At 69.2% G+C, this 47,299-nt stretch carries 39 protein-coding genes and 2 pseudogenes (1 of these 41 running past the window's edge); 29 read left to right on the forward strand and 12 right to left on the reverse strand.

The window, feature by feature from the left end; translation table 11 throughout:
- The 9 genes from ITP53_RS02085 to ITP53_RS02125 all read left to right on the forward strand — a co-directional run.
- A protein-coding gene (locus tag ITP53_RS02085; protein WP_195893542.1) for a hypothetical protein crosses the window boundary here: on the forward strand, positions 1-262 show its end. 557 nt of this gene lie to the left of the window's left edge; the window shows 262 of its 819 coding nt (coding positions 558-819); its start codon lies off the left edge, out of view; the stop codon is at positions 260-262.
- Positions 259-1,350 carry a ligand-binding sensor domain-containing protein gene (locus ITP53_RS02090; protein WP_195893543.1) on the forward strand — a complete coding sequence of 364 codons (1,092 nt, stop codon included), beginning with the start codon at positions 259-261 and terminating at the stop codon, positions 1,348-1,350. Before ITP53_RS02085 ends, ITP53_RS02090 begins: the two co-directional genes overlap by 4 nt.
- Positions 1,351-2,307: 957 nt before the next feature.
- Positions 2,308-2,637 (forward strand): PadR family transcriptional regulator, encoded by a 330-nt coding sequence (locus tag ITP53_RS02095; RefSeq protein WP_195893544.1) that lies wholly within the window; start codon positions 2,308-2,310, stop codon positions 2,635-2,637.
- 2 nt (positions 2,638-2,639) lie between these two features.
- A complete protein-coding gene (locus ITP53_RS02100; protein WP_195893545.1) occupies positions 2,640-3,053 on the forward strand; it encodes a DUF1048 domain-containing protein in 414 nt (137 codons plus the stop codon).
- Complete coding sequence (locus tag ITP53_RS02105; protein ID WP_195893546.1) at positions 3,053-3,859, forward strand: ABC transporter ATP-binding protein; 807 nt, start codon at positions 3,053-3,055, stop codon at positions 3,857-3,859. Before ITP53_RS02100 ends, ITP53_RS02105 begins: the two co-directional genes overlap by 1 nt.
- 9 nt (positions 3,860-3,868) lie before the next feature.
- The gene (locus ITP53_RS02110; RefSeq protein ID WP_195893547.1) at positions 3,869-4,630 is read left to right on the forward strand and encodes an ABC transporter permease; all 762 of its coding nucleotides are present in this window, start codon (positions 3,869-3,871) and stop codon (positions 4,628-4,630) included.
- An 18-nt stretch (positions 4,631-4,648) separates the two neighbouring features.
- The gene (locus tag ITP53_RS02115; protein WP_195893548.1) at positions 4,649-5,848 is read left to right on the forward strand and encodes a cytochrome P450; all 1,200 of its coding nucleotides are present in this window, start codon (positions 4,649-4,651) and stop codon (positions 5,846-5,848) included.
- A 293-nt stretch (positions 5,849-6,141) separates the two neighbouring features.
- The gene (locus tag ITP53_RS02120; RefSeq protein WP_195893549.1) at positions 6,142-6,759 is read left to right on the forward strand and encodes a DUF1707 SHOCT-like domain-containing protein; all 618 of its coding nucleotides are present in this window, start codon (positions 6,142-6,144) and stop codon (positions 6,757-6,759) included.
- 206 nt (positions 6,760-6,965) lie between these two features.
- Positions 6,966-13,838 (forward strand): DUF2341 domain-containing protein, encoded by a 6,873-nt coding sequence (locus ITP53_RS02125; protein ID WP_195893550.1) that lies wholly within the window; start codon positions 6,966-6,968, stop codon positions 13,836-13,838.
- A 391-nt stretch (positions 13,839-14,229) separates the two neighbouring features.
- Here ITP53_RS02125 and ITP53_RS02130 read toward each other — a convergent pair whose 3' ends face one another.
- Entirely contained in the window at positions 14,230-15,396 is a 1,167-nt protein-coding gene (locus tag ITP53_RS02130) for an acyl-CoA dehydrogenase family protein (RefSeq protein ID WP_195893551.1), read from the reverse strand.
- Positions 15,397-15,640: 244 nt separating this feature from the next.
- On the opposite strand from ITP53_RS02130, the pseudogene ITP53_RS02135 reads away from it, so the two are divergent.
- Positions 15,641-15,766 (forward strand): annotated as a pseudogene (locus ITP53_RS02135) (IS982 family transposase); the annotation flags it as partial.
- 181 nt (positions 15,767-15,947) lie between these two features.
- On the opposite strand, the gene ITP53_RS02140 reads toward ITP53_RS02135, so the two are convergent.
- The 3 genes from ITP53_RS02140 to ITP53_RS02150 all read right to left on the reverse strand — a co-directional run bounded on the left by ITP53_RS02140 (position 15,948) and on the right by ITP53_RS02150 (position 18,472).
- Positions 15,948-17,096, reverse strand: coding sequence for a serine hydrolase domain-containing protein (locus ITP53_RS02140; protein WP_195893552.1), 1,149 nt, complete (start codon positions 17,094-17,096; stop codon positions 15,948-15,950).
- A gap of 118 nt (positions 17,097-17,214) precedes the next feature.
- Positions 17,215-17,430, reverse strand: coding sequence for a hypothetical protein (locus tag ITP53_RS02145; protein WP_195893553.1), 216 nt, complete (start codon positions 17,428-17,430; stop codon positions 17,215-17,217).
- A 211-nt stretch (positions 17,431-17,641) separates the two neighbouring features.
- Complete coding sequence (locus ITP53_RS02150) at positions 17,642-18,472, reverse strand: helix-turn-helix transcriptional regulator (RefSeq protein WP_328813726.1); 831 nt, start codon at positions 18,470-18,472, stop codon at positions 17,642-17,644.
- A gap of 119 nt (positions 18,473-18,591) precedes the next feature.
- Here ITP53_RS02150 and ITP53_RS02155 point away from each other — a divergent pair, with 119 nt between their 5' ends.
- The gene (locus ITP53_RS02155) at positions 18,592-19,656 is read left to right on the forward strand and encodes an aldo/keto reductase (RefSeq protein WP_195893554.1); all 1,065 of its coding nucleotides are present in this window, start codon (positions 18,592-18,594) and stop codon (positions 19,654-19,656) included.
- A 416-nt stretch (positions 19,657-20,072) separates the two neighbouring features.
- Here ITP53_RS02155 and ITP53_RS55770 read toward each other — a convergent pair whose 3' ends face one another.
- Positions 20,073-20,279 carry a hypothetical protein gene (locus ITP53_RS55770; RefSeq protein WP_207755428.1) on the reverse strand — a complete coding sequence of 69 codons (207 nt, stop codon included), beginning with the start codon at positions 20,277-20,279 and terminating at the stop codon, positions 20,073-20,075.
- A 184-nt stretch (positions 20,280-20,463) separates the two neighbouring features.
- Here ITP53_RS55770 and ITP53_RS58980 point away from each other — a divergent pair, with 184 nt between their 5' ends.
- From ITP53_RS58980 to ITP53_RS02175, 4 genes are all read left to right on the forward strand, one after another.
- Entirely contained in the window at positions 20,464-20,595 is a 132-nt protein-coding gene (locus ITP53_RS58980) for a hypothetical protein (RefSeq protein ID WP_268960896.1), read from the forward strand.
- Positions 20,596-20,772: 177 nt separating this feature from the next.
- On the forward strand, positions 20,773-21,465 hold the full coding sequence (locus ITP53_RS02165) for an ABC transporter ATP-binding protein (protein ID WP_195893555.1): 693 nt from the start codon (positions 20,773-20,775) through the stop codon (positions 21,463-21,465).
- Entirely contained in the window at positions 21,465-23,861 is a 2,397-nt protein-coding gene (locus tag ITP53_RS02170; protein WP_195893556.1) for an ABC transporter permease, read from the forward strand. The genes ITP53_RS02165 and ITP53_RS02170 overlap by 1 nt, the downstream gene beginning before the upstream one ends.
- 221 nt (positions 23,862-24,082) lie before the next feature.
- Complete coding sequence (locus ITP53_RS02175; RefSeq protein WP_207755429.1) at positions 24,083-24,928, forward strand: hypothetical protein; 846 nt, start codon at positions 24,083-24,085, stop codon at positions 24,926-24,928.
- A 242-nt stretch (positions 24,929-25,170) separates the two neighbouring features.
- Here ITP53_RS02175 and ITP53_RS02180 read toward each other — a convergent pair whose 3' ends face one another.
- Both ITP53_RS02180 and ITP53_RS02185 read right to left on the reverse strand, forming a co-directional pair.
- A complete protein-coding gene (locus ITP53_RS02180; protein ID WP_195893557.1) occupies positions 25,171-25,731 on the reverse strand; it encodes a hypothetical protein in 561 nt (186 codons plus the stop codon).
- 56 nt (positions 25,732-25,787) lie between these two features.
- Positions 25,788-28,016, reverse strand: coding sequence for an ATP-binding protein (locus ITP53_RS02185; RefSeq protein WP_195893558.1), 2,229 nt, complete (start codon positions 28,014-28,016; stop codon positions 25,788-25,790).
- A gap of 146 nt (positions 28,017-28,162) precedes the next feature.
- Between ITP53_RS02185 and ITP53_RS02190 the strand changes: the two genes are divergently transcribed.
- Positions 28,163-28,765 carry a dihydrofolate reductase family protein gene (locus ITP53_RS02190; protein ID WP_195893559.1) on the forward strand — a complete coding sequence of 201 codons (603 nt, stop codon included), beginning with the start codon at positions 28,163-28,165 and terminating at the stop codon, positions 28,763-28,765.
- Positions 28,766-28,812: 47 nt separating this feature from the next.
- On the forward strand, positions 28,813-29,481 hold the full coding sequence (locus tag ITP53_RS60010; RefSeq protein WP_207755430.1) for a DUF1801 domain-containing protein: 669 nt from the start codon (positions 28,813-28,815) through the stop codon (positions 29,479-29,481).
- On the opposite strand, the gene ITP53_RS60015 is transcribed toward ITP53_RS60010, so the two are convergent.
- Both ITP53_RS60015 and ITP53_RS02205 read right to left on the reverse strand, forming a co-directional pair.
- Complete coding sequence (locus ITP53_RS60015) at positions 29,433-30,278, reverse strand: DUF4132 domain-containing protein (protein WP_195893560.1); 846 nt, start codon at positions 30,276-30,278, stop codon at positions 29,433-29,435. The genes ITP53_RS60010 and ITP53_RS60015 overlap by 49 nt on opposite strands.
- A gap of 66 nt (positions 30,279-30,344) precedes the next feature.
- A complete protein-coding gene (locus ITP53_RS02205) occupies positions 30,345-31,316 on the reverse strand; it encodes an MBL fold metallo-hydrolase (RefSeq protein WP_195893561.1) in 972 nt (323 codons plus the stop codon).
- 141 nt (positions 31,317-31,457) lie between these two features.
- On the opposite strand from ITP53_RS02205, the gene ITP53_RS02210 reads away from it, so the two are divergent.
- The gene (locus ITP53_RS02210; protein WP_195893562.1) at positions 31,458-33,032 is read left to right on the forward strand and encodes an AMP-binding protein; all 1,575 of its coding nucleotides are present in this window, start codon (positions 31,458-31,460) and stop codon (positions 33,030-33,032) included.
- A 56-nt stretch (positions 33,033-33,088) separates the two neighbouring features.
- Here the strand turns inward: ITP53_RS02210 and ITP53_RS02215 are convergent, their stop codons facing one another.
- Entirely contained in the window at positions 33,089-34,054 is a 966-nt protein-coding gene (locus ITP53_RS02215; protein ID WP_195893563.1) for a cyclase family protein, read from the reverse strand.
- Positions 34,055-34,212: 158 nt separating this feature from the next.
- Here ITP53_RS02215 and ITP53_RS02220 point away from each other — a divergent pair, with 158 nt between their 5' ends.
- Complete coding sequence (locus ITP53_RS02220; RefSeq protein ID WP_195893564.1) at positions 34,213-34,614, forward strand: Zn-ribbon domain-containing OB-fold protein; 402 nt, start codon at positions 34,213-34,215, stop codon at positions 34,612-34,614.
- 11 nt (positions 34,615-34,625) lie between these two features.
- Positions 34,626-35,765, forward strand: coding sequence for an acetyl-CoA acetyltransferase (locus ITP53_RS02225; RefSeq protein WP_207755431.1), 1,140 nt, complete (start codon positions 34,626-34,628; stop codon positions 35,763-35,765).
- 9 nt (positions 35,766-35,774) lie between these two features.
- Here the strand turns inward: ITP53_RS02225 and ITP53_RS02230 are convergent, their stop codons facing one another.
- Complete coding sequence (locus ITP53_RS02230) at positions 35,775-36,617, reverse strand: IclR family transcriptional regulator (protein ID WP_195893566.1); 843 nt, start codon at positions 36,615-36,617, stop codon at positions 35,775-35,777.
- Between the two features lie 340 nt (positions 36,618-36,957).
- Between ITP53_RS02230 and ITP53_RS02235 the strand changes: the two genes are divergently transcribed.
- From ITP53_RS02235 to ITP53_RS02270, 8 genes are all read left to right on the forward strand, one after another.
- Positions 36,958-37,956, forward strand: a complete 999-nt coding sequence (locus ITP53_RS02235; protein ID WP_195893567.1) for an amidohydrolase family protein — start codon at positions 36,958-36,960, stop codon at positions 37,954-37,956.
- 174 nt (positions 37,957-38,130) lie between these two features.
- On the forward strand, positions 38,131-39,048 hold the full coding sequence (locus ITP53_RS02240) for a carbon-nitrogen hydrolase family protein (RefSeq protein WP_195893568.1): 918 nt from the start codon (positions 38,131-38,133) through the stop codon (positions 39,046-39,048).
- Positions 39,049-39,064: 16 nt separating this feature from the next.
- A complete protein-coding gene (locus tag ITP53_RS02245; protein ID WP_195893569.1) occupies positions 39,065-39,970 on the forward strand; it encodes an ABC transporter permease in 906 nt (301 codons plus the stop codon).
- The gene (locus ITP53_RS02250; protein ID WP_328813737.1) at positions 39,967-40,776 is read left to right on the forward strand and encodes an ABC transporter ATP-binding protein; all 810 of its coding nucleotides are present in this window, start codon (positions 39,967-39,969) and stop codon (positions 40,774-40,776) included. Before ITP53_RS02245 ends, ITP53_RS02250 begins: the two co-directional genes overlap by 4 nt.
- A 103-nt stretch (positions 40,777-40,879) precedes the next feature.
- On the forward strand, positions 40,880-41,944 hold the full coding sequence (locus ITP53_RS02255) for an ABC transporter substrate-binding protein (protein ID WP_195893571.1): 1,065 nt from the start codon (positions 40,880-40,882) through the stop codon (positions 41,942-41,944).
- A 22-nt stretch (positions 41,945-41,966) separates the two neighbouring features.
- Positions 41,967-43,181 carry an alpha/beta hydrolase family protein gene (locus ITP53_RS02260; protein ID WP_195893572.1) on the forward strand — a complete coding sequence of 405 codons (1,215 nt, stop codon included), beginning with the start codon at positions 41,967-41,969 and terminating at the stop codon, positions 43,179-43,181.
- Complete coding sequence (locus tag ITP53_RS02265; protein WP_207755432.1) at positions 43,178-44,896, forward strand: CocE/NonD family hydrolase; 1,719 nt, start codon at positions 43,178-43,180, stop codon at positions 44,894-44,896. The genes ITP53_RS02260 and ITP53_RS02265 overlap by 4 nt, the downstream gene beginning before the upstream one ends.
- Positions 44,897-45,228: 332 nt before the next feature.
- Positions 45,229-45,543: a hypothetical protein gene (locus ITP53_RS02270; protein WP_195893573.1), complete on the forward strand. Its 315-nt coding sequence runs from the start codon at positions 45,229-45,231 to the stop codon at positions 45,541-45,543.
- Positions 45,544-45,588: 45 nt separating this feature from the next.
- Here ITP53_RS02270 and ITP53_RS02275 read toward each other — a convergent pair whose 3' ends face one another.
- Positions 45,589-46,590: an NADP-dependent oxidoreductase gene (locus tag ITP53_RS02275; protein ID WP_236050329.1), complete on the reverse strand. Its 1,002-nt coding sequence runs from the start codon at positions 46,588-46,590 to the stop codon at positions 45,589-45,591.
- Positions 46,591-46,755: 165 nt separating this feature from the next.
- Between ITP53_RS02275 and ITP53_RS60920 the strand changes: the two are divergent.
- Positions 46,756-46,947, forward strand: a pseudogene (locus tag ITP53_RS60920) (hypothetical protein); the annotation flags it as partial.
- Positions 46,948-47,299: the final 352 nt, after the last annotated feature.

Raw genomic sequence — 47,299 nt, forward strand, 5'->3', positions numbered from 1 at the left:
GGGGAAGAGCGGTGTGCTCCTGACACGCGCGCAGTTGGTGAGCCGCCTGGCGGAATACCGGGCGGCCGCTCAGCGGCTGGACGCCCGTTACCAGGCGTTGCGCCGGAACACCACTGAGGAGGAACTGCGCGCCCCGGAGCAGACCCTCCTGAGGATGCGCGGGCAGAACGAGAAGTTCCGGCAGGCCATCCTCGCGGAGAACGAGCGCCTGCGCGAACTCCGCCTGCGCCTCCAGGCCCTGGCCGAAGGGACGGTCCGATGAAGGGATTCCTGCGGAGACGCTCCTCCGTCCCGGCCGAGCGCGGCAACGTACGCGAGCTCATGCGCCGGTTCCTCGCCGAGGACGACGATGACGACGCGCTGGAGTGGGACGCGCTGACCACCGAGCACGGCCTGCCGCACACCTGGATCTACGACGTGTTCCAGGACACCTCGGGCCGCATGTGGGTCGGCACCTGGGGCGGCGGCCTCGCCGTACACGAGCGGGACCGCTGGCGGGTGTTCACCCGCCGGCATGGGCTGGCCAGCGACGCGGTCACCTGCGTCAGACAGGACCGGCACGGCCGCATCTGGGCCGCCACCGACGCAGGACTGAACCGCCTGGAGGGCGACCGCTTCGTCGACGCCGGGCTGACCGGCAACAGCATCCTCACCTTGTGCTTCGACCGGCAGCACCACCTCTGGGCGGGCTGCTGGCGCGCGACACACACCGGCGGCGGCCTGTACAGGTTCGACGGCACGACGTGGCGGACGTTCTCCGTCCGGGACGGCGCGCCCGGCCTGGAGATTCTGAAGGTCTTCGAGGACTCGAAGGGTCGCATCTGGGCCGGCACGTACGACCACGGCCGGGGAGCGGGCGTCGGTTGCTGGGACGGGCGGCGCTGGCGGCGCTTCACCCGCCGCGACGGGCTGATCAACGACTGCGTGTACTCGATGTTCGAGGACCCCGAGGGCCGCATGTGGTTCGGCACCCTGGGCGGCGTCTCCATCTACGACGGCACCACCTGGCAGCGGCTGACCACACTGGACGGCCTGGTTGACGACCGCGTGTACGCGATGTCCATCGACGCCGACAAGAAGATGTGGTTCGGCACCGAGGGCGGGGTGAGCCGCTTCGACGGCACCACCTGGCAGTCGTTCACCCGCGACAGCGGCCTGGTGGAGAATCTGGTGCGCACCATCACCCAGGATCGCGACGGCACCCTGTGGTTCGGCACGTACCCCTATGCGAGGGGCAGGGGCGGCATCAGCCGCGCCCGCCGACGCCCTTCCGACCCCACCGCGCTCGCCGAGCGCGCACTGCGTTACCTGCCGCCCCGCCCGCAGCCCCCTGGACGGCTGGAGCGCTGAGGCGTGTCCCGCCTGTCAGGAGAACGCTCTACGATGTCGAGGACATCAGCTTCATCAAGCACGACCCCGACAGGCTCAACCTGCGAGACGATCACGCGCGCCGTTACCGGCACCGTCGACGTCGACTGTCCCGGCCGCCGGCACCTGTTCTTCTTCGTCCGCGTCAAGCCCCGCTACCAGGAATGACGTCGGCCGGAGCGAGCACCTCGCGCGGTAGACCACCAAGAGCCGCCGCAGGCACTCGATCGGGCCAACGCCGAACTGACCAAGTCGGGCGTGCCGGTCGACCTGACGCGGCTCAAGCCCGAACAGCTCGAGCCGCTCGTGGAACACCTCGACGAGTTGACCGTGGAGGTCGACGGGCCCGATCGCCAGGTGCGTGTCTTCTGCGAGTAGGCGCCGTCCCGTTGGACGGACCCCCGAGAGGACGCTGGAACACCCTCCCGAAGCCGCGAGTGGGAACGGCTGACCAACGCCTTCGATCGCGTCACGGGCGACGAGCCGTGACGACGGGCCCGCGATCCACGTGCGGGGGCTGGAGAAAGTCAGACAAGACGCTGCAGGTGCCGCGCGCTGCCGCGTCGGGAGGCGCGCCAGGCCGGCGGATGTCCCGGCGGCGATCAGGTCTGCCGCTGTGTCGTGTCAGCACGGCAACGGCCCGGTATCAGCGCGACCGGCGATGGTGGATGCCATGAACAGTTCAGCGATTGCGGCGCTCGTCGCCGCCGGCGCTCCCGCCGCGTCCGCGACGGCGAAGCCGAAGATCCAACTCGCGTTGACGCAGCCTGTCATCCCCTGAGGGGGCGGCGGGCTCGCTCACGAGCAGCGGTCAGGTCGCCCGCACCCACATGCTTACGCCCCCCGATCACACCTCAGCTATTCGGTGTTGCTAAGTACCGGTAGTCAGTGTTACTTTGTACCAGTAGTTAGCAATGCTGAGTAGCTGAGGGGGTGACGATGGGCAAGCAGTTGACGGAGATGCTCAAGGGAACGCTGGAGGGCATCGTCCTGGCGATCCTGTCCGGCCGGTCCGCCTACGGCTACGAGATCACGGCGTGGCTGCGGGATCAGGGCTTCTCCGACATCGCCGAGGGCACCATTTACGCGCTGCTGGTCCGGGTCGAGCAGCGCGGCCTGGTCGACGTGGAGAAGGTCCCGTCCGAGAAGGGGCCACCGCGCAAGGTGTATTCCCTCAACGCTCAGGGACGGGCGTATCTCGAAGAGTTCTGGAGGACCTGGAGCTTCCTGGCCGAGAGGCTCGAACAGCTCCGCGAAGGAGGTAAGTAGACATGGCCACAGGGTCGAACGAGCCGAAGAGCCGCTACCTGCAGTACCTGGAGATCGTCACCGGGTCGCTGGAGGACAAGCGGCGCTACCGGCAGTACAAAGCGCGCATCAAGCGGCTTCCCGAGAACTATCGCACGGCGGTCGAAGCGCTGGAGCGGTACCTGATGCACTTCGGGCCGGCGGACGGCGCCGGCGCGATGTCGATGTATGAGGACCTGGCCGATCTGTTCGAACAGAGCGCGGCCGACGGCACCCCGATCCGCGACATCTTCGGGGAAGACCCCGTGGAGTTCGTCGAGGCGTTCATGGCCAACTACCCGATCGGACAGTACAGAGCCCGCGAGCGGAACCGCTTCACCAGCGCCGTTGAGCGCGCCGCCGGGGAAAACACCGCAAGAAAGGACAGGACAGACTGATGACGACACAGCAAGCCCAGGCGATCCAGGTGCAAGGCCTGGAGAAGTCGTACAAGGAACTGCGGGTGCTGCGCGGCGTGGACTTCGACGTGGCGCGGGGCAGCATCTTCGCCCTGCTCGGCTCGAACGGGGCGGGCAAGACCACGGTCGTGAAGATCCTGTCCACGCTGCTCAAGGCCGACGCGGGGAGTGCCAGCGTCAACGGCTTAGACGTCGCCACGCGACCCGCGAACGTACGGGAGTCCATCAGCCTCACCGGGCAGTTCGCCGCCGTCGACGAGATCCTCAGCGGTCGGGAGAACCTGGTGCTGGTCGCCCGGCTGCGCCACCTCAAGAATCCGGGCACGATCGCCGACGAGCTGCTCAAGCGTTTCTCGCTGACCGACGCGGCAGCGCGGAAGGTGTCGACGTATTCCGGTGGCATGCGCCGCCGCCTCGACATCGCGATGAGCCTCATCGGCAACCCGCCGGTCGTCTTCCTCGACGAGCCGACGACCGGGCTCGACCCCCAGGCGCGCATCGAGGTGTGGCAGGCCGTCAGGGAACTCGCCGGCCGGGGCACGACGGTGCTGCTCACGACGCAGTATCTGGACGAGGCCGAACAACTCGCCGACCGGATCGCGATCCTGCACGAGGGCCGGATCATCGTCAACGGCACCCTCGCCGAGCTCAAGCAGCTGCTCCCGCCCGCGAAGGTCGAATACGTCGAGAAGCAACCGACCCTGGAGGACGTCTTCCTCGCCCTCGTCGGTGCCGACGGCAAGGACGGCGACGCCGGCAATCACCGCATCTCGGCACGCAAGTAAGGAACAACAATGACCAAGCATTTCTTCGGCGACACCGCCGTCCTGCTGGGACGCTCCCTGCGCCACATCACGCGCAGCATGGACACCATCGTCACGACCGCGGTCATGCCGATCGCCATGATGCTGATGTTCGTCTACGTGTTCGGCGGCGCGATCAACACAGGGTCGGACTCGTACGTGAACTACCTGCTGCCCGGCATTCTGTTGATCACGGTCGCTTCGGGCATCGCCTACACCGCATTCCGGCTGTTCATGGACATGAAGGGCGGCATCTTCGAGCGATTCCAGTCCATGCCGATCGCGCGGTCGTCCGTGCTGTGGGCACACGTGCTGACCTCGCTGGTCGCCAATCTGATCTCGCTCGTGGTCGTCGTGCTCGTCGCCCTGCTCATGGGCTTCCGCTCGGGGGCGGGAGTGCTCGCGTGGCTGTCGGTGGCCGGCATCCTGATCCTTTTCACGCTGGCGCTGACGTGGATCGCCGTCATCCCCGGTCTCACCGCGAAGTCCGTGGACGGCGCGAGCGCGTTCTCCTACCCGCTCATCTTCCTGCCGTTCCTCAGCTCGGCCTTCGTGCCCACCGACACCATGCCCGGCCCGCTGCGCGTCTTCGCCGAGCACCAGCCGGTGACCTCTATCGTCAACGCCATTCGCAACCTGTTCGCCCAGCAGCCGGTCGGCACCGACATCTGGATCGCCCTCGCCTGGTGCGTCGGCATCCTCATCGTCTCGTACGTCTTCGCCATGACCACCTACCGCCGCAAGATCTCCTAGGCCGTGAGAGGAACGACCATGGAACACACCGTCACGACGATGCCGACCGCGCGTCAGCCCGGCTGTCCCTTCGACCCGCCCAAGGAGCTGATCCGGGCCCGCGAGCAGAGCCCGATCATCCGCTACCCCTTCCCCGACGGGCACCAGGGCTGGCTGATCACCGGATACGACCTGGTCCGATCGGTGCTGGCCGACCCGCGGTTCAGCTCGCGCAAGGAGCTCATGCGCCACCATCCGACCATCGACTACGGCGACATCGAAGTGCCCCCGGCGCCGCCCGGCGAGTTCCTGCTCATGGACGAGCCCCAGCACAGCCGCTACCGCAAGCCGCTGGTGGGCAAGTTCACCGTCCGCCGGATGCGGCTGCTCACCGAGCGCGTCGAGCAGATCACCGCCGACCATCTGGACGCGATGGAGAAGGCCGGCCCGCCGGCGGACCTGGTGACCGCGTTCGCCAAGCCCGTCCCCGCCATCGTGATCTGTGAGCTGCTTGGGGTGCCGTACGAGGACCGGGGCTCCTTCCAGGAGAACATCGACAAGTTCCTCGGCGGAGAGGTCAGCGACGAGGAGCTGATCGCGGCCTACACCGCGACCCAGACCTACCTCGCCGAGCTGGTGGCCGCCAAACGCGCCAACCCCACCGACGACCTGCTCAGCGACCTGCTCGACAGCGACCTGACCGACGAGGAGCTGCAGGGGATGGCCCTGATCCTGCTGTCGGCCGGGTTCGACACCACCGCGAACATGCTGGCCCTGGGCACCTTCGCGCTGCTGCAGAACCCGGACCAGCTGGCCGCGCTGCGCGCCGACCCCACGCTCGCCGACCAGGCCGTGGAAGAGCTGCTGCGATATCTGAGCGTCGCCAAGCAGTTCTACAGGATCACGCTGGAGGACGTCGAGCTGGGCGGCCACACCATAACGGCCGGTACGACGCTCATCCTGTCCCTCAACACCGCCAACCGCGACCCCGAGCGCTTCACCGACCCCCACGTGCTCGACCTGCGCAGGCAGGACGGCGGCCACCTGGCCTTCAGCCACGGCATCCACCAGTGCCTGGGCCAGCAACTCGCCCGCGTCGAGATGCGCGTCGCCTTGCCCGCCCTCCTCAACCGCTTCCCCACACTGCGCCTGGCCGTACCTGCAGAAGAGGTCGCCCTGCGCCCGGAGACCGCCGACATCTACGGCGTCAAGAGCCTCCCGGTCACCTGGAACGCGTGACACGAGCCGATGACAGGCGAGGGCGCGTACGGCCCCCTCACCGCTGTGACTGACGGAACCGACGCCGGCCATGTCCGCCTTCGACGCCGGCGCGCTCGCCGGAGCACACGCCGACCTCGCCGACCTCGCCAACGCCTCCGCGAGCGGTGGCGGTGACGACGCCGGGCACGGTTGACGGAACTCCAGGAGGCGCGCTACAGAGGTGACAGACCGGCACGACATCCCCCGTGTCGGCGTCGTTGACCGCCTGCGGCGGGGAGTGACACCGCCACGGGCCAACAAGGGAGACCCCGATGACGACACAGGAGATCCACGTGCAGGGTCTTGAGAAGTCCTCCTCACCCACGCTGCGCGCGTCCGACGAGGACCGCGACCGGGTCACCGAACTGCTGCGCACCGCCGTCGCCGACGGCCGGCTCGACCCGGTCGAGTTCGACGAGCGGCTGGACGCGGCGCTGACCGCCCGCACCATCGACGCGCTGGCCCCGCTCACCAGCGATCTGATCGCGGTGCCAGGCAGCGACGGCGCACCCACGCTGCCGCTCGCCGAGCCGGCCGCCGAACTGCTCACCATCAAGGAGCGGCACGGCTCGGTGCGCCGTGACGGCCGGTGGACGCTGCCACACCGGCTCGCGCTGCGCACCGCGTGGTGCGAGGTGATGCTGGACCTGACCAGCGCGGTGCGCAGCGCGCCCGAGCTGGTCATCGAGCTGCGGGTGAACGGCGGCAACGTGGAGCTGGTCCTCGCGCCGGGCATGGTGGTGGACGCCAACGAGCTGTCGGTGCGGCACAGCACGCTGGCGATCAGCAGGGACGCGGGCGACAACACGCCAGAGACACTGCACGTCCGCTTGGCAGGCCGGATGCGGCACGGCCGGCTCGACACCCGGTGGCAGGCGCCGCGCCGGTGACACGACAGGGCCCCGCCGACTCCGAATCGATGGCGTGCGGTACGACCCCGGCCGAGGCGATCGCGCCGGCGTCGAAGGCGGTGGACTTGGGGGCGCCGCCCGTCAGGCAGCCGCGGCCCGGTCGGCGTGAGTGCGGGACTGCGATGTTCATCGTGGCTTTGCCGGCCGGCCAGAGGGCATTCAACGTTGATCGATGAACTCGCCGCATGCCTTCCCATGTGCTGTTACGCACCCGCGCCCTTGCTCCCGTCGCCGCCGTGCTCGGCGTCGTTCTCGCCCTCGGGGTGGGTCTGCCGGCCGCCCAGGCGGCAGACCCGCTGCCCGGGATCGACGGCGGCGGCACACCCCGCGACCCGTACCAGATCGACTCGGCCGACGACCTGCGCACCGTCGCCGGCGCGATCAACGGGGACCCGGGCGGCTACGGCGGCGCGGCCTACCGGCTGACCGCCGACGTCGACTTCGGCGGAAGCACGTTCGGCGGCATCAACTCCTTCACGGGCACGTTCGAGGGCGCGGGTCACACGATCAGCGACATCGAGCTCGTACGGGAGGCGTCGGCGGGCGGCGAGGCCGACCGCCTGGGCCTGGTTCGTCGTCTGGACGGCGGCACGGTCCGGAACCTCACCCTCGACGGTGTACGGGCCGACGCCGGGACGAGCACCAGCGGCTGGATCGGCGCTGTCGCGGTCGTGGCCACCAACGCCACCCTGACGGGCAACTCCGTGACCGACGCGGAGCTCACGGCGAACAGCGCCGAGAAGGTGGGCGGCATCGTTGCCGAGCTGCACAACGGGACCATCGAGGACAGCCTCGTGACCGGCTCCCTGAGCGCGGGCGAGATGCCCGGCGGCATCGCCGCCTACGTCAACCAGAACTCCCAGGTCCGGCACAACCTGGTGGCGGCCGACCTGACGATGGTCGTCCCGGGCGGGGACGGTGGCACGCGCGGCAACGACGCGGGGCTCATCGTGGGCTACCCGGGCTCGCCCAACGGCTCCACCTTCGCCGGTAACGTCGCGCTGTCCGGCTCGATCGCCTATTCGGGCAAGGTCGACGGGTTCGCCGGCCGCATCATCGGTTACACCGGCTACGACGGCTGGACGGCCGAGAACAACCTGGCCAACGCCGCGATCACCATCGGCGGCAACGCGGTCGCCGGCCCGGGCACCAAGAACCAGCACGGTACGGACGCCACGGCCGACCAGCTCGCCCAGCGAGCGACGTACGAGAACCTGGGCTGGGACTTCACCAACGCCTGGCGCTGGGACGACGCGCTGGGCCACCCGGTGCCGCAGTACACCCCGACGCTGTTCGGCAGCGGCACAGCGGAGCAGCCCTACGAGATCGCCTCCGCCGAGGACCTGGAGCTGCTCACCGCTCAGCTCAACGCCGGCAACGCGCGCTACACCGGCGACAGGCACTTCGTCCTCACCGCCGACCTCGACTTCGCCGGGCGCGAGCCGTTCGGCGGCATCAACCGCTTCGAGGGCGTGCTGGACGGCGCCGGGCACACGGTCAGCGGCCTGGTCTACGTCCCGCAGGAGAGTGCCGGCGGCGAGGCCGACCGGCTCGGCCTGGTGCGGCAGCTCGACGGCGGCACCATCCGCGGCCTCACCCTGGCGGACGTCACGGCCGACGGCGGCACGCGCGGCGGGTTCGTGGCCGGCCTCGCCGTCGTCGCCACCAACGCGACCCTGACGGGCAACGCCGTGCTCGACGCCGACCTCACGGCCACCGGCGCCGAGAAGGTGGCGGGCCTGGTCGCCGAGCTGCGCGGCGGCTCCGTCACCGACAACTGGGTGCGCGGCACGATCAGCGCGCACAAGATGCCGGCGGGTCTCGTGTCCTACACGAACAACGGCGTGACGGTCCGCAACAACCTCGTCGACGCGGACCTCACCGTGGCGGCCGACGGCGGCGCGGGCGGCACCCGCGGCATCGACGCCGCGTACGTCGTGGCCTACCCAGGCAACCCGAGCTCCGGCAGCTCGTTCACCGGCAACGTCGCGCTGCCCGGCTCGATCGCCTATTCGGGCAAGGTCGACGGTTTCGCCGGCCGCGTCGTCGGCTACACGGGGTATGACGGCTGGACCGCGCAGGACAACCTCGCGAGCAGCGAGATCACCATCGGCGGGCAGACGGTTACCGGCCCTGGCACCAAGAACCAGCACGGGACCGACTCGACGGCCGACGCCCTCGCGCGTCAGGCCACCTACGCCGCCCGCGGCTGGGACTTCGCCGAGAAGTGGCGCTGGGACGACGAGTTCGGCCATCCCGTGCCGAAGTACGTCTCCTCGGTCGAGGCGCCGAACCGGATCACCACCACCTTCTACGGCGACCCGGGCACGCAGCGCGCCTTCACCTGGTACTCGACGCTGGACACGGGCAGCGCCGCCGCCGTGCTGAGCACGGACCGGGAGTTCCCCGAGGGCTCGGCCACGGTGACGGTCGAGGCGCAGCGTGAGGAGAGCGAGGACGGGGAGACCTTCTACCGCGCCATCGCCCGCGACCTGCGGCCAGGCACCACCTACTACTACCGCGTGGGCGACGCGGCCGAGCAGGTGTGGAGCGCCACCGGCACGTTCGTCACGGCGGACGGCGGGGACGAGGACTTCACGTTCGTCGACCTGACCGACACGCAGTCGCAGAACCTGGCCGAGGCGGAGCTCTCGGCGCAGACCATCGCCAAGGCGCTCAAGCACGTGCCGGACGCGGAGTTCGTCATGCACAACGGCGACGTCGTCGAGGACGGCGGCCGGGAGCAGGACTGGAAGGACCTGCTCGACTCCGCCCGCCCGAGCCTGCTGAGCACCACGGTCGCGCCGGCGTCGGGCAACCACGACGCGGCGGCGAACGCGTTCGCCGACCACTTCACGCTGGAGGGCCCGCAGGACCAGGACCGGTCCGGCGGCGTGTACTACTCGTACACGTACAACAGGGCGCACTTCATGGTGCTCAACACCAACGAGGGCGGGGCCGAGGGAATCTCCCAGAAGCAGATCGACTGGCTCCGGGCCGACGCCGAGGCCGCGCGCGCCGCCGGTGCCCAGTGGCTCGTCCTGTCTATGCACAAGGGCGCCTACACGACGGCGAACCACCTGGACGACGAGGACGTCATGGCGATGCGCCGCACGCTCGTGCCGGTGATCGACGAGCTGGACATCGACCTGGTGCTGCAGGGCCACGACCACGTGATGAGCCGGTCCAAGGTGCTGGCCGCCGACCCCAAGGGCGTTGAGGGCGCCCGCCCCGTCGAGACCACCAAGATCACCGAGGTCCGCGACGGAAAGCGCATCGAGTACGCGGTGGATCCCAAGGGCACCGTCTACTTCCTGCCGAACACCGCCGGTGCGAAGCACTACACGCAGGCCACCAACCCGCAGGGTGTGGACCTGGAGCCCTACCTGCGGCTGTTCGACCGCACCGGTGAGCAGTCAGGCGAGAACTTCACGGCGGTGAACGTCACGGCCGGCCGCCTCACGGTGAACGTCTACGACATCCGCGACCGCGGTGTGCCACGCCTCTTCGAGGGCTTCGGCATCGACCGCGCGATCTCCCCGGTCGCCGCCCGGATCGACGAGCTGCCCGCCGTCGACGACGTCACGCTGGAGGACGCCGAAGCGGTGGCCGCGGTGCGCGACGCCGTCGACGGTCTCACCGAGGCGCAGCGCGGTGCCGTGACCGGGCTGCCGCGCCTGGAGGCCGCCGAGCGGCGGCTGCGCGAGCTGGGCGGCCTGGTGTCCACGGACGGCAAGACCGTGGCCTGGGCCGACCCCGACGCGACCGCCCGCCAGGTGGTCACCGTCCGCAACGACACCGCGTCGGACTTCACGGGCACGCCGGTGCAGCTCCGCATCCCGTCGGCGCCCGGCGTCGAGCGGGACGAGCTGGCCTTCTTCGCCGCCGACGGCGCACCGCTGCCGTTCGAGGTGGAGACCTGGCAGCCGGGCAGCACCTCGACGGTGTGGGTCCGGGTGCCGAGCCTGCCCGCCGCGTCGGCGCAGCAGGTGTGGGCCTACTTCGGCGGCGGGGCGCCCGGCAACGACCCCACGGCCGTGTGGGGCGAGGCGTACTCCCTGGTCGAGCACTTCGGCGGCGGCACCGCGAGCGGCGAGCGCCGCACCGACTCCACGGGCCGGCGGGCCGGCCTCGTGGTGGGCGACGACCTGGCCACCGGCGCCTCGGAGCGGGGCACCGGCCAGGCACGGTTCGAAGGTTCGCGCCTGCAGTACCCGGGCGACGTCGGCGGCGGTCACGACCGCATAGCGATCAGCGGCGTGTACTCGCTCACCGAGGAGGACCTGGCCGCACTGGACTCGGCAGCCCCCGTGGTCGCGAAGGAGAGCGCGACCGGTGACGGGCAGCTCACTTTCTGGCAGGGCGTGCGGCCGGACGAGCGGCAGGTCGGCACGCGCCTGGCGGGCAACAGCTTCGAGTTCGGGAACGTCGACCTGAGCCACAGGTTCGGCTTCCCGGCCGACGGCGAGCCGCACCTGGTCACTCAGACCTACGACGGCATGACGTACTCGGTGTTCGTCGACGGCCGCGAGGTGCACAGCCAGATGGTCGAGTACCGCAGCACGTTCTCGGACCCGGCCGTGCAGACGACGATCGGCGACTCCTACACGAACGACGGCACCCTCCGGTCGCCGTTCCGTGGCCTGGTCGACGAGGTGCAGATCGCGGGCGTGGCGTTCACGCCCGACTTCGAAGCCCTCCGGTACGCGAACCTGTTCGGCGACGCCGTGAGCTTCGGCGAGCGGGTCGAGCGTGCGGACGAGCGCCTGACGCTGGTGGTCGGCACCCCGCGTGCGGACGGCACGCTGGAGACAGGTCTGGTCGAGGTGACCGGCACGGTCAGCCGGCGCGCGGTGCTCACCGCGCAGGTGGCCGGCGAGCGGGTGCTCAACCAGCGGGTCGACGCCGGGCCGTTCACGGTCCGCGTGCCCGTGAACGAGACCGGCGAACAGACGCTCACGGTGGGCGCCGCCGCCGTCGGCCGGTCCGGTGGGGCCGGTTCCGGTGGGGCCGGTTTCGGTGGGCCGCGCGACGTGGCCGAGCCGGTCGAGGTGCCGGTCACGGTCGAGGACACCGTGGCACCCGCCGCGCCGGAGGTGAGCGACGACGCGTCGTCCGCCTCCGGGCGGAACCCGAGCGTCACACTGAGCGCGACGCCGCAGACCAAGGACCGCGAGCGGGTCGAGGCCACGTTCTACGCGGGCCCGACCATCCCGCTCGACGACTCGAACGTCGTGGTACGCAGCGGGACCACCCCGGACCGGGTGCCCGACGCGCTGACGCCCGGCAGCGGCACCGTCAGCGAGCAGCTGCTGCCGACGACGGTGGGCGCGAACGAGAACCCGTTCCAGGTCTACGAGATCTCGCTGACCGACGAGCAGGCTGAGCAGAAGGAGTTCCACCTGACCTGGACGGGCTCGGGGGACGAGCGCACCGTCTCGGCCCACGTGTACGACCACGCGGCCGGCCGCTGGATCCTGAAGGACTCCGGGTCGGACCCGTCCGGCGCCGCGGTCGAGCTGGACGTGACCGCCCGCGCCGACGAGAACGTCGTCGCCGAAGGGAAGCTGCACCTGCTGGTCTGGCGCGGCCTGACCGCGCTGCCGGGCGAGGAGGGCGACGACATCGAGTCGCTGCCCGCCGCCGACCGGTACGACTGGGCGTTCGACCACGTGCCGGACTCCCAGCTCTACGCGCAGGCGACGCCCGACCTCATGACGCACCAGTTCGAGTACGTCGCCGGCGTCGCGGCAGAGCGCAAGACCAAGCTGGTGCTGCAGTCGGGCGACTGGGTCAACCGCGAGTACCTGTCGCAGGCGTACCAGTGGGAGAACGCCGAGCCGTCGGCGCGAGCGCTGGAGGACGCAGGCCTGCCGTACATGATCTCGTGGGGTAACCACGACTACTCGGACGCGCGCAACGGCCGTGTCATGCTGCCGAAGTACTTCCCGATGGAGCGGTTCGAGAAGAGTCTCGAGGGCAGCCCCTGGCGGTTCGCGGGCAGCGACAACATCGACAACTACTACTACACGGCCGAGATCGACGGGGCGAAGCTCCTGCTGCTCACCGTCGGCTTCTTCTCCGCGGACAACGCCGGCGACGCCGGACTGGCCTGGGCCAAGGACGTCATCGAGGCCCACCCCGGCCACGCGGTGATCCTCGCCAACCACAACTCGGTGAACCAGGGCGTCAACGGCTGGTCGAACGACAACGTCACCAGAGCGCTGGTCGATCCGTACCCGAACGTCAAGCTGGTGCTCGGCGGCCACATCGCCGGCACCGGCGTCGCCTCGCGGCAGACCGCGGACGGCAACCGTGCCTACGGCGTCCTGACCGACTACCAGTCGCGCGTCTTCGGCGGGCAGGAGTACCTCAAGCACATCAGCGTCGACGCCGAGAACGACCTGATGTACTTCAACACCTGGTCGCCCCTGCTGGGCAAGGCGACGTCCGACGGGAACTGGCACCACGAGGTGCCCGAAGGCACGATCCCCGGTTTCCACGGCGCGGACACGGAGAACTTCGCCCTGGAGATAGACCTCGGCGGCAGCACGACGCGTACCCTCGCGGCCGAGTCGCTCACCGTCGCGGCCGGCGCGCGGCAGCAGGTCGGGGACGTGCGGTCGGCGGTCGGCGCCGAGCAGGTCTCGGTGGTGCTGGACGACGTCGAGGGCGGCGGCTCCTACGAGTGGTACGCCGAACTGCGCGACCCGGCGGGGCACGTGACCCGCAGCGCCGTCAGCACCTTCACCGTGGCCGAGGCGCCGGCGTCGCCCGCATGGGACGCCGGGACCGTGTACACCGCGGGCCACGATGTGACCTACCGCGGCGCCGTCTGGCGGGCGGCGTGGTGGACCCGCGACCAGGCGCCGGGCGACCCGAACGGGCCGTGGCAGGAGATCGCCACGACCGACGACGGCACCGCCGTCTGGACACCGACCCGCATCTTCGTGGCCGGTGACGTGGTGGAGCACCGCGGGCAGCGGTACGAGGCCGCATGGTGGACCCGCAACCAGGAGCCGGGCAACCCGCACGGACCGTGGCGCCCACTGAGCTGACCCTGGATTTGGTTGTGGGCCTGATCGTTGCGACTAGCTACTCGATTCAGGCCCAACGATCGCGCCCACAACCAATTTTCCGCTTCTGCCCGTGCTGGACGACCTGGCGGGCGTGATCGGGGCGACGCCCCCGGCGCAGGACAAGGCACCGACACCATGCGGCGATCTCGACGTGATCTCGCTACGCCGGCACCTGCTGGGCGGGATCGGGTGCCGTTCGCCCCCGAGGTGCCGGTACTCGCCCAGGCCCGCACGCGCGGCTCCGATCAGCTCCTCGACTCGCCGCTTCTCGGTGGTCCTGCCGACGAGAGCATCGGATCGGTAAGCCAGTGTCCGGATATCGTCAAACGGTATCGTCGCGTACTGGATGATTCCCGTGGCAACCGGTTGCCTACGCCTCCAGTCCGAGGACGACCCAGGACTCGCCCGGCGCCAGCCCCGCCAGTTCCCTGCCGCACGCGGCGAGTACCGCGGGCCCGGAGGTGATGTGCGCCATGCCGGCGTGCACGTCCCTGAACAGCCGCTGGATCAGCCCGTCGCGGAGCGCCGTGGTGCCGCCCGAGGTGTAGACGAACCTGGACACCTCGGCGACGGTCGAGGTGATGTGGTTGAGCGCGAGCCGCACCATCGTCTCCTGCCGCACGTCGAGCCGGCCGCCCGACCCCAGGGTGAGCTCGGTGTCGTGCCACGTCTGGTGCACGAGCGCCGCCGCGGCCCGGAACTTGGCCTCCGTACGGGCGAAGTCGGCGTGGAAGGCATCGCTGCCGGCGAGCTGGCCGGGCCGCCCTGCGCGTGCGCCCGCGTGACGGACCATCTCGTCGAGCAGGCGGCGGCCGACGCCGAGCGCCCAGCCGGAGTGGCAGAGCAGGGCCTCGTCGAGCACGCCGAGCCGGTAGATCGCGCCGCCGCGCAGCGGCTCGTTCTGCGCGAACGGGTGCGTCTGCGACTCCGGCACGAAGACGTCCTCGATGGCGTAGTCGATGCTGCCCGTGGCGCGCAGGCCCATGACGTCCCAGTTGCCGAGCATCGTGACGTTCTCGACGGGCGTGACGAACATCCGGGGCTCGCCGGTGCCCTCGACGATGGCCAGGTTGTGGGTGTACTGGGCGTGCAGCATCCCGGAGCCGAAGCTCCACCGCCCGGTGAGGCGGAAGCCGCCGTCCACGGGCACGGCGGTGCCGGGGCGGGTGCCCTGACCCGCGAACAGCGGGATCGACGGGCCCTTGAAGATCCGCTCAACGGCCTCGTCGCCGAGGTAGGCGCCGGCCGCACCGTTCTCGAACGTGGTGATCATGGCTACCCAGCCGGTGGAGGCGTCGGCATAGGAGAGCTCCTCGATGACGGCGAGCAGCTCTGTGGGTGACAGCTCGGCGCCGCCGAGCGGCGCGGGCGCCCACATGCCGGAGATGCCCGACTCGTGCAGGGCGTCGACGACGGGGGCGGTGAGCCTGCCCTGAGTCTCGGCCGTGTCCGCCTCGCGCTCGATGAGGGGACGCAGGTCGCGGGCCCGCTCGAGCAGGGCGGAGCCCGCGCGGTGGAGCTGCGGAGTGTTGGTCATGTCGGGAAGACCCCTTTTGCGATCTTCGGCGACGCGCTCGCGTCCGCCCTCGGACGCCGCCGCATCGCGCACGTGATGGCATAGACAATGTAATGATTAGACATAATATAAGCTGAAATCAGAGGTTGATCATCACGTAAGCTGGCAGGCCGCCCGCCCTGAGGCGGCGCGCATCGCGCACGCCTCCGGCGTTGGTTGAACCGGACAGCGTTGGTTGAACCGGACCTCGGGCGTGCACACCGTCGGGATGCCGATCCTGTGGGCACCGGCCGACGCGAAGATCGGCGAGCGCGAGGTCCTGGCCGCGATGCTCGAAGTCGACGCGGAGGTGGTGGCCGGCCACGACGGCATCCTGCTGACCTGCGACAAGGTCTCCGGGCCCATTCGCGGATGACATGCGCCTCCAACCGCTGACTCCGCAAGACCGAAGCCCTCGACCGCGAGCGCCCGGTGGAGCCGCGCCCCACGTCCAGGCCTGGGCAACCACAGAAAGAACAATGTCCTGTTCGTAGTCTGCGACGCCCTGCGCTCCGTCTGAGCGTCGCCCTGGGTCAGAACGGCATGCACAGGGCGGTGTCGAGTGCCTTCTCGACGTGCTCGCGGGCGGGCGGGGTGGTGGGCAGGTGGGTGACGGCGATGGCGGCGGCGCGGCCGTCATCGGTGACCGCGTTGGTGGTGTAGTAGCCGGGGATGGAGCCGCCGTGGCCCCAGGCGGTGCCGCCGCAGGTCAGCTTGATGCTGCTCAGGCCGAGGCCGTACCGGCTGCCGGCGCCGAGCCCGGGGGCGTCGACGGTGGTCCGCATCTGCTTGAGTTGCTGCGGCTTGAGCAGCTTGCCGTCGAGCAGCGCGGTGAAGAAGCGGTTGAGGTCACCGGGAGTGGAGATCATCTGCCCGGCGGTCCAGGCCTGGGACGGGTCGAACGTGGTGACGTCGGTCATCGGCTTGGCCGGGTCGTCGCGGTGGTAGCCCTTGGCGTGGGGAGTGGGCAGGCTCTGGTCACGGACCTTCGGGAAGGAGGTGTGGCGCAGGCCGATGCGGTCGATTGTGCGCTTGGTGATCTCCTCGGCGGCCGGACGGCCGGTGACCTTCTCGATGAGCAGGCCGGCCACGATGTAGTTGGTGTTGGTGTACTGCCACTTGGCGCCGGGGGCGAACTGCGCCTTCTTCTTCAGCGCCAGGTCCAGCAGCTCGCGGGGCTGGAAGTAGGTGTGCTGGATGGGCAGGACGCCCTTGGCCAGGAGAACGTCGGTGTACTCGGGCAGGCCGCTGGTGTGCTGCAGGAGCTGCCGTACGGTGATGCGCCGCCCGTCGATACCTTCCCCGCGGAGCAGACCAGGCAGATACGTCTCGACCGGCTGGTCCAGCTTGACCTTGCCCTCGCCGACCAACTGCAGGACGGTCACGGCGGTGAACGTCTTGGTGTTGCTGCCGATGCGCACGTACCCGTCGGCCGGCGCCTTCACCTTGGTCTCCAGGTCGGCGACACCGGCGGCGTAGTCGTTCGTACGCCCGTCGCGGCCCTGCACGGACGCCAGCGCGGCGGGAAACTTGTCCTCCTTCACCAGCTTGCCCAGGGTGAGCTGGACGACAGGGTTCGGAATCGATGCCGCCTGGGCGGCCGGAGCGCTCAGCACGGTGGCGGCGACGGCGACAGTGAGCACGGAAACGCCGGCCCACCGGCGAGAACGCGAAGTGATCATGCGACAAAGCTAGTGGCCCTCCCGAGGCCGCCTCGATCCTGCAGACCGCCGTTCCGAGGTAAGGCCAGCCCTACCACGGACCCTCCGGGGCCGCTGACGGTGTGCGCCCCGCCACCGCTCACGGCTTCAGCTCAAGCCTCTTCCTCGATGCACCCGGGAACACGACGACCAGGTGCTGCTCCTCCCCCGCATCGTCGACCCGCACGTGGACACGGAGCCGGTAGCGGCCCTTACCCGCGATCGCCAGGTTCGGCATCGGGGCACCCGCGCCCACCTCTCCGCCCTCGCCCATGTACGGCACGGTGAGCCGGCCGCCGCGGCTGACGATCGGCACCTCGTTGACCGCAGTCCATCGACCAGCCGGTGTAGGTGAGGTGCGCGGTCTGCTCCGGGTGGATCATTGCGATGATCGGCAGTACGGCCACGGCCGCCACCGCGACGCGGATCACGCGCCGCCGCGCGGGCGGAAGGTCCGCCGGGCGGTCCTCAGCGGGCAGTTCACGGGCGGGCACAGCGGAACGAGCGGTCCCGCCCCGCCGATCAGATCACCGCGCCCACAACCGGTCCAATGCCGACTGGCTCTCATCGTCCGCGGCGCGGTAAATTACCAACTGCTGGTCCGGATCTTGCAGTGGCGAAAGCGTTTCGAAATGCACTGCGATCACACCGACGTCAGGATGCCGCATCACCTTGCGCCCGCGGCCGTTGACCTTGACGTCTCGCTCGGCCCACAATCGCGCGAATTCCTCGTCATGAGTGGTGAATTCGGCGATGAGGTCCGTCAACGCCTGATCCTCCGGATACGCGGCCCACGCAGCGCGCAGGTGAGCGATCCCCTCCCGCACGACGCGTTCACGGTCGACATAGAAGTCACGCATCTCCGGATACATCAGGCACAGCCACATCGCATTGTGCTGCGACGGCGGCAGGGTGTCGAAATCCAGTAGCAGCCTCGCTATTTCGCTGTTCCAGGCCAGGATGTCGTAGCGGTGGTTCATCAGCATGGCCGGCAGCGGCGACAGGTCGGCGACCAGCCGGGCCAGCGGCGGCGCTGCAGTGGTGGCGAGCTCGTCGGGGTTGTGGGGGCGCTGCTGGGACAGGTTGAAGAGGTAGGCGCGTTCGTCGGGGGCCAGGCGCAGCGCCTGGGCCAGCGCCTCCGCCACGTTCACTGAGGGCCGCAGCCCGCGGCCCTGTTCCAGCCGCACGATGTAGTCGATGCTGACCCCGGCCAGTTCGGCGACCTCTTCGCGGCGGAGTCCCGGGGTCCGTCGGGCCTGCCGACGCGACGGCAAGCCGAAATCGTGCGGGTCCAGGCGTTCGCGCCGGGACCGCAGGAACGCGGCCAGCTCCTGGGTCGTGTCCACGGTGTGGGTCACAGGCTCGATCCTACAGCGGGGGTAGGACTGGCTTTCCCAGGCATTTCTTTCCCTTATCCCCGGCTCGCGGCGGTCACAGACTTGTGCTCGACAACGGATCAAGAGCACGGGAGGACACGATGTCCCTCACCCTCGACACCTACCGGCTACTGGGCCGCTCCGGGCTGCGGATCTCACCGCTGGCGCTGGGCGCGGCGACCTTCGGCACCGAGTGGGGCTGGGGCGCCGAGCATGACGACGCGCGCAAGCTGTTCGACCTCTACGTCGAGCGCGGCGGCAACTTCATCGACACCGCCGGCACCTACACCAATGGCAGCTCCGAGCGCCTGCTGGGCGAATTCACCCGCGACCACCGCGAAAGCCTGGTGCTGGCAACGAAATACACGACGCTGCGGCGGCCCGGCGATCCGAATTCCGGGGGCCCTCACCGCAAGAACCTGTTCGCGTCGGTGGAAGCCAGTCTGCGACGGCTGAATACGGACTACATCGATCTGCTCTACCTGCACGTGTGGGATTTCACGACGCCGGTCGAGGAGATCCTGCGCGGCATGGACGATCTGGTCCGGCAGGGCAAGGTCTTGTACGTGGCGATCTCCAACGCCCCGGCCTGGCAGGTGGCGCGCATGCAGACGATCGCCGACCTGCGCGGCTGGTCGCCGCTGGTCGCGCTGCAGATCGGATACAACCTGATCGAGCGTACCGGGGAACGTGACCTGATCCCCATGGCACGCGAGATGGGGTTGGGAGTGGTCCCATGGTCACCGCTGGCCGGCGGGGTGCTCACCGGCAAGTACAGCCGCGACGACCTGACCGCGACGGACGGTGCACTCGGCGACGGCACCCGCAAGAGAGTCACCATCGCCAACGGCGCGCTCACCGAACGTAACTTCGCCATCGTGGACGTCGTGAAGGAGGTCGCCACGGAGCTGGGCCGCACACCCGCGCAGGTCGGGCTGGCCTGGACCCTGCAGAACCCGGGCGTGACGGCACCCATCATCGGCGCCCGCACCCCAGCGCAACTGGAGGACAATCTGGGCGCCCTGGAGGTCGGCTTCACCGCCTCCCAACTGGCCCGCCTCGACGAGGCCAGCGCGATCGAACTCGGCTTCCCGCACGACCTGCTCGCCGGCGACGCGATGCGCGCGGAGACCCACGGCGACATGAAGATCGAAACCCGCCGCTGATACCCGATCGAGCGCCGAGGGCAGCAGATGTCGATGATCGCGGCGCTGGTGGCAGTGGTTTCGGGGCGCAGTTCGTAGTGCCAGGATTCGTTTGTTGGGGATCTGGCACAGCCCGTAATCGGCGCCGTGTTCGGACAGGCACGCCGTGGCATCGGCGGGCCCAAATGTCGACCGCGTCCCCCGACGCGTGAGCAGACGCGTCCGCGGTGGCCACCCACCGGGCGGTTTCCTCTTCGGATCCGTACTCGGAAACCGCCTCACGAAGAGGCTGATTCTGATGCTCCGGGGAACGCCCAGATCTCACGCGATCGACAGTCCGGCGCCGAGGTGACGAGGTGCCTGCGCGGCTGGTTGTGCCGCCATCGGGATCCCGTGCGGCGCTCGGGGCCGCGAGCGCCCCCACGGGGTGGGGCGGGTCAGTATCCGGGGACGTGTAGCCGGAACGGTCGGCCGTTGAGGGTGCCGGTGATCAGCATCCGTAACGCCCGGCGGCAGGCCAGTTCGCGGGCGCGGCCGGGATGGCGGACGAACGCCGCCGGCAGCAGCAGCACGGCGAGCACCAACGTGACCGCGGCGTACGGCCGGTCACGGGGCTGGGGCTGGATGGTGCGTGGCTCGTTCATGACGAACCACGATTGGCGACGAATGTGCGCGCGTTGTCCGCCGCATGTCACGGTTTCCCGACGGCGGCCACCGTTGGCGCGACCGTCGGCGCGACTGTGACACAAGCATGACATGGCGCGGACGAGGCGGGGACACGGCCGGCCGACAGTGGATGGGGTCGGCGGGCGCGTTACGGAGCGTGCTGTGAAACTCGGGGGCGGGTCGCGAGTGTTGTTGATCGGGGATGACCCGGCCGTGCGGGAGGGCATCGGGTCGATGCTGTTCGGCCGGGATGGCCCCGGTAACTCCGGCGTCGCCCTCATCGAGCAGGGCTAGATGAACTGGCCGGGGCTGACCGTGTGATCACGGCTGCCCGCGCAAGTATGCCGGCCCCACACACGATCCAAGGATGCAGCATTGACCAACTCTCGGCATATCCCAGCCCATACCGGTCGACCTCCGGCAATCGATCCCCCAACGACTCCAGCCCGGTCAACCGAAAGCCTCTACGCCATGACGACCACCACTCAGGAAACTCTGGCCGCCGGCGCGCGGGACCTGACCAAGACCTACGGCCAAGGCGATGCCCAGGTGCATGCCCTGCGCGGCATCGACCTCTACCTCCCACGAGGGAGGTTCACCGCGATCATGGGGCCGAGCGGATCGGGCAAGTCCACGCTGATGCACTGCCTGGCCGGACTCGACCAGGCCAGCGGCGGCACCGTCACCGTGGCCGGCACCGACCTCGGATCACTCGATGACGACGCGCTCACCATCTTCCGTCGCGAGCACATCGGCTTCGTGTTCCAGTCGTTCAACCTGCTGCCGATGCTCACCGCGCTCGAGAACATCGTGCTCCCGCTCGAGCTGGGCGGCCGCCGGATCGACGACGCGGCGCGGGAGCGCGCGCACATGCTCGCCGACATCCTCGGCGTGGCCCACCGGCTCGGCCACCGGCCCGCGGAACTGTCCGGCGGCCAGCAGCAGCGGGTCGCGATCGCCCGGGCTTTGATCACTCAGCCGGACCTGCTGTTCGCCGACGAGCCCACCGGAAACCTCGACAGCACCACGTCGGCGGAGGTGCTGCACCACCTGCGCCGCTCGGCGCGCGAGCTCGGCCAGACCGTCGTGATGGTCACCCACGAGCGGGACGCGGCGACGTACGCCGACGATGTGATCACCATGCGGGACGGGCGGATCGTCTGATGCGCACCGTCTTCCTCGCGTCGCTGCGCACCCACCTGCGCAGGTACGTCGCAGCGGCGATCGCGATCACCGTCGGAGTCGCCTTCGTCGTCGTGGTCGGCGTGCTCACGTCCGCGGCACGCAGCGGACTCATGGCCGGCTTTGGGGCGCCGTACCGCAATGCCGACAACGTGGTCACCGGGCTGGGCCCGAAGGCGGCGATCGCACTTGGCGAGCGACTCGGCGAGAACGCGTCCGTGCTCGGCCGGGTGGGGCTGCTGATGCGCGCGGGCAGCCGTTCGTTCCCGGAAACGTTCGTGGGACCGATCGCCCCTTCGCAGGAGCTGCGCTGGCAGAAGCTCAGCTCGGGCCGCTTCCCGGCACGCACGGGCGAGGCGGTGGTGGATGTGTGGCTCGCCCAGTCCAGGGAAATCGCGGTCGGCGACCGGGTTCGGATCGGCGAGGGCGCCACCGCGACGGAACTGGAAGTGGTCGGCCTCGTGGAGTCGCCCTCTGCCTCGGCCATGGCCTCGGTGTACGTCTCCTGGCCGCAGTTGCTGCAGTGGCGCGATCACCCCTCGCTCCATCTGGGCAAGGTGGCGGTGCGCGGGGAGGTAGGTCAGCTCCCGGAAGGCGCGAAGGTGCAGTCGTCGGAGGTATTCGTCACGGAGCGGCAGACCGCACTCAACAACGAGGTGGATACCACGTCGGTGATGCTCCTGGTGTTCGCCGGTATCGCGCTGTTCGTCTCGGTCCTGGTCATCGCGAACACGTTCTCCATCCTGTTCGCGCAACGACTCCGCGACTTCGCGCTGCTGCGCTGCGTCGGCGCCACCCGGCGGCAGGTGATGCGTTCGGTACGCCGGGAGGCGGCCGCCGTCGGGGTGCTCGCGTCGCTGACCGGGATACTGGTCGGCGCCGGTCTCGGCTACGGGCTGATCCCTGTGATCAACGCCCTTGGGCCCACCGCCCCGATGGGCGCCGCCGGGCTGCCCACGCTCTGGCTGCTGGGCGGGTTCGCCGCCGGCCTGGTGGTCACCATGGTCGCGTCCTGGTTGCCGACCCGCCGTGTGGTCCGGGTGAGCCCACTGGCGGCGCTGCGCCCGGATGCCGCGGTCGACGTACACACGGCCACCGGTCTGGTGCGGCTGGTGCTCGCCGCGCTCCTCCTGGTCACCGGGCTGGGCCTGCTCGGGGTGGCGATGATCCAGGACAGTACGGCGCTCATGGTGGCAGGCGGAGGCTCGGTGTTCACCGGCGTACTCCTGTTCGGGCCGGTGCTCGTTCCCCGCCTGGTCCGGCTCACCGGTGCGTTGCTCGGCCCCGCCGGGCGGCTGGCAACCAAGAACGCTGTGCGCAATCCGCGCCGGACCGCCACCACCACTGCCTCCCTGCTGGTCGGCGTCACCCTGACGACCGCCGTACTCACCGGGATGACCACGGCACGTGCGGCGCTGGATGAGCAACACGGCAGGCAGCGCCCCATCGATGCCTCGTTGACCTCGCCCAAGGGGCCGGTCGCCGCTGATCTCCTCGACCGGGTACGTCACACTCCCGGTGTGGAGCGGGCCATTGCGGTGGACGGCGCCGTGGCCCGAGTGGCCGGGCTCGACGAACCGGTCCCGGTTGCCGCCGCGCCGGCCGCGGGGCAAGTGGCCCGCGACGGCGGGGCGTTCGCCCGGGTGGAGCCGGGGAAGATCAGATTCGATTATGGGGCCTTTCGCAAGGAGCTGGGCCTCCAGCCCGGTGACCGAGTCACGGTGAGCGTCGGCGACCGGCGAGCCCAGTTGCAGGTCACCGCCGGCACCGGCTGGGGCCGGGTGGGCGTGGTCGCGCCCGAGACGTTGGCGATGCTCACCGACGCCCCCGAGCCGCATGCCATCTGGATCCGCGCCTCCTCCGACGCCGACCCGATGCAACTTGTCGGTGACCTGGACGAGCTGGCGGATTCGGCTGGCGTGCAGGTCGGCAACGGGTTGCAGGCCCGGGAGATGGCGGAGCAACAGTTGAGAGTCCTCACCTGGTCAGTGCTCGGCCTGATCAGCATCGCCGTCGTGATCGCCCTGATCGGGATCGCGAACACGCTGGGGCTGTCCGTACTCGAACGCGCCCGTGAACACGCGATGCTGCGCGCGCTCGGGCTCACCCGCGGGGGGCTGCGGCGGATGCTGGCGACCGAGGCAGTGCTGCTGTCGGTGGTGGCCACCCTGCTCGGCACCGTGCTCGGCGTCGGGTTCGCCTGGGCCGGCTACGAGACGGTCGTGAAGCGGGCTCTCAGCGACGCCACCATGCAAGTCCCCTGGCTCTCACTCGGCGCCGTCGTCCTCATCGCGGCCTTGGCCGGACTCCTCGCCGCTGTTCTCCCGGCACGCCGGGCCGCCCGGGTGACTCCGGCCGCAGGGCTATCCCTCGGCTGATACCCCTTATCAACCGCTTGGCGGGCGGCTGATGAAGTCCGCCGGCCATGTGTTCTCGCGGAAGTGGCCACCGAGGGTGTGCCAGGACAGGCCCGGGTAGTCGGAGCGAGGCGCGCCAGGCGTAGAAGCTCCGCCGACATCTTGACTACTCACTACCCAGAGGAACCGAATCCGTGGCGGATGTGATCGTAGACCCCGGAGTACCGCCGCAGGACGCCCAAGTGCTCAGAAAGAGCCGGCGCGTTCTGATCAAGATGCGCCAGGGATGGGCCCCCAAGCTGTGGCGACCATCCTCCGGCCTGCACTACTGGATGCTGGCGGCGTTCGGGCCGGCGGCCTCCTTCGGCATGCTGCTGAGCCTCGGCCTCATGAGCCCGGGGCTCGCCGTGCTGCTGCTCGCATTGCTCGGCATCCCCTTGGTGATGTTGCTGCTTGGCCGCAACGACCTGTCCACGCACGAGGCGGATGAGTACACGTTCGAGCGGGAGGCCTTCGCGCAGCTTCGCTGGTACGAGGGCCGCTACGTGCTCACCGACGACCTCGACGAGCCCGCCGCCAGGCTCCTGGCCCGCGCGCAGCGCGCCATCGCCACCGTGAGCGGCTCCCGCGTCAATGCCGAAGGCCTGCTCGACGACGTGCGCAACGCGGTGATGCTGCCCGCGCATGAGTGGGAGATCGCCCGCCTGCTGGCCAAGCTGTCGGCGCTGCGCACCAAGCACAGGCAAACCGTCTCGCAGGGGCTCACGCCCGACGTGGAGGCCGTGGCCGAACCCTTGACCCGAGCGCTGAACAGCAGCGAGGCAGCGGTGCTGGCCCGGGTTGAGGCGCTGGAGCGGTACGCGGCCAGCGTCGCCGACGCCGAGCGCGCGTACGTGGCCCACCACCAGATCCAGGAACTGCGTGGCCACGTGCACCAGTACGAGGAACTGGTAGCCGAGACGGGAGCCGACGCGTTCGCCGTGCCCGAGCTGGAGCGCCTGGCCGCCGACGCCGGCCAACTGGAGCAGGCTTTGAGGCGGAGCGTGAACTCCGCCCACGAGGGGCGTCGGCGAGTTCGGCGTCGCTGATGCCGTGCACCACGCGTGCGTCGGCTCGACAGGAGCCAAAACCGGACCGCCAACCCCCATCGACCTGGCCGACCACCGAATCCACCGCAAAGCCATCCTCCGCGGCCTCATCAAGCAGTACCAAATCGCCAGCTGAAACCACAAAGAACCGGCAGGTCAGACACCGAATCCTATTGAACCCACAGCCGGGCCGGGCGACTGCGCGGAAACTGCTCACACGACCACGACCCGCCGCCGCCAGGTCAGATCTTGGGCGGTACGCAGTTCAGCTCGGCCAGTTCGCTCTTCCCCTCGTCTGCCCGGCCGGGCAGGAGGAGCAGAGTGCAGGCGTGTTCGAAGCGGGCGTCGATCCGCTCCCAGATCGCCAGGGCCGTGTGCAACTGGCCGTCATCCTCGTACAGGCGACCTCTGGCCCGGGCCAGGCAGGCGGCGGCCCACTCGTTCTCGCCCGTACTCGTGGCGGCCAGCCGGTCGGCCGCTCCCGGCAGAGCGGCGGCCACCGCCAGCTCCGCCGCGACCGCCTCCCGGTACGGCGCCGTCGCCGAGGTCGAGCGGCCGACCAGGGCGGCCTCGACGAGCTCGGCGGCCTGCTCGAATCGCCCGCGGTGCAGCGCCAGCCTGGCGTCGGTGAACGCCATGAAGTGGCCGTACCGTTGCCGGTCAGGTGGGTTGAGCGCGCGCGACCGCCACAGCTGCGAGGCGTCATCATCGCCGCGCAGGCCATGGGCGAGCGCGAGTGCGCCCACGGGAGCGCTGAGCTGTGCGCCGAACGGCCGGCCTGCCCGTTGCCAGCCTTCCCACACCGCCGTGTCCAGGGTCAGCGCCTCGTCGAATCGGCCGGTGAGGACCAGCGGCGTGATCAGCTGGGCGGCTGCCAGGTAGGAGCCTCCGACCAGGGTCGTCCATGGCTTGGCGCGCGACGTCCAGGGCGGCGGGCAGGTCGCCCACGCTGAGAAAGCCGTAAAGCGCCATCCTGAAGATGTCCACGATCTCTGGGCAGGCGGCGGGGATGTGCCGTGGCAGGCTCTCCAGCAGTGCCAGGCGCTTGCCGGTGACGCGGCAGGCGTGCCGCCGCCGTCCTTCCTTGAGGGCGGCGAAGGTCGCGCTGTCCAGGGCCGCGCTGACGAGCACGGGATTCCGGGTCGCTTGCGCCGCCTCCACCGCGGCCGCGACCGGCGGCGGATCCACCCAGTCGCCGCCCGCGCCCGCGGGCGCCACTGTCTCCGGAGCCGCGTCCTCGTTCGCCATCCAAGCCGCCGCGGCCGCCAGGTGGGCGGCCACCTCCGGGTTCGCCGGGTCGCCGGCGGCTCGCGCCTCTGCCAGGAGCTCGACCATACGCGCGTACGGGGCCTCCTCCTCGAACCCGGCGTGATGGCGGCAGGCGATGCTGACGGCGGAGGCCAGCGTGATGGCGGCAGGCGATGCTGACGGCGGAGGCCAGCGTGATGGCCGTCAGGTCGCCGTCACCTGCCTCGCGCGCCCGGCCGGCGGCCTCGAGCAGCATTCCGAACGGCTGCTGCCCGGCGTCACCGATCGCGTAGGTGCAGTCGGACGCCGCGCGCAGGTCGGCAACCGCCTGCAAGGGAGTCGGCGCCCGCCGCGCCGCCGTCTCGTAGTGGCCGAGTGCCTCCATGAGAAACCGTCTCGCGTACATCAGGTGACCGAGCGCCCGGGCCAGGCGGTGCGGCGCGTCCCCCGGCCCGTCCGGTGCCCGGGCCAGCGCGGCGCGCAGATTGTCGGCGACGGTGTCGAAGTCGTCCCGCCACGAGCCCGTGGTCCAGCCGTCCGGCGCCGTCTCCAGATTCGCCTCCAGGGCCGTCGCCACACCCGCGGCCCACTCGAGGTGCAGCTCCCTGGCCGCTTCCGCCTCGCCCGCGGTATCGAGCCGCTCGGCGGCGTACGCCCGCATGGTCTCCAGCAATTTCCACCTGGCCGCGCCGGAGCGGCGGTACACGGTGACCAGATTCTTGTCCGCCAGGCGGCCGAGCACGTCGGCCGCCGCGCTCCGGGCCGTCCCAGGGGCGACGGCCACGACGGCGTCCAGGTCGAACGGGCCCGCGAAGACGGCCAGCCGCCGGAACAGCGCGCGCTCCTCCTCGTCCAGAAGCTCGTGGCTCCAGCCGATGACCGCGCGCAACGAGCGGTGCCGCTCGTCGGCGCCCCGCCCGCCCGCCAGCAGGCGCAGGTGGTCGTCCAGGGCGGCGAGCAGGCCATCGGCTCCCAGGGCGGCCACCCTGGCCGCGGCCAGTTCGATGGCCAGGGGCATCCCGTCGAGCCGCGAGCACAGCAGCGCGAGCGTGGCGGGGTCGGCGGTGAATCCCGGGTCCGCCGCAGTGGCGCGGTCGAGGAAGAGCAGCTCGGCGTGGGAGGTGAGCGGCACCGGCGCCACCGTGGCCGAAGTGAGTGGGAAGGGCGGCAGGGCGAGGGCACGTTCACCGGGCACGCCCAGGCGCTCCCTGCTGGTGGCCAGGATCCGGGTGCCGGGGCAGCGGCTGAGCGTCTGCTCGGCGAACCGGGCGACAGCGTCGATGACGTGCTCGCAGTTGTCGAGGATCAGCAGCGTACGGCGGTCGCCGAGCCGTTCGGCGATGGCCTCCTGCAGGTGCTGGTCCGGACGTTCGGTGACGCCCAGCGCAGCGGCCACCGCCTGGGCGACGTATGCCTCGCCCACGGGCACCAGGTCGACGAACGCCCCTCCCGAGGAAAAGGAGCCCTGGGCGGCGCCGGCCACCTCGGTCGCCAGCCGCGTCTTGCCGACGCCGCCCGGACCCACCAACGTCACGAGGCGGGCGGCCCGCAACGCCTCCAGCAGTCGCTCACGCTCGGCGTCGCGGCCGATGAACGTGGTCAGCGGCGCGGGCAGGCCGGTGATGCGGCCCGGCGCGGCCGATCCCGGCCCGGCCAGCTTGCCGAGCTCCCGCCGGTCGGCCACGCCGCACTTGCGCAGCAGCGATGACACGTGGTTCTCGACCGTACGGACCGACAGGTGCAGGTGAGCGGCGATCTCCGCGTTGGACAGGTGCGCGCCGACCAAGGCCAGCACCTCTGCCTCACGCTTGGACACCGCCCCTGAATACGCGACAGACACGGCCTCATCATGCCCCAGCCCCGAGACGTACGTGATCCTTTGCGTGGTCCTTTGGGTGGTGGACCAGGTGCTGGCCCCCGATGTACGCACGGTCTCCCGTCGCCATGATGAGCACCAGCAAGAACCCCGAAAAATGGAGCGCCATCATGGGACGAGTCGTTCTCTCCGTCTTCACCACCGTTGACGGCGTCATCGAGAACCCGCACGAATGGACCTTCCAGTTCGCCAGCCCGGACGCCATGAAGACCGGCCTCGACCAGATTCGCGCCGCGGACGCGCTGCTACTCGGCCGCGTCACCTACGACGGATTCGCCGCGGCCTGGCCGAGCATGACCGACGACGCCGGCTACGCCGACAGGATGAACTCCTTGCCCAAATACGTCGTCACGACGACCCTGGACAAGGGCGAGTGGAACAACACCACCGTCATCCGCGAAAACCCGGCCGAGCGGATCGCGCAGCTCAAGAAAGACATCGAGGGCGACATGCTGATCTTCGGCAGCGCCACCCTCGTCCGGTGGCTGCTGCGCGAGCAACTCATCGACGAACTGCGCCTGGTCACCTACCCGGTCGTAGCCGGCAAGGGCGCGCGGCTGTTCGACGAATCGGTGGACACCACAGTCCTCCGCCTGACCGGATCACAGACCTTCTCCTCGGGAGTGTTGGCCGTGACCTACGAGCCGACCGGCGAAGGGTTGATCGACCCCGCGCCCGCGCGCCGCGCAGCGACGGAGAGCGCCGAGGGATAAGGCCGAGGCGGCGCGGTGGCGATGGGATCCCGCGGTGATCTACGGGAGTGGCGGAGCCATCGGCGGTGCGATGGCGCGGGCCTTCGCCGCCGAGAGAGCGAGGGTCTTTCTCGCCGGTCAGCACGCCCGGCAAGCTCGACGCCGTCGCGGGGGAAGTGATCTTCCAGGACGCGCTGTTCGTGCCGCTGTTCGACATGCCCGTCGCCCACGTGATGGACAAGATCGCGCGACCGTTCCTGCTGGGCGAGTTCATCCGACGTGCCCCTTCGCACTCGAGGGCTCCCGGCCTCCGGGAGAAGAGGGAACGCATACGCAATGCATGTAACGGGATTCGACCTGATGATTCACGAAACGACATGTGGGAGAACAGCATGAACGACGAAGTCACCCAGTACATCAGTGACACTGCGCCCTGGCAGCAGGCGGTCTGCGAGAAGTTGCGCGCGATGATCCACGAAACCGTTCCCGCCGTCGAAGAGCGCCTTCAATACGGCAAGCCGCACTTCCTCAAGAACGGGCATCACGCGGCCGTCATAGCGGTTGCCCGGGGCAAGGTCAGCTTCATGGTGTTCAACGCCACGGACATCCCCGCGGTCAAGGGCTCCATCCGGGCGATGGGCAATGGGGACCGCAAGTGCGCTGACATCGAAGAAGGGCAAGAGGTCGACTACAAAGCACTTGCCGAGATTCTGGAGAAGACCACGATTGCCCTGTAGGGGCGGAGCGGTGGGCCGCCGCGCGAGCTCAGGCAAGAAAGCCGCGTTGTCGCGACTGATCCACCGCCGCCGGTGGGCGGAAGTATTCGCCAGCCGCGCACCCCCTCGGGGCTCTCCTGGATAGGGTGCCACAACCGGACGGGCGTGTCGGCGCCCGGACGCACGGATTCGCCGCTCGCGCCGGCCAGTGCCCAGCCGCCGCCGCTCCTGACCGGCAGCCCGGCGAACCCGTCGGGGAGCCGCCAGATGAGCGCGCGGGTGTAGGGGCCGGTGACCGGATGGTCGAAGAAGTACTGCTCGGCCTCCTGCCAGGACAGCTCGCGTTCGACGATGAGCATCTGCTCCAGGCGCAGCCGCTCGGCGGCCTGCGTGCGTTTGAGGTCTTTCAACGTGGCCTTGAGATCGGCGAGCACTGGATCCTTGCGGATGGACTGGGGCGCCGACTTGACGACGCGCCCGGACGCGTTGACGAACCGCAGCACCGGCCCGTCGACGTCGAGCCGGACGACGCAGTCGCCGGCCTGCTCCTCCCGTACCCCGTCGGGGCCGAGCCCGAAGGCCGGGACCGTCCGGTCGACGAGCTGTTCGTGGCTCAGCCCCTCTTGTACGGCCACCGCGTCGAGGGCATCGGACGCCTTCGCCAGCAGGGCCGGTCTGCGCAGCTTGGCTCGTACGCGCCTGCAGGATTCGAACGTCAGCAGCCAGTCGCGATGTCGGCGAGCAGGGCCAAGGCGGGGGCGGCTCCCGGTCTCTGAGCGTGACCTCGGCCCGTCGGGTGGCGAGTAGCCGGCGATCACGGGTAGCACCGTGAGTGCCGGGTCGGCGCGGGCGGCCTGCAGCCGGTCGAGCGCGCCTGACCGACGTCACGCCTTGAAGGTCGCCACGCTTCCGGCCGTCATCAGCCGGAAGCTCTCAGGTGACCGTTCGGCCACGGCACGCTGGGTACGGAAGCCGCTGCAGTGCATGGGTGAGACATGTCGGATCCCAAGGCCGGCCAGCATATCCGCCGTCCGGATGACCTTCTCTTGGCTGATCGCGGGGTGGCCGAGGTGGAATCCGCCCATCAGCGCGTGCACCTGTTCGACCCCGCTCAGCTCGCGGGCGTGGAGTATCGAGCTCACCACGCCTGCGTGCCCGCACGGATCGAGCACGACCAGCCCGAGGCCGCGAACGTGAATAATCAGTGCCTGATAGTCCTCGATGGCGTCAGGGACCACCCGGCCGTCGTGCACGCAGAGCCGGCCGGTCGGCACCTCGGTTTCGAAGTCCACCAGCGTCGGGATCTCGCCGCTGGTCATCACGCCGGTCGCAAGGCTGATCGGCTCCTTGACCTCGATGACACCGGCTCCGGCGTCCTCCAGGGCCCGGCGGGTCAGCGCCAGGTTGAAGTACGGCATCACCACGGCCGGCGTGCTGATGAACCGGGGCCGGAACGCCGCCGGATGAACGGTCAGCGGAACCGGCCTGCCGATCGCCGCGAGTGCCGCGTAGATGCCGCCGAAGTGGTCGGGATGCCCGTGGCTGAGGACGACCTGGTCGACGACCGCCAGATCGAGGCCGAGCACGCGGGCATTGTGCACGATGGGCACCGCGCTCAGCCCGGCGTCGAAGAGGAGTGACGTGGTCCTGTCGCCGGTGGTGGCCTGGACGAGGAACGAGATGCCGTTCTCGGCCAGCGGCGTCCCCCGCCGGGCGGCGAAGTGCTCTGGCATTCCCTGGCGCACGATGCCGGGTTCGTCGGGCATGAGCATGTCGATGTAGTTGTCCACCAGCACGGTGATCGTCACCCGGTCGCAGGCCAGCACATCGTCTCCTGGATCGACAGTCGCGTCCACGGCCCCGTGCCGATTCCGGGGCCGCTCTTGAGGCGGCGCAGATGTTAGGTTAACAAATAAGTAAGACGATGTCTTGGCCAGTATGCGTATCGACCGGTCATTTTCAGGACGTCGTCCCCCCAACGACGACGAGGATCAGATATGGATCTCGACGTGCTCAGTGTGCGCAGCTTCTTCGAGCAGGCAGTAGCCGCGTTCCCCGACGAGCCCTTCCTCATCTGGACACCGGACGGGAGTGTGATCACGTACGCGCAGGCCGAGGATCGCATCGACCGGGCGGCGAACGTGTGGCACACGCTCGGCGTCCGCAAGGGCGACCGGGTGGCCTTCATGGCGGACAACTCACCCGACTTTCTGATCGCCTGGCTCGGACTGGCCAAGATCGGCGGCGTGCTCGTCGCGATCAACACCGGTTTCCGCGCCGTAGAGGCCAGCTACCTGGTCGCGGACTCCGAGGCGCGTTTCGCGCTGGTCGACCCGAAGTACCTGCCGCTGTTCGACGACGTACGGCAGCGCGCGGAATGTCTGGAGACCGTGCTGACGATCGGGCAGCACGAGGACGTCCCGTCCTTCACCGCCCTGATGGACGGCGCCGAGCCCTGCGCCCCGCCCGTCGAGCTACACGGCGACGACCTGATCAGCCTCATCTACACCTCGGGGACCACCGGCAACCCCAAGGGGGTCATGCAGACCCACCGCAACTTCGTGCTCACGGGGCAGGCCTACGGTCACTGGATGCGGATGTCCCGTGGGCAGCGGATCTACGCCTGTCTGCCGCTGTTCCACATCAATTCGCAGGCCTATTCCACCATGGGCGTGATCGGGATCGGCGGTGCGCTGGTGCTCGCGCCCCGGTTCAGCGCCGGCGCCTTCTGGGACGACGTACGCAAGCACCGGGTGAACGTCTTCAATTTCATCGGCGCCATGACAGTGATCCTCTCAAAGAAGGAGCCGGCGCCGGACGACGCGGACCACGACGTGCACATCGCGTACGGCGTTCCGGCGCTCGACGCGAAGATCCGCGGGGACATCGAGCGCCGGTTCGGGCTACAGGTGATCTCCGGGTTCGGCATGAGCGAGACGACCTTCGGCCTGCTCGAACCGCTGGACGAGGAACGGCGGCCGGGTTCCATGGGGGTGCCACGCCATCATCCCGACCCGAGCGTGCCGCGGACCGAGGCGCGGATCGTCGACGACGAGGGCAGGGAAGTCGGCCCCGGTGTCGTCGGCGAGCTCGTGCTGCGCAACGCGGCCATGATGAGCGGCTACTTCCGCGATCCCGAGCGGACCGCCGAGGCGTTGGTCGACGGCTGGCTGCACACGGGTGACAGCGCGCACCGGGACGCCGATGGTTTCTTTTTCTTCGTCGACCGCAAGAAGGACATCATCCGGCGCCGCGGCGAGAACGTGTCCTCACTGGAGGTCGAGCGGGTCATCGAGCGCCACCCGGGCGTGCAGGAGGCGGCCGTGATCGGCGTGCCGTCGGAGCTGACCGACGAGGAACTGCTCACCTACATCGTACGGCGGCCCGGGGCCGAGGTGCGGGCCAAGGAGATCTTCGACTGGTGCGCGGACAACCTCGCGGCCTTCAAGGTCCCCCGCTACCTGGAGTTCATCGACGCGCTGCCCAAGACGCCGACCTCGAAGATCCAGAAGGCTCTGCTGCGAGGCACCGCGGCATCACCCGGACGAGTCGACCGCACCGCGATGGTCTAGCCAGGGCGGCCCATCCCCCACCGAGGGGATGGGCCGCCCTGGGGATGGGCCGCCGGTTACTTGATGGCCATCGGGTTGAGCGGCGAGCCGACCGCGTGGGTGAACGGCAGCGGCGGGCCGCAGAACAGGAACTCATAGACGGAGTCACCGGCACAGTCATCGGCCAGCCCCTCGAGGTCGAAGATCTCGCCGACCCACAGGCCCATGTGCACGATGAACACGATGTGCAGCGGCTGGAAGACGTCGGGGGTCTCGTTGGGCAGCACTTCCATGCCCCACGTGTCGGTCGCCACCGCCGCGATCTCACGCTCGGCGATCCAGTCGATGCTGTCCAGGCCCAGTCCCGCGGCGGCGCCTCCCGCGTAGGTGCCCCACTCCCCCGCGGATCGGACCTGGGCCATCGCGCCGGTACGGACGAAGACGAAATCGCCTCGCCCGACCGTGACGCCGGCGAAGTCGACCGCCCGCTGCAGTTCCTCGGCGCCGATCGCCGTACCCGGTTCCAGCCACGGCACCCCCTGGCTGCGCGGCACGTCGAGGAGCACGCCGCGGCCCACCATGCCGCCCGCGGCGTTGCGGACGTCGTTCTTCATCGCGCCCTTGCTGGACACCTGGTCGGCGCTGTAGCCGTTGTAGATCTGGTTCTCGAAGACGACGTGCGCGAGCGAGTCCCACTGGGTACCGCACTGCAACGGCATGATCACCATGTCGTCCGTGCCGCGGAAGTGCCGGTCGTTGCCGCCGTAGAAGTCGCGGATCGAGGTGTTGGCCAGGGCGTCGGCTCCGTCGCGGGTCATCAGGTGGATCGGGTTGAACCTGTTGAAGTTGCCCTTTTGCGGCCCGTTCTCGTCGAACGGCAGGGCGAGCGAGATCGTTCGTCCTGACCGGACCAGGCGGGCCGCGGCCGCGACGTCTTCCGGCGTGACGTGATTCAACGTGCCGCGCTGGTCGTCGTCTCCCCACCGTCTCCAGTTCGTGTGCCGGGCGCAGAACTCGCGAACGGTGTCGATGTTCGGCTTCATCTGGCGTTCCTCTCGCTGATGACAGATTATTGCAACGTCGTCTTATTTACGGCAGTCTGACGTGCAGAGCTGATCAACGCAAGCACTGTATGTGTACAAGACAGCTGAAACCTCTCGGCAGGATTACAAGACACCGTCCCGATAGATTGGAGAGACATATGCGAGACGTACCACCCCTTGCCCTACGCGGCGAAGAGCGGCTGTTCTACGAGCGGCTGCGGGCCCACGACCTGGGCATCCAGGTGTGCGCCGGATGCGCCGCCCGGTTCGCCTATCCGCGCACGGTCTGCCCGCGATGCCTCGGCACCGAGCTGCGGCTGGACTCCTCGTCCGGACGCGGCAGCGTGTATTCGTTCACGACCATTCACCGGCCCGCAGCCGCTTGGCGCGCCGATGATGTGCCGTACACCGTGGCGCTGGTCGACCTCGACGAGGGTGTGCGGGTCCTCGGCGACCTCCGGGTCCCTGAGCCGCGGGTGGGCCTGCGGGTCGAGCTGGAGTACGACGACGTCAGGGACGACCTGACCCTGCTCTCCTTCGTTGCGGCGGCCGGACAGTGACCCGCGGCTCGTTGCGCGGTGAGGTCGCGATCGTCGGGATCGCCGAAGTGGACACCTTCCAGAGCGACGGCCGTTCACCGGTCGGGCTGATGGCGGAGGCCTCCAGGCAGGCGATCACGGAAGCCGGCCTGATCCTGGGCGACATCGACGGGCTCTTCACGTCCTCGGCGTACTACTCGATGCCGTCGCTGACGTTCAGTGAGTACGTCGGGCTTCACCCTCGCTACACGGACTCCACCGCGGTCGGGGGATGCTCGTTCGAAGCGCACGTCGGGCACGCCGCCGCGGCCATCAGGGCGGGGCTGTGCGACTACGCGCTGATCACGTACGGCAGCACCCAGCGCTCGGACAAGGGCAAGCTGGTCAGCACCGCGGAGTGGTCGCCGTACGAGCAGCCCTATGGCATGTGGCATCCGATCAGCCCCATGGCCATGATCGCGCAACGGCATATGCACCAGTACGGAACGACCTCCGAGCAGCTGGCCGAGGTCGCCGTCGCGGCGCGCCAATGGGCGCTGCGCAACCCGGCGGCCCCCTACCAGACCCCGCTGACCGTGGACGACGTGCTGTCCTCGCCGGTCATCAGCAGCCCGCTGCACAAGTTCGACTGCTGCCTGGTCACCGATGGCGGGGCCGCGCTCGTGCTGACGTCGGCGGAGCGGGCCCGGGACCTGCCGGCCACTCCCATCTATGTGCTGGGGTTCGGCGAGGCGGCCGATCATCGCAATGTGACCGGCATGCCTGACCTCACGACGACCCGCGCCGAGGAGAGCGCGGCGCGTGCGTACGCGATGGCCGGGGTGCGGCCGTCCGAGGTGGACACCGCGCACGTCTACGACGCCTTCACGATCAGCCTGCTGATCCTGCTGGAGGATCTCGGATTCTGCGCGAAGGGAGAGGGAGGCGCCTTCGCCGGCTCGGGCGCCATCGCACCGGGCGGCTCGTTGCCGCTCAACACCAACGGCGGCGGCCTGTCCTACACCCATCCGGGCATGCTCGGCCTGTTCCTGCTCACCGAAGCGGTCCGTCAGCTTCGCGGTCAGGCCGGTGACCGTCAGATGCCCGGCGCGGCGATCTCAATGGTGCACGGCATGGGACTCACGCTCGGCGCCCACGCCAGTGTGGTGCTCGGCGCCGAGCGCGCCCTCTGACCATGATGTTCAGGAAGCGGCTGTCCCGGCGAGCTGGTGGCCGAGACGCTGGGACAGCGCGCGGCTCGCGGCGGTGACGGAGTCGGCGATCTCGGGGGCGCGCCGGATGTCGAAGCGCTGCGAGGGACAGGTGAAGACCAGCGACCCTCGGCAGCGTCCGTCGGCATCGTAGAAGGGAGCGGCCACCGCGGATCCGGCGGCCACCCGCTCGCCCATGCTGATCGCGTAGCCGCGGCTGCGGTCCTCGCGGAGCTGCCTGCGCAGCTCGTCGGGGTCGATGATCGTCTGCGGGGTGATCTGCGGCAGGCCCGTCCGCTCGATGATCTGGTCGACCTCCTCCGGCGGCAGCCCGAGCAGGACCGCGCGCCCTCCGGCTCCGGCGTGCAGGGGCACCCGGCTGCCGGGGTCGATGACATACCGCAGGGTGTGCGTGCAGTCGATCTTCTCCCGGAACACGATCTGGTCGCCCTCGCGCGTGGCCAGGTAGCAGGTCTCGTTGAAGTGGGTGGCCAGCTTCCGCAAGATCGGCTCGGTGGCCTGCCACAGGGTGTCCCGGCCGTGGATCATGGCGGCGAGCGAGAACAATCCCGGGCCGGCCGAGAACTGCCCCGAGACCTGGTCCTGTTCGGCGAGCCCGAGGTCGCAGAACTGGTCAAACAGCCGTGAGACCGCGCTCTTGTCGATCCCGATGTCGCGGGCCAGTTCGCGGACGCCCACCCGCTCTCGCGCGGCGAGGGCCTCAAGCAGCTTGAGCACCTTGCCGGCGGTGCTGTAGCGACCCGGCTGCGTGGCACGCTCGCGGGGCCTGGTCACCGGCTTTTCCGCGCTGCCGTCGGAAAGCGTGTCAGACACGGCCCAAGTCCTGCCACCGAACGGAACTCCTGACGCGGGCAGGCTGTTCAACGCTGCCCGGTGAGGCTGTTCTGGCGCGCACAGATTGCCTCCATCTGCCACTCGTGGTGGCCTTACGCGGTCGACTTGACGGCAACGGTACTCGGCGCACAGGTGGCTCGCCACCGCGCGGCGGGCATTCATCGAGACACTTTCCTCGGTGTCGGCGCGCCGATCGTGCCGTATTTCGGTCCGAACTAACGAGACGTTGTCTCAACATCTTACCGCTCTTGGCGTACGTTACGTACGAACAGCGCGAGCGATAAGTCCGCGCGACAGGCTAGTCACACGGGAGCGGCCCATGCCGACCATCGACCTGCATGCCCATCTGATCGACCGCGCCGCGATCGCCATCCTCAACGGGCGTTTTCCAGAACTGTGCCCCGCGCTGTCCACAGGCCCCGACGGGTACTTTCTCACCTACCCGGGACGCCCGGCACTCGGACCGGTGCCCGCCTCGATGTTCGAGGTCGAGGCCAGGCTGGCCGACATGGACCGCGACGGGATCGACCGCCAGGTGGTCGCGGTGCCGCCGCCGCAGCTTCTCTACCAGCTCGACTCCGCCGCCGGCGCGACCTGCGCACGAGTGCAGAACGAGGCGGCCATGGAAGTCAGCCGGCTTCACCCTGACCGCATCCACGTGTTCGGGACGCTGCCCCTGCAAGATCCGGAAGCCGCGGTCCGGGAGGTGGCCCACCTCGCGAAGGAGCGGCGGGTACGTGGCGTGCAGATCGGTACGAACATCAACGGCGGCAACCTCGACGACCCCGCGCTCGACCCCGTCTGGGCGACCCTCTCCGAGGCCGGCCTGCCGGTCTGGGTCCATCCCGACCAGCGCACCGTCGCGGGAGCCGACCGGCTGTCGTCGTACTACCTGGTCAACCTGGTCGGGAACCCGCTGGAGTCCACCATCGCCATGGCCGCTCTCGTCTTCGGTGGCGTGCTCGAACGTCACCGCGCACTCCGCTTCGGGTTCGTACATGGCGGCGGCTTCACCCCCTACCAGCTCGGCCGCTGGGACCACGGATGGTCGCGCAGGTCAGAGCCCCGCCGCCACATCGCCCGCACCCCGAGCGAGTACGTCGAGCGCATGTACTTCGACACCCTCACGCACGACGACACCGCGCTGGCGTTCCTCGGGGCACGGGTCGGCTGGGAGCGCGTGGTGCTCGGCAGCGACCACCCGTTCGACATGGCCACGCCCGATCCGGTCGCGGCGGTCCGGCGGCTCGGCCTGCCTGAGCGCGAGCAGGCCGCCGTGCTGGGCGGCAATGCCGCACGCTTCCTGCGGGCGATCTAGCGAAGGGTGTGGGCCGTAACCCTAGGTCTATCTGACCGCAACCCTTGCATTACCAAGACATTCCAGTAACACTGCCAATAACAAGACAGCGTTGTCGCTTTCCATCGAAGAGGCTGGGCCCGGCGGTAGCCGACAGGACGCTCGGTCGTTCACCGGTTGGAGGATGCACATGAGGTGTCGAGGCACGCACACGCATCGGTCGGCCGCGCCATGACGCTCACGATCGCGACCGTCAATCCACTCACGCACTTCGGCCCGGACTCCTACGCCGCGAACCTGCGTTCCGCCGAGCAGTACGTCGCCGACGCGTCCGCGCGGGGAGCCCAGCTGGTCTGCCTGCCCGAGACCTATCCGGGAGAGTGGCGCCGGCCGATCACCCGTACGCCGGAAAAGGAGCTGTCGGCGTTGGCGCGCGCCCACCGGGTGCATCTGGTGGGCGGCTTCGCAGAACCGGTCGGCGGTGACACCAGCCGGTGTTACAACACCCTGGTCTTGATGGGTCCTGATGGCTCCGAGCTGGGCCGGTACCGCCGTACCGTGCCCGTGCACGCACCGTGGATCTACGTGGGCGGCGCCTACTGGGACTTCGACTGGGTCCCCGGCGACGACCTGCCGGTGTTCGAGACCGAACTGGGCCGCATCGGGATGCTGGTCTGCAGCGAGGTCTACTCGCCGGAACTGCCTCGTCAGCTCGCGCTCGGCGGCGCCGAGCTCATCCTCATGCCGGCCGGACTGACCGGCCCGCAGCGGCACGCGGGCGGGCACGGCGGCGCCCTCTTCGAGACGTGGCGCACGCTGGCGTGGGCCCGGGCCATCGAGAACCTGGCCGTGACGGCCATCTGCGCCAACATCCCCGACGCGGGTGACAAGGGGGTGTCGATGATCTGCACTCCCGAGCAGGTCGCCCTGGAGGAGTACGGCGAGGGCGTGCACGTCGCCACCGTGGACCTCGACCGGGTGCGCTGGCTGCGGAGGGAACAGGACCGCATCGTCGCCGGCCCCTCACCATGGCGGACCAAGCCCGGCGTGCTCCGCGACTGGCGGCGTACGGACCTGCGGACGGGCTATCTCCCCGAGGCCGCGGCGCAGTGACGCCTCAGCGGCCGACATGAGAAAGGAGCACGTTCTGTCTGAGACAAGCTCCCCCACGACTCCGTCCAAGACGGAGGCCGCATCCCGCCGGCCGCCACCCGCGGACGAGTTCGTCATCCCGCCCGCCCCGCGTCCGCGCGGGTGGCGCCGCGTCGTCGCCTTCTACCGCCGGTTCGACACGGTGATCCACACGGTGGCATCGCTGATCCTCGGGGTGGTGATCTGGCAACTCGTCGCGGAGCGCGCCAGCCAGCTCGTGATCGTGCCCCTCGGCGCCGTCTGGACCGCCCTCCAGGAGAGCCTGAACGGCGGTCAGCTGCTGACGGACTTCGGGGCCAGCGTCCAGGGATTCGCGATCGGCCTGGTGCTGTCGGCCGTCTTCGGCATCGCCATCGGTGTCGTCATGGCGATGAGCAAGGTCGTCTTCGACTTCCTGGACATCTGGGTGTCGGCGTTGTACTCGACGCCGCTCATCGCGCTGGCGCCGTTGTTCGTCATCGTCTTCGGCATCGGCCTGCAGGCGAAGATCGCCGTGGTGATCTCGCTGGCGATCTTCCCCGTGATCATCAACACCGCGGCGGGCATCAGGACCACGGACGAGAAGCTGGTCGAGACGGCGTACTCCTTCGGTGCGAACCGGCGCCAGATCTTCGCCAAGGTGATGTTGCCATGGGCGGTGCCCTTCATCGTGACCGGCCTGCGGCTGGCCGTCGGGCGCGCGCTGATCGGTGTCGTCGTGGCGGAGTTCTTCGGCTCGACCAACGGGCTCGGGCACGCCGTGTTCACCGCGTCGAACAACTTCGACACCGCCGGCGTGTGGCTCGGCGTCTTCATCCTCGCCGCGATCGGCATGATCCTCATCCGGTTGATGCACACACTAGAACGATGGGTGGCCCCATGGCGGCAGTCCAAGGTGCAGTGAACCAAGCCGGAGGACCGGCGCTGAAGCTGGAGGCGCGGGGCCTGCACAAACACTTCATCAAGCGCGGTCAGCCGCTCGAGGTGCTGCGTGACATCAACTTCGGCATCGCTCCCGGTGAGTTCGTCGCCGTCGTCGGCGCCAGCGGGTGCGGCAAGACCACGTTGCTGCGCATGGCCGACGGGCTGGAGTCCATCAGCGCCGGCAGCCTGCTCATCGACGGCCAGGAGCGAACCGATCCCGGCCCCGACCGCGGCTTCGTCTTCCAGCAGGACACGCTGATGCCCTGGCGCACCGTGCTCAAGAACATCGCGCTCGGCCTGGAACTGCAGGGCAAGCCGAAGCGCGCCGGCTTGGAGCAGGCGCGCAGGTTCCTCGAGGTGGTCGGGCTCGCCGGTTTCGAGCAGCACTACCCCCACGAGCTGTCCGGCGGCATGCGGCAGCGCGCGAACCTCGCGCGGGCGTTCTGCATCGAGCCGGAACTCCTTCTGATGGACGAGCCCTTCGCCGCCCTCGACGCGCAGACCCGCGAAATCATGCAGAGCGAGCTGCTGCGCATCTGGGAACGCACCGCGGGTGGCACCGTCCTGTTCATCACGCACCAGATCGACGAAGCGATCTTCCTGGCGGACCGCATCATCGTGCTCACCGCCCGGCCGGGGCGGATGAAGGACATCATCGACGTCCCATTCGCCCGGCCGCGCGATCTCGAGGTCAAGCGGACCGCCGAGTTCGGCGCCCTGTACGACCACATCTGGAAAATGATCGAGGAGGAGGTACGGGTCTCCATGGGCATGAGATCCGGCTGACCCTCGACGGAGAAGATGACGCGATCACACCCACCTGGCGGTACCTCTATGGCGTGCCGAGGACCCCCGGACCCCCTGACCAGCCGATAGATAGGGATTGACGATGCGCTGGCATCACACGAAGACAAGGCACTCGAGGAGATCGGTCAGGTCGCTGATCGCTGTCGGCTGCGCGCTGATCCTGGCGCTGACCGCCTGTGGCGGCAACACCGGATCGGGCAAACCCGGCCTGCAGAAGGTCTCCTTGGCGATCACCGGGTTGAACGCGCTGCACATCTGGATGATCGTGGCGCGCGACTACAAACTCATGGAGCCGGCCGGCATCGACCTCGACCTCGTCATCTTCAACAGCCAGGCCCAGGTCGTGCCCTCCTTGCTCGCGGGCGCGGTGCAGTTCGGGTCGTCCACGCCGGAGCAGGCGATCGCGGCGGGCCTGAAGGAGAAGAGCCTGCGCATGGTGGTCTCGACGGAGACCAAGAATCCCTACAGCCTGGTGGTAGACCCGTCGATCAGTTCGGTGGCCGGGCTCAAGGGCAAGAAGGTGGGCGTCAACGCCGCGAACGCGAGCGCCGACTACTACGCCGGAGCGACCTTGCTGGCCGACGCCGGGCTGAAGCCCAATACCGGCTACACGTTCACGAACGTCGGCGTGACCACCGCGCGGGTGGCGGCTCTGCAGGCCAAGCAGGTTTCCGGGCTGCTGCTCTTCCCGCCCGACACGCTGAAGGCGACCTCCCAGGGCGCCAAGGTCCTCGCCGAGGCGGCCGACTCCCCCAGCCTCAAGGGCGCGCAGTTCGGCACCCTGGTCGCCCTGCAGTCGTGGTACAGCGAGAACCGCGATACAGCAGTCCGTTTCGTGCGCGGCTACCAGGACACGATCAAGTGGCTCTACGACCCGGCGAACAAGGACAAGGTCATCAGGTCCATCGCGAAAGAGATGAAGGTGTCCAACGACGCCGCGGCCACGACGTACAAGCACTTCCTCGAGGACCTGCCCGCGGAGAGCGCGACCGGAGAGTTCACGGAACCGGCGCTTAAGAAGATGTTGGACAACGCGCACGCCAACAACATCGCCTCGCTGTCCTCGGTGACGGACGCCACCCTGCCCAACTTCTACGACAACTCGCTCGCCAAGGACGCGGTCAAGGTGACCGAGAGCGGGAGCTGACATCGAGAGGAATGCCCTGCGCATGACCCAGACGAGCCTTCAGGATCTGTCCTTCAATTACTTTCCCGACAACTACCGCTGGTCTCATGGGCTGCTGCTCGCGCTGAACAATGCGCCGTGGGGAGGCTCGGAGATCGGCGAGGTCAATCGGGTCGGTCTGCGCCTGATGGACCGGCTCGGCGATGACGAGGCGTGGTTTCGCGAATGGGCCGCCCAGGCAGAACACGTCGAGCGGATGGGCCGCGACCGTCTTGCCGCCGGCTACCGGCGCAGCGCCGCCGGCTACCTGCTGCGGGCCTCCTGCTACTACCACGTCGGTGAGCGGTTCCTCACGCCCAAGACCGCCGAGAGCGACGCGGCCTACCGGAGCGGCGTCGACTGTTTCCGTGACGCCGCAGGGCTGACCGACCGTCCGAGGATCGAGAGCGTCGAGATCCCGTACGAGGGCGGCTCGTTGCCCGCGCTCTACGTCCACGCGGAGAACACCACGGCCGGGACCCCGGGTCCCGCGATGGTCTACTTCGACGGGTTCGACATCACCAAGGAGCTGCAGTACCTCAAGGGCGTACGCGACCTGGCGGAACGCGGGATCGCTTGCCTGATCGTCGACGGGCCGGGCAACGGCGAGGCGATTCGCTTCCGCGGGCTCCCGCTGCATCACGAGACCGAGCGCTACGCTACGCCCGCCTACGAATGGCTCGCCACCCGCGACGAGATCGACGCCGACCGGATCGGCGTGATGGCGATCAGCCTGGGTGGCTACTACGCTCCCCGCGCCGCCGCGTTCGAGCCGCGCTTCGCCTGCTGCGTGGCCTGGGGTGCGCAATGGGACTATCACGCCACCTGGGTCCGCAGGCTCGAACGTATCGACCGCAGTGACAACCCGGCGTTGTCCGTGCCGTGGCATCACCTGCTGTGGGTGCTCGGCGTCAATACGCGCGAGGAGGCGCTCACCGCGCTGCGGAGTTACCGGCTCGACGGTGTCGTGCAACGCATCGAGCGGCCCTTCCTCCTGCTGCACGGCGAAGGCGACGAGCAGATCCCGCTCGCCGATGCGCAGGCGTGCTTCGACGCGGTCGGCTCCAAGGACAAGACGCTGCGCCTGTTCACCCGCGAGGAGGGCGGCTACCACCACTGTCAGATCGACAACCTGAGCATCGGGGTGGCGGCGATGTGGGACTGGATCGAGGACAAGCTCCACGGCGAGCAGGCCGATGACCGGAAGGGACAGCAATGAGCACCGTCGCCGATGGAATGCGGATCGACTGGGACGTGCCGATCACGATGGACGACGGCGTCGTCCTGCGCGCGGACATCTTCCGGCCGGTCGAACCCGGTGAGTACGCGACGATCATGTCGATGGGGCCCTACGCCAAGGGCCTGTCGTTCCAGGAGGGCTATCCCGGCAACTGGAACCGCATGATCGAGGCGTATCCGGAGATCGCCGAGGGCACCACCAACAAGTACCAGAACTGGGAGCTCGTCGATCCCGAGAAGTGGGTTCCCGACGGCTACGTGTGCGTGCGCATCGACTCCAGAGGCGCGGGGCGCTCGCATGGTCACCTCGATCCCTTCTCCCCCCGGGAGACGAAGGACTTCTACGAGTGCATCGAGTGGGCCGCGACGCAGGAGTGGAGCAACGGGCGCATCGGCCTGCTCGGGATCTCGTACTACGCGATCAACCAATGGCAGGTCGCCGGCCTGCGGCCCCCGCACCTCGCCGCGATCTGCGTCTGGGAGGGATCGGCCGACTACTACCGTGAGATGTCCAGGCACGGCGGCATCCTCTGCGAGTTCCTCGGCTCATGGTTCCAGCGGCAGGTGGTCCGTGTACAGCACGGGACCGGGGAGCGCGGGCCGCGCAGCCCGGTGACCGGAGAACTCGCGGCCGGCCCCGAGACGCTCTCCGAGGAGGAACTCGCCGCCAACCGCATCAACCCTGGTCAGGACATCCTGGACCGGCCGCTGGACGGCGACTACTACCGCGACCGCTCCCCCGACTTCAGCAAGATCACCGTGCCGCTGCTGTCCTCGGGTAACTGGGGCGGCCAAGGACTGCACCCGCGCGGGAACCTCGAGGGCTATCTGGCGGTGCCGTCGGAGCAGAAGTGGCTGGAGATGCATGGCGACACGCATTTCTCCCCGTTCTACACCGACCACGGCATCGCCCTGCAGAAGCGCTTTTTCGGCCACTTCCTGCGCGATGAGGACACCGGCTGGACGCAGCAGCCCCCGGTCGAGCTGCAGGTGCGCCACCCAGGGGAAAAGTTCGTCCAGCGCAGTGAGAACGAGTGGCCCCTGCGGCGCACCCGGTGGACCAAGTACTACCTCGACCCCGACGGGCAGGCCCTCGGCACCACGCCGAGCAGCGGGGCCGACCTCTCCTACGAGACGACAGGAGACGGGCTGACCTTCCTGACCCCGCCGCTGACCGACGAACTCGAGATCACCGGGCCAGTGGCGGCTCACCTCACGCTGTCCTCCGACACCACCGACGCCGACGTCTTTCTCGCTTTGAGGGTGTTCGACCCGGACGGCGAGGAGGTCACCTTCATCGGAAGCAACGACCCCAGCGTGCCGGTGGGACTGGGCTGGCTGCGGGCCTCACACCGGAAACTGGACACGCAGCGCAGCCTTCCCCACCGGCCATGGCATTCCCACGACGAAATATGGCCGCTGGAGCCCGGTGTTCCGGTCGAGCTCGATGTGGAGATCTGGCCCACGTGCATCGTGGTGCCGGCCGGTTACCGGATCGGATTGACCGTACGCGGGCGCGACTACGAGAACGAAGGAGTCATGCTGCCGGGCGCGATGTACCCGATGAAGGGCACGGGGCCGTTTCTGCACGGCAACGCGCAGGACCGTCCAGCGGCGATCTTCGGCGGCGTCAACACGTTGCATTTCACCGGCGGCGTGGCACCCTACCTTCTCCTGCCGGTCATCCCCGGCTGAACGGGGCGCTCTCGGGGGCCTGACGTGCCAGTCCCTCCAGCGCAGAGCCCCTCGTCCGGTGGAATGGAAGGGGTGGCGGCACTCTCGCACCTGATACCCCGCCGCCAATGGGAGAAGATCTTCCCCATGACTCCGGCCATCCTGCCGGCCCGGCACCACAAACTCGTGGCCAAGAAGTGGGACCACCGCGGACGGCGCCGTCCCGGACGACCGCCCACGACAGCTGCGGTCAAGGCCCTCATCCTGCGCATGGCCGCGGAGAACCCCAAGGCGGGGCCCACCGGCGCATCCACGGTGAACTCACCCGCCCTGGACATATCGCCGCTTCTACCGTGTGGAACATCCCGAACCGGGCCGGGATCGACCCCGCCCCACGCCGTACCGGGCCGACATGGAAGCAGTTCCTGACCGCCCAGGCCGAACACATCGCCGCCGTCGACTTCCTCTACGTGGACACCATCAACCTCACACGCCTGTACGCCCTGATCATGCTCGAACACGGCAGCCGCCGTGCCCACCTGCTCGGCGTCACCGCCAACCCCACCGGCCCGTGGACCAGCCAGGCCGCCCATAACTTCCTGATGAACACCGCTCACCCGCTACCTGGAGCACTACAACACGGCCCGCCCCACAGACCACGCGGCTGACGCTGATCCACGAGGAGGCCAGGACCGCTCGCTGTCTCCGTGTCCCTACGGACGAACGCGGATGATCGTCTTCCCTTTGGCCCGCTTGGTCGGGTTGAAGGCGGCGACGGCGTCGTCGAGGGTCGCGACGTTGCCGATGTTCGTCCGCAGCCGTCCGTCCCGCACCCGCTGGACGATCTCACTCAGTTGGGGGCGATCGGGCACGACGACGAAGTCGATCGCCAGGCCGTCGGCGGGCCGTGCCTCGGGCGGCCCGGCGATGGTCACCAGCGTTCCTCCGGCTCGAACCAGACCCGCGGACCGCCTCCCGATGTCGCCGCCGAAGACATCGAAAACCAGATCGACTCCGCCGACGTCTTCCAGGGCGTCGTTCTCGAGGTCGACGAACTCCTGCGCGCCGAAGTCGAGCGCCGTCTGACGGCCGGCAGCACGCCCGGTGCCGATGACGTAGGCGCCGGCCTCGCGGGCGAGCTGGGTTGCCATCGAACCGACTGCGCCGGCCGCACCGTGCACGAGGACGCTCTGCCCCGCCCGGAGGCGGCCGTGCTCGAACAGTCCCTGCCACGCGGTCAGGCCCGGCATCACGAGGCTCGCGCCCGCCGTGAAGTCGACGTCGCCCGGCAGCGGCGCGAGGTTGCGTGCCTCGACGACTGCGTACTCCGCCAGCGTGCCGTCGCGGGTCCAGTCCGTGAGGCCGAACACCCGCTGGCCCACCGACAACCCCGTCGTTCCATAGCTGAGGGCGGTGACCACACCGGCCAGCTCGTGCCCGGGGATCGACGGCGTCCGGTCACGGCCGAGGCGATCGGTCCAGGTCGAGGGCCACTCCAGCTCATCCCAGGTGAATCCCGACGCATGAACTTCAACGACGACATCGCCGTAGTTCGCGCCCGTGAGACTGGCGAGCCTCGCCGCGTCCGGTTCCGGCCGCTCCACCAGCGTCATCCCCGCCGTTCCCGCGGCCTGGTCCGTCACCACAATCGCCTTCATCCGGCACCTCCCCGTATCCAGTCCTCGCACCATACCCCCGTGGACGATATCGTCCATTATGGTACCGGTAGACAGGCACCCGGCCAGACGAGGACGTACCGCCACGACCACCAGGCATGCTGCTGGTGCTCCAAGCAACGTATGACCGGCGGAAACTTGCCGATCGATGCCACGCCGGTCTTCTCTGGACGCAATAGTCCAGTTGGTTGACGCAGGTTTGCGGGCGACTACGTCCTCACCGCGGTGAACCTCATCACCGGGTCCCTCGCTGACGATGACGTCGCCATGGGTGGGTACCACATCGGCATCCACAGGCCGAGTGGAAGCACGGGTGGCGGTGGGATTGCGGCCGCCCGGCCACAGGAGGAGGGGTGCATGCCCGGCAACACAGCAGCCCGTCTGTCCCCGCCGTGATCACGATGTGTACTGGTTCTGGTTCTGTAACAACCGCGAGGCTGGGTAGCGTGGCGGTCCTGACCGATCGGCTCGTCTCGACCACCGCGAGCTGGCGGGTGATCTCCTCCAATCCCGAGTCGGACCAGTCGCCGAACGTCGCGAGATCAGGACGGACCGTTGGTACGGGAAGTAGATGCCGGTCAGTTGCGCTCCATGGTCCACTTAAAGTGATGACAAAAGGGCCGAGCTAGAGGCAGACCCGTGGCCGAGCGGGACCGTATAGTCCATGCGGCGGCGGCTGTGATCAAACAGGGTAGCCTGAGGCCTGTGAGCAGGCCGGAGAACGCACAGCCGGGGCGGAGGCTGACGC

The organism is Nonomuraea cypriaca (genome assembly GCF_015645445.1).
Lineage (GTDB): Bacteria > Actinomycetota > Actinomycetes > Streptosporangiales > Streptosporangiaceae > Nonomuraea > Nonomuraea cypriaca.

Bases quoted from the DNA above. Each gene is read 5' to 3' on its own strand.
- ITP53_RS02090 (WP_195893543.1), top strand. From the start codon at position 259: ATGAAGGGATTCCTGCGGAGACGCTCCTCCGTCCCGGCCGAGCGCGGC.
- ITP53_RS02095 (WP_195893544.1), top strand. From the start codon at position 2,308: ATGGGCAAGCAGTTGACGGAGATGCTCAAGGGAACGCTGGAGGGCATC.
- ITP53_RS02100 (WP_195893545.1), top strand. From the start codon at position 2,640: ATGGCCACAGGGTCGAACGAGCCGAAGAGCCGCTACCTGCAGTACCTG.
- ITP53_RS02105 (WP_195893546.1), top strand. From the start codon at position 3,053: ATGACGACACAGCAAGCCCAGGCGATCCAGGTGCAAGGCCTGGAGAAG.
- ITP53_RS02110 (WP_195893547.1), top strand. From the start codon at position 3,869: ATGACCAAGCATTTCTTCGGCGACACCGCCGTCCTGCTGGGACGCTCC.
- ITP53_RS02115 (WP_195893548.1), top strand. From the start codon at position 4,649: ATGGAACACACCGTCACGACGATGCCGACCGCGCGTCAGCCCGGCTGT.
- ITP53_RS02120 (WP_195893549.1), top strand. From the start codon at position 6,142: ATGACGACACAGGAGATCCACGTGCAGGGTCTTGAGAAGTCCTCCTCA.
- ITP53_RS02125 (WP_195893550.1), top strand. From the start codon at position 6,966: ATGCCTTCCCATGTGCTGTTACGCACCCGCGCCCTTGCTCCCGTCGCC.
- ITP53_RS02130 (WP_195893551.1), bottom strand. From the start codon at position 15,396: ATGACCAACACTCCGCAGCTCCACCGCGCGGGCTCCGCCCTGCTCGAG.
- ITP53_RS02140 (WP_195893552.1), bottom strand. From the start codon at position 17,096: ATGATCACTTCGCGTTCTCGCCGGTGGGCCGGCGTTTCCGTGCTCACT.
- ITP53_RS02155 (WP_195893554.1), top strand. From the start codon at position 18,592: ATGTCCCTCACCCTCGACACCTACCGGCTACTGGGCCGCTCCGGGCTG.
- ITP53_RS55770 (WP_207755428.1), bottom strand. From the start codon at position 20,279: ATGAACGAGCCACGCACCATCCAGCCCCAGCCCCGTGACCGGCCGTAC.
- ITP53_RS02165 (WP_195893555.1), top strand. From the start codon at position 20,773: ATGACGACCACCACTCAGGAAACTCTGGCCGCCGGCGCGCGGGACCTG.
- ITP53_RS02170 (WP_195893556.1), top strand. From the start codon at position 21,465: ATGCGCACCGTCTTCCTCGCGTCGCTGCGCACCCACCTGCGCAGGTAC.
- ITP53_RS02190 (WP_195893559.1), top strand. From the start codon at position 28,163: ATGGGACGAGTCGTTCTCTCCGTCTTCACCACCGTTGACGGCGTCATC.
- ITP53_RS02210 (WP_195893562.1), top strand. From the start codon at position 31,458: ATGGATCTCGACGTGCTCAGTGTGCGCAGCTTCTTCGAGCAGGCAGTA.
- ITP53_RS02215 (WP_195893563.1), bottom strand. From the start codon at position 34,054: ATGAAGCCGAACATCGACACCGTTCGCGAGTTCTGCGCCCGGCACACG.
- ITP53_RS02220 (WP_195893564.1), top strand. From the start codon at position 34,213: ATGCGAGACGTACCACCCCTTGCCCTACGCGGCGAAGAGCGGCTGTTC.
- ITP53_RS02235 (WP_195893567.1), top strand. From the start codon at position 36,958: ATGCCGACCATCGACCTGCATGCCCATCTGATCGACCGCGCCGCGATC.
- ITP53_RS02245 (WP_195893569.1), top strand. From the start codon at position 39,065: ATGAGAAAGGAGCACGTTCTGTCTGAGACAAGCTCCCCCACGACTCCG.
- ITP53_RS02255 (WP_195893571.1), top strand. From the start codon at position 40,880: ATGCGCTGGCATCACACGAAGACAAGGCACTCGAGGAGATCGGTCAGG.
- ITP53_RS02260 (WP_195893572.1), top strand. From the start codon at position 41,967: ATGACCCAGACGAGCCTTCAGGATCTGTCCTTCAATTACTTTCCCGAC.
- ITP53_RS02265 (WP_207755432.1), top strand. From the start codon at position 43,178: ATGAGCACCGTCGCCGATGGAATGCGGATCGACTGGGACGTGCCGATC.
- ITP53_RS02275 (WP_236050329.1), bottom strand. From the start codon at position 46,590: ATGGACGATATCGTCCACGGGGGTATGGTGCGAGGACTGGATACGGGG.